This window comes from Streptomyces sp. NPDC004111 (genome assembly GCF_042874215.1).
Taxonomy (GTDB): Bacteria; Actinomycetota; Actinomycetes; order Streptomycetales; family Streptomycetaceae; genus Streptomyces.
In genome coordinates, this window is record NZ_JBIAMU010000039.1 from 1 (window position 1) to 46,893 (window position 46,893).

Below are 46,893 nucleotides of genomic sequence, written 5' to 3' on the forward strand. Positions count from 1 at the left end.
AACTGCGGCGGGTAGTTCTTCATGACCACGAGATGTCCGTTCTCAGATCCTCAGGATCCAGTGTCTCGTGTGTTCAACATAAGGGGGTAAGGCCCCCGGGCCGACGCCGCCTCGCTCGACCGAACGGCGACAACGTTCGGGTCCAGTGTCGGGTCCGTCGCCTCAAGCAGTGGAAGCGCCGCCACAACACCACCCGTGCCAGGACCCGTTGCCGTGGCGCGCAGGCCATAGCCACCTTCAAGGGCCGGCGGCTCCTGCGGAAACTCCGATGCCGCACCCACCGCATCACGGCGTCGTGAAGGCAGTAGCCGTCCTTCACCACGTGTCAGCGTGGGGTTGGAAAACGCTCCGTGGATGCCGCTTGACCGACCGGGAGGGCCGGAAGAAGGCCAGCGACAGGAGAGCGGTTCAGGGGGCGGACGGTTCGATCTCCCCCGCAAAGACGATGACCTGGTCGATGAGGCTCCGCCGCAGATGGACGACGTCCGTTCCCGCCAGGCGTGGACCTCCATCGGGCGTAGTGAAGACCCACTGGTACCGGGCCCACTCGTCAGGCATGTCCACCGCCGAGCAGCGCACCATCGTGCCGGTCCCCGCAGGGTGGCGCCGGATGTCCAGCACGAACCGCTCGACCGCGGCGATCCCTTCGCTGCGACCCAGCGGCCCCCAGAAGACCACGTCTGAGGTCAGTGCCTGGGAGAGCAGGCCAGTCACGTAGCTGTCGTTTGAGGCGTTGAAAGCGGAGATGAACGTGTCGATCGCGGAGCGTGCCGTCTCTTCCTGCATGCCCCAGTATTACCAGCCGTTGCGCACGCACCCGTCCCGCGAGCCGCCTTCCGGTCAAGGTGGGCCATCCCGGTCAGCGCGCTGGTGAAACCTGGGCAGTAGCCGGGCCCCACATGAAGGCTGTCCCGTAAGGGGCGGGGGTTATCCGATGAGGGCCAATGTTGCGGAGGTGTGCGATGCCGAGGATTGCCTGGTGAACGCCGCTGCCCTTGAGGCGGCAGTCCCGCAGGATCTTCCAGTTCGTCAGGCGGGGAAGGGCGTGCTCGACGCGGGCTCGGGCTTTGCGGTGGACCCTGTTCTCGGCTTCCTGCTGCGGGCTCAGGGCCTCATGGCCGCGTCCACGGCGGCCAGGAACGAGCAGGCCGGTGCAACCTCGCGGGCGGGCGATGTCGACACCTGCTTCGGTGAAGGGCCGGCAGTCGTTGCGGCTGCCGGGCAGGGGATCACCGACGGCCACGACCAGGCGGCTGTAGCGCAGCCGGGACCAAGTGCGGCAGACCATGCCGCAGGTGGCTGATCCTGGCTACCAACCGGTCCACGAACACCAACCGGTGCCGGGCACCAGCTTCCGGAGACCGCTTCCCCACCCCGCCCCTCCTCCAGTAGTCACGCCCTTCCGCTGTTCACGGGTGTCTTCAGCACTCAACTGTGACAGCTGGTCGTGGAGTTGGCGGAGTGCTGGGCTGTCGGGCCCTCCGACTTCTTGATGAAGGCGGAGGCGGGGGGGGCGACCGCCTTTGCGTAGCGCCATGCACACAAGATGAAGAGAAAGGGTCCGGAACACTGGCGATCATCCAAGGAATGTCAGGCGTCACCACCAGTCCACTGCGGCGGGTTTCCGGCAGAATGAGAAAAATATCCAACCAGCCTTGAATCGGGTAGCTGCGCTGCGCTCCGGACGGCTAATTTCGACTCCTCATTCGGGAGGGGGAATAATTCGCCCCTTTTTGCGAATGGTCAGGAAAGGTGACGCAGTGAAGTTCCAGAGACTGCTCAGCATTGTGGCCGTGTTTTCCGCCCTCGTTTCCGGGAGCCTGGTGACGGCTCCTGCAGCGAATGCAACGCCGTCCGGCTGCGGCGATCTCGAAAATGGTCAGCTCTGTCTCACTGGAGGAAAAATCGGCGAGTCAGGGAACTATCTTTTCACTGCAAAGTACCTGCGCACCAAGAACGGTGAAGTCACCGTCAAGCTGGGAAGCCAGCGAAAGAACACCCAACTCATCGCGGTGCCAATGTGGTTCGGCGAGATGCGAACAAAAGACGGATACGCAGAACTCAAAATGGGAAACGTTGATGTGGCAAGTGATTCTTTACATCACTCCTGAATCTGTTGCTCTGTTCGTGCTCACGGTGCTCCTCCTGACCTGGTTCTGCGCCCGCTGGCGGCGGCGTTCTGACGTTGCGCCGGTGGCACTCCGTTTCCTCCAGGCCACCTGGGCCCTCATCGTCCTGGCCGCCACCGTCTTTCCGACCGAACCTCTGAATTCCACGGCACGATATGTCGAGTGGTTTCCCGGCGAATCGATGTGGGGTGAGGACACCGGCGGTCTGTTCGAGGACGAGAAGACCATCATTGCGCAACTGCAGATTGCCAATGCGGTGATGTTCGTCCCTCTTGGATCCCTCTTCTACTTCGGAGGAATCTTCCGGACCTCTGCCCTTCTCCGCGCAGTCCTGACCTGCCTGGGCCTCAGTGTGCTGATTGAAATGATGCAGTTCCTCATGGCGGCAGGCAGGATCGTCGACATTGACGACGTACTGTTCAACACGGTGGGAGGACTCGCAGGGGCCACGAGTGCGGCAATCGCCGCCCGGCTGGCCGCACGCCTTGAGGGACGCGACCGCCACCAGGTCGTGCACTCCCGGTCCTGAAATCCACCGGACGCCTTGCGGGGTCTTGACAGGGTGAAAGTGCAACCTTCCCGCACGCCTTCAGGAGCGGACCGCGTCGTCCCAGGCGCCTGGACTGCGGTAGTGGTTCTTGTGCCGCGCGGCAAGTACGTGATGCAGTTCGGCACGATGCGGGGTGTTGGTGGGGAGGTCCAGTCGGATGAGGATGGCCAGCGCGGCAGCAGGCTCCAGGTCTCCGTAGACGTCGTGGAAACTTGCCAGGAGGCCGTGGAATACGGCCGAGTTGAGGGCAGGAAGCCTCATGGCGGTGTGGTAGGTCGGTTCCTTCACCGTCCAGGGCACCGGTCCCGAACACTCCAGAACCCGACGGGCCCGGCGGAGCAGGGCTTCCGATCGCTGGGCCACGACTTGGTCGATGTCGTTCCCAAGGACCTCGGCGAAGGCCGTTGGGGAAGTGGTGTGGTCCTCGAACCAGTCCACCCACAGGGAGTAGGTGACGGCTGCGGCGTCCCGGTCCGCCTCCAGCCGCCGACGGTAGCCGTCCCACAGGACGTCGGCCGGCAGTGGGTCCTCCGTGCTCTCGTTCGCGAACCGGATCTCGCACGTGACCCAGTACTCGTCGAGGAGGTCCAGCAGCCCGAACGCCAGCCGCACCTGTTCGGCCGCACTCAGATCTTCGGCGAACACGTCACCGGCCCAGGAGTGTGCCACCTGGTTGGCGGTGAGCAGCGCCTCCGGCTTCTCGTCGCTCACCCACCCGTCCCGCACCTGCCGGACACCCTGCTCGGCCAGCCAACGCCGCGCTGCCTCCTCGGCTTGCATCTCCACGCGGGAAGTATGGCAAGCCTCGCAAGTTCCGAACGGAACGGCCTGGCTTACGCCTTGGACAGCGTCCGGTCCGCATGAGGTTGTCGGGAAGCCCTGTGGACAGAACAGGAGGGGTAGGGCCCCGACCGTCGCACCGCATCTCCGGCGGTTCCAGAGTCAACGATCCGACGACGTGTCGATGGCACGGGGCGACCGCGCGGGCGGGAGCCGCAGAGTGTTCCGGTCTCTGTGGTCAGGGTGAAAGGGTGCCGGTTCAGGGCGCCTGGAACGATGTGCCCCGTGAACGCTGATGAGACGGCGGCAGTGGTCAGAGACGAGCCGGAGTGGACGGGCGTGGTGAGTGAGCGCCTGCGCTGCTGTGTCTGTGGCGGGTCGACAAACGGTTCCGAGGACTACGTACTCGTCGAACTGACGGCACCGTTCTCCGACGCCCGACAATGGCTGGGGGCCCATGCGGAGCACCTGAACTCCCTCCTGGCAGAGGGATTCTCCGTGGAAGTCCACCAGATGTAGGGGCTCGTTGACGGGTTGGGCTCCCCTGCATACCGCTCCCGGTGTCCAGGGGTCGCAGAAGGTTAGTCGCGCAGCCGAAGAGTACGGCGGCTCGACGCCGGGGAAAAACAGCGGAGCGCCCGGGGGCGCTTGCATCGGCTGGTCTTCTTTTGCTCATCACGGCTTGCCCGCAGACACCCGGGCGACAGGTGATGCCGGAGTACTTGCGAGTGTGCTCAACGGAGTACAGAAGACATGCTCAGTTGGACCTCGCCCATGACGACGTTCAGTACACGTGCGTCGGCTGCCAGCCATCCTGGGGAGCGGTTGGCCTTGTCTCTGACGTCCCGGAGGAAGCTGCCGCCTGAGGCTGGGCTGCAGGCCCGGCAGCTCCGGTCGAAAATCTCGGCGAGGGCGTTGACCTTGCCCCTAGAGTCCTGCCTTGATGAAGAGAAGAGTGCAGTTCACCGAGCAGGTTGCACGGTTCCGTGACTACATGCCGGCCGGAGACCGAGAAACGTTTCTGCGGCTGGTCGGCAGGATCGCAGCCGAGCCAGAAGGCGCTGGCAGTCATCTCACCTATACGACCGATTCAGTGACCCGCTCGGTCTGGGAGGACCACGTCATGGTCCAGTACGTCGTAACGAGCTTCTACGTGGTCATCATCGAACTCGACATCTACGACGCGTCTCGTGGCTTCAACGAGGTGTAGTCCAGTTCGTACCGGAGCCTCTACTCGGGCTTGTCCGGTGGATCGGGTCGGCTTGGGCGGGGCTTGGCTGCGGAGTGAGCGGTGGCCTGGCGCGCGCCCCGCCTACTGCTTGTGCGGACTTGGTGTCATGGCTCGGGGCCGGGCAACGACGATCTTTGTGCGGCGTTCGGTTGGCGGTCGTGCGACGACCAGTGCGGCCAGGGCCAGGCACACCCCCGCCATTCCGGCCCACAGTGCCCGTACACCCGCGTGCTCCAGGAGTTGGGTGCCGAGGACGGGGGCTGCGGCGGTGGCGATGCCCCAGCTGAGGCCGTACACGGCGAGATAGCGGCCGGTCGCGCCGGCGGGTGAGAGGTCGGCGACGACCGCGAGCACCCGTCCCATGATCAGTAGATCCCCGAGCCCACACACCACCGTGGCCAGCGTGTACGTCGGCAGGTCAAAAGCCACCGCATAGCCGGCCAGGCCCACGGCCAGGAGCAGGCAGCCTGCCGCCAGCATCGCGGGCGCCGACAGCTCGGCCACCCGCCGCAGCCGCAGCAGGGGCTGGGCGGCGAGGGCCGTGACCGCCGCGGTGGTGAAGAGCAGTCCCGCGTCGGCCGGACGCAGCCCGGTCTGCTCCAGGGACAGCGGCAGCGACATGATGACCTGCATGTGCACCAGCGCGAACGCGGTGCCGAAGCCGAGCATGGCCAGCAGCGCCCGGTCCTGCCAGGGACTGCCGGTGGAGGTGGTGGCAGCCGATGGTGTCGGGCGGTCCGGGGGCAGCGCTGCCCGCACGATGACCGCACACACCGCGCAGGTCACGGCGTCGGCGACGAACAGCCACCGCAGGTCCCATCGCCCCAGCCCCGCGGCCAGCAGTCCCGCACCCATGCCGCCCGCGGCCATTGCGGCATTGAGCAGGCTGTAGGCCCGTACGCGCAGCTTCGGCGGCACGGCGTCCGCGATCATCGCCTGGCTGGGTGGCTCGTACAGCTCGTAGGAGAGTCCCAGCAGGATGGCGCAGACCGTCACGGCCGCCAGGCTCCCGGACACGGCGATCCCCAGTTGGGTCAGCGCGCAGGCGCTCAGTCCGAGCGTGATCGTGCGGCGTCGGCCGATCCGGTCCGCCAGGCGTCCGCCGATCAGCCGCGAGGGGATCGTCGCCAGCCCGAACAGGGCCGCGATCAGTCCCGCCGTCGCGGTGCCCGCCCCGAACTCGCTGCTGATCAGCACTGTGAGGAAGGACATCGAGAAGGCGCCGAGGCGGTTGAAGGCGCGAGCGGTGACCAGCAGCCAGACGATGCGTGGCAGACGGTGCGCGGAGCGGTGCATGACTCCCCCTGTCGTCACTGGTGTCGTGGATAATGTCAGTGACGTTGACTCACGCTAGAACCCAGAGAGGTGACTGGTCAAGTGCCATTCGACAGTCACGTAACGGTGCGGCTCGAAGACGCCGCCTCGCTCGTGAACGCCCTGACCAGCGGCGCGGCCCGCGGCAAGCCCTACCCGGCCCCGACCGGCGCACAGCTGCCCGAGGCGATCGCTGCTGCCCTGCCCTACCTGCGAGAACGCATGATCGATGCCGACCAGGCCGGGTATCTGGTCCGCACGGCGCAGCAACTGCGTCTCGCCTTCGAGGCAGCCTCCGCCGGTCATCTCGACGACGCGGCAGCCACGGTCAACGCCCTGCTGCTCGCCACCGGCGCCCGCCCGCACCTCCGGCGAGATCCGGACGAACCCTGGAGGCTGCACTTCCACGGGGCGGACGACTCCCTGGCCGTCAGCACCAGCGCCAGCTGCGCCACCGGCCTTGCTCTCGCCCTGGGCAGCGACATGTCGGACCGCCTCGGCGTCTGCCAGGCCGCCCGCTGCGACCGCGTCTACGTCGACACCTCTCGCAACGCCGCCCGCCACTTCTGCTCCACGGCCTGCCAGAACCGCACCAAGGCGGCGGCGTTCCGGGCACGGCGGGGCGCAGGCGAGTCCTGAGGAGAAGCCGGCCGAGCCGAATGGGCTCGCGTTCGCCCGCGTTCGCAGCGGGTTACGGCGGGTTCAGGAACCTGTACGCGAAGACCGGCTCCCCGACTGGTGCGCCGAAGCTTTCCCACCGCAAGTCCTCGCTGCCGGCGAGGTGTTCAGCCGTCCCACCCAGCACGCAGGTGAGTCGGCGTCACGCCCTGCAGACGGCAGACCCGCTCTCTGTCTCGCGAGGGCGCATACGGCAGTTGGCCAGCAGGGGCGTCACGCCACGTGCAGGTGCCGACCTCGGCGCGGGGGTTCCTCGTCCTTCGTGACGGGCGGTTCCGGCACTGCCTGGAGGGGGCCCGTCCCGGCGATGTCCTCGGGCTTGCGGTTCAGCTTCGCCCTCAGACCGTGGAGCTTGCCCTTGATGTGCGGCGCAGCCTTCACCGCGACGGCACCGAGCGCGGCGACGGCGACGGTGGCGACGCCGATCACCGCGCCGTTCGCGATTCCTTCCTGACGGCCCTCTTCCCTCGCTTCGGCCCTGATCTCGTCGAGTTCGGCGTCGGCCGGGTAGAGCACGGCGTGTCCGGCAAGGACGTTGGTGGCGTCCCGCAGGAGGGCGCTGATCCCTCCGGGGCTGCTCGAATCCGAGAGGCTCGTGCCAGCCGGGCGTTCCACCACGAACACGTCTCGGATGGTCCCGGTCTCTTCGTCATAGGCCATGAGGGCACTGTAGGGGGCAACGCCTTTGCCCGGACGGGTTATCCGGCAAGTGCCCCTTGGCCGAAGTGCTCTTCCGCGGGCGGTGCCGCCGCGCCACAGTCTCGGGTATTGCGAGTAGAAGAGCTGTACATCGAGCAGTACTTCGTCGACGAGCATCTCGCCGTCGCCGATGCGCCGCAATGGGAGGAGGAGGCGTTGCCGACGGCGAGGCTGAATGTGTCGCGCCCTTCCGGTCCGTCTGCTCACAGCTCGGTGACAGTGCCTGACCTGCGAGCCGGTGTCTCAGCCCCGGCCGCATCAGTGAACGCCCCCTGGTACATCCCGTGCCAGGCGGCGGGCGCCCGGCAGAGGGCAACACAGAACCCTCTCGAACCTCCCGACGCCCGGCACCAGAGTCATCCTCCGGACGACCAGGGGCGTGCTGTGCGGCGACGCCCAGTCGGGCGCCGCCGCTTGGCCCGGCTTCGCTGCGGTCGGCGGCCGTCCTGAAGCAGCACGTGGTACAGGACGGCCGCCACCGTGGCGGCAAGCGCAAACGGCGGCGCCGGGAGGCGGATCGGGAAAGGCCGGGCAGACGAAGAGCCCGCCCGCAAGCATGAGGGGCACCGGACGGGTATCCCTGGCTCGGGCACTCCAAGTGGCCCCCGGCCCCGCTACACAGTTCACCTTTGCCGCGGGGGGGGCGCCTCACCCGTCGTCAGGGCGACTCGGGACGGCTTCGTCTCGTGCAACGGCACAACGCACGGCACGGTGATCACTATGCGTCCCCGTTCCCTCCTGGACCTCGTTCTGCCGTCCAGAGCCCGACCGTCCACCTCCGACGAATCTGCCTCCGCCCCGTTGCTCTATGGCCGAAGACTCGCTGTGCTCATCCTCGGCGGAACACGAGCAACTCGGTCCGTCCGCCGCTGAGCGGTACGAAATGACCGCCCAGCAGGGAAAGGCCGCGCTGGGCCAGGCGGTCGACGATCCACGAGCGGGAGAGCATGCCGTAGAGGGTCGCGCCGCTGGCCAGCCAGGTCTTCGTCATCGTGGCGTCGAGACAGTTCTCGTTCACCACGTCGAACGCGACGATCCCGCCCGGCCGGACGACCCGGGCCATCTCGTCGAGATAGCCAATGGTCACGACGAGCGGGATGTAGACGAACACCTTGTGGGCGTGCACGAGGTCTACCGATCCGCTCGCCGTGGACCTCAAGGTGTGTCCGTCGGTGGGTTGCACGGTCACGTTCCGCAGAGTCCGCAGGTGTGGCAGCCAGTCATCCGCGGTCTCGTAGATCTCGTAGGCGTCGGGGTGTGTCGCGGCGATCACCCTGGCCGCGTACCGGCCCGAACCGGGGCCGATCTCACATACGCGCTCGACGTGTTCGCCGAGTTGCGCCAGTCGCAGGAGCGCGTCCACGGTCTCGGCGGTCGCGCCGGGGCCGGCGCTGTAACGGTCGATGTAGTCCTCGACAGAGACTCCCGCTCGGCGGGCTGCCGCCAGAGTCCTGCGGGCTGACAGGTACGGCTGGATCGCCGGGTCGACGTTGCGCCCCCGGACCACCTGGACGCCCAGGGGCCGCAGCGCGCGGTTCACCCCGTCGCGAGCGGTACCAAGCACGGACATGTCTACCTCCGTTGTCGATGTCGTCGGATTGGCAGGCCCTCGCACAGGTGCGAGGACGTATGGCGTGTATCGGGTCGGGGCCCGGCTCGCGTGGTGCTTTGTGACACGTTGCCGTCGCGGCGTTCGGGCAAGGCCCAGGACAACGGCGCGGGCGGCTGTGGGGCAGGCCGGGCGCGTTTTCGGCGCACGCGAGAAGAGCACGGCAGATGCCACGGCGGCGCCCTGGCCGGGGGAAGGACCACCGGTTCCAGGTACCGCTGGACGCGGGTGCGAAGGCGCGCTCAGTTCAGGGCGCGCAGGGCTGGACGCGGTCCAGCACGACCGTGAGGTGAGGTACCGGGGGCAGTGGTCTGGAAGGTGCCCGAGGGAGGCCGGTGGCGGGTGGTGTGGGCATCGCCAACGCGTCCGCTACGAGGCCCGGTGCGATCAGGGTGTGGTCATGCCAGCGGCGAGCGGCCGCGGCGAGCGCCATGGACAGTCGGCTGGGCAGCTCGGTGACGCTTGGGAACAAGGCCGTCAGGATCAGGGCGGCAGGACAGTTCGCCCCGGCCTTGGCCATGGCGTTGGGCTGCCCCACGGAAGGCGGCCGGAGGTGATTTTTCAGCGCCGCGGCTGGCGGATCGGTGCCGATCAGGTCCGGGCAGGCAGGAAGGAGAGCTGGTGCTCCCGCGAGGGCGGGGATGCTCCAGCGCGGTGTCCCCTGGCGGAGCACCTTGTGCACGACCAGGGCCAGGACCGCCGCAACGAGCGCAACGGCCGGCCCCGAGACTGCCGAGTCCGTCATCGTGTGTTGAAGACCGGCGGCCAGGGCACTGCCCGAGAGCGCAGGGCCTGCCGCGCGGGCGGCGGTGCCGTCCGTGTGGCGGGCGCGAGTGCAGGAGGCTGGCATGTCGGGCCCATCGTGGCCCCTCAACGAGGACCGTGCGGTCGTTTCGTTGGATCTGGCCGGATTCGGCGTGCGGCAGTGGCAGACCGCTCCAGTTGGCGGCACTGGCATGGTCAACCAGGCCGGGCACAACGTGAGCGCGCATGTCGAGTGCAAGCCCTCCGGTGACTGCTGACCTTCCTCAAGGCCCCCTGGCCTAGCCGTTTCGGCTGGGCGGCTGGGCGGCTGGGCGGCTGAGGGAGGTTGTTGGAAGCAGGGTCGGTCGATTGAGGTGCGTCATGCGGCGAGCATCCACCGGGCGCCCTCGCGGACGGTCTCGTCGATCAGGGAGCCGGACTCTGTGGGGCCGTCGGCGTTCACTTCGCTGGGCACCGGTGCCTTCCCGACCCGCGCTGCCTGCGCGGACCTACTCGCTGATCATCACAGGATCATTCGGGGAAGGTACGCTCCTTCGCGTCCCACCCGAGGCCTGTCCACAGATCTTGAGTATTGCTCGCGTGCTCGCTCTTCTCAGGGCTTGGCCGAAGCGCGCTGTCTCACCACCGTGTTGTCGTTGTCCTCACCGTCCTCACCGTCCTCACCGTCCTCACCCGGGGCCGTCCGTATGCGGCAGCCGTCGCTGCTCGCCTGTCGGAGGAGCACGAGGGCCTCTTCGGAAGAGGAGCCGACGGAGGTGGTGCATACGATGAGCGCTTGTTCCGGCGCGCGGGCGATCGACAGTGTCTGCTGCGTCACCGTCACCGTGCCGACGACGGGATGGTGCAGTTCGTAGGACGCGGCATCGCACGGCGCCACGCGGTGGTCCGCCCACAGTGCGACGAATTCCGGGCTCTTCATCGTCAGCTCGCCGATCAGTTCCGCGAGCAGCGGGTCCTCCGGGTGTCTGCTGACGGCGATGCGCAGGTTGCCTACCACGGCGCGTGCCTTGCGTTTCCAGTCCGCGTACAGCTCCTGGCAGTGCGGGTCGAGGAACAGCATGCGGCTCATGTTGGGACGCCGTACCGGGTCGTCCGGGTCGAGGAGGCCCAGGTGACTGGCCAGCAGGGCGTGGCCGAGGGTGTTCCAGGCCAGCACGTCCGTACGGCGGCCGAGCACCATCGCCGGGACACCGTCGACGGCGCGCAGGAGGTCGCGGGTCTCGTCCGTGAGGGTCTCCGGCCGCGGACGGCGTGGCCTGCGAGGGTGGCGGCCGGCTTCGGCGAGCCGGTCGAGGTGTGCGCGTTCGTGGTGATCGAGCAGGAGTGCGCGGGCGATCGCGTCGAGCACCTCGGCCGAGGCCCCGCGGGACTGACCCTGTTCCAGCCGTGCGTAGTACGAGACGCTGACGCCGGCCAACTGCGCCAGTTCCTCGCGCCTGAGGCCGGCCACCCGTCTGCGGGGTCCGAGGTCGCGAAGACCCACGTCCTGGGGCCGCAGCCTTGCCCGTCGGGCTTGGAGGAAGGCGCCGAGTGGGCCGGGTGTGTTCATGGCCCCAGTATTCGGTGCCGGGCCCGACCTCAGCCACACCCTGCGAGGGGTGGGACAGGGCGGGAGTGGCTCGTGCCCGTCCACGCGGCCAAGCTCGTGCCGTTCGGAGACGTACACCAGCGACGTGCACCCGGCACGAGGACGGATCACAGGGATCACGTGGATCACAAACCTGAGCAGATCACCCTTGGCGACATCACCGTCACCCGCGTCAGAGAGTTCTACGGCTCGGCCGGGATGTCCCCCGGCGAGTTCTTCCCGGACAGTCCCGAGGGTTCGTGGGCCGAGCACCGTGACTGGCTGGCGCCCGACTTCTGGAACCTGCGGACGGACGAATGCCGCACGGCGATCCAGTCCTGGCTGCTGCGCAGCGAGGGGCGCACCATTCTCGTCGACACCGGCGTGGGCAACCACAAGGACCGGCCCTACGCACAGGTGTGGAGCCGCAGGAACACGGATTACCTCGACAGCCTCGCCGCCGCCGGCGTGCGGCCCGAGGACGTGGACATCGTGGTCAACACCCACCTGCACATCGATCACGTGGGCTGGAACACCCGCCTCGACGGACGGTTCTGGGTACCGACCTTCCCCAAGGCCACGTACCTGATGGCCCGGCGGGACTTCGAGTTCTGGGACCCTGCCAACGGGTACACGAGCGTGCTCGGCCGCGGAAACCAGAACGTCTTCGAGGACAGCGTCACGCCCGTCCACCGAGCGGGACTGACACACCTGTGGGACGGCTCGTACCGGATCGACAGGAACCTGCGCCTCGATCTTGCTCCCGGGCACACCCCCGGATCGTCCGTGCTGACCCTGGAATCGGGCACCGATCAGGCCCTGTTCGTCGGGGATCTGGTGCACACGCCCCTGCAGATCGCGGAGCCGGACACCAACTCCTGCTTCTGCGAGGACCCCGCACAGTCCCGCGCCACCCGGCACAGGCTGCTGGGCCGCGCCTGCGAGAACAACGCGCTCGTGTTCCCGGCCCACCTCGGTGGCCACGGCGCCGCGGAGATCACGCGCAACGGTTCGAAGTTCGCGATCAAGGAGTGGGCGGGCTTCTCCCGCATCTCCTGATGTCTCCTCCCTCCCTGCTCACCCCTTCCGGAGAGGAAACTCCCGTGCCTCGACAGGCTGTTCCGTACGCCGAAACCCCGGCGGGCACCGTACGCGGCCGCCGCGACCGATCAGGCGAGCGCTACCGGGGCCTCCCCTACGCGGCGGCACCGGCCGGTGTCGCCCGCTTCGAGGCGCCCGCACCGCACCCGGGCTGGTCCGGTGTGCGGGACGGCACCCGGCCCTCGCCCACCGCTCCCCAGCCTGACCGCGACTTCGGCCGCCTCGACATGACCCCCTACTTCGGTCCGGGCTGGGTGCCCGGCGCGGAATACCTGACCGTCGACGTGCGCACGCCCGCCGCCGACGACGGCAGGCGCCCGGTCATGGTCTTCGTGCACGGCGGTGGCTTCGTCACCGGCTCGAACCGCGCGGCACTCTACGACGGCAGCGCGTTCGCCCGCGACGGCGTGGTCCTGGTGACGGTGAACTACCGGCTCGGCATCCCCGGGTTCCTGGATCTGCCGGGTGCGCCGCCGAACCGCGGGCTGCTCGACGTGCTCGCCGCTCTCGGTTGGGTACGCGACACCGTCGCGGCTTTCGGCGGCGACCCCGGGAACGTCACGGTCTTCGGTCAGTCCGCGGGCGCCACTCTCATCGGCGCGCTGCTCGCGACACCGCAGGCCAAGGGCCTGTTCCGGCGAGCGATCATCCAGAGCGGCAACGGCACCGGCGCGTTCACCCCGGAGCAGGCGCAACGGGTCAGCGCAGCGGCGGCCGCCGCGCTGGGCGTCGAGCCGACCGCCGAGGCGTTCGCCCCGATACCCGACAGCCGCTTCCTGGCGGTGTTGCCCGCACTGGCCGGCCTCGACCTGCGCACCAGTACCGCCGGCGACCCGCTGGCCGGGCTCAGCCCGTTCAGCCTGGTCCTGCCGGTCCAGCCGGCCGACGCACTCGGTGACGGCCCGGCCGCAGAAATCGACTTGCTCATCGGCACCAACACCCAAGAGGGGCACCTCTATCTCGCACCGCAGGGCCTCCTGGAGTCCACCACGCAAGCCGAGCTACTCGCCTTCGCCACCCGGGCGCATACGGACCCGCGGCCGGCCCTCGCCGCACACCGTGCGGCACTGCCGCACGCGACACCGGGCGAGTTGCGCTCCGCACTGCTCGGGCAGGTCCTGTTCGAGGCCGGTACGACGCGCATGGCGCGTGCCCACGCGCGGATCTCGGGCGGTCACACGCACCTCTATTCGTTCGGGTACCGCTCGACTGCCCTGGACGGGCGGCTCGGGGCAGCCCACGCCGTCGAGCTGCCCTTCGTGTTCGACCTCGCCGACGAACCCTGGCTGCACGGGGCCACCGACCTGCTCGGCCCCACCCCCGCCCCCGCCGGACTAGCGGCCCAGGTGCACGGCGCCTGGGTCTCGTTCGCCCGCACCGGGAGCACCGGCTGGGCTCCCTACGACCCGCAGCGTCCCAGGGCGGAAATCCTTGGCGGATGAGGAACCGGCTGACCGGGGCCTCAAGGGCAAACCCCGGCATCGACCTCACTGTTTACCGCCCTGCGGCATCGAAACCGTGACGTCGTTTCCTACCGGCGCTGTATCAGCGTCCGCAATCGGACAGGAGAGAGAGCACCAAGTGGCGAAACGGCCACAGGCACGAGGGCTTGATGCCTACTCGGGCACGCCCTGGAACCCGGTCAGTACGGTTTCGAGGATCTTCTGTGCCTTGGTGTACGCCGGGCCGCTCGGCTGGCTGCCGGAGGCCGGGGCCGGGTCCGACGGGCTGCTTTCGGCGACCTTGAGTACCTCGACGAGGAAGCGGCCGTTCATGCCGTAGACCACCGCCTGCCCGTACTCCACGGAGGTGTCGGTCGGCGTGAGCGGCGGGTTCGACGCTGCGGGCAGTTTGCCGACGGGGGCGAGCTTCCCGTCCGGCCCGATCGTCCAGTCGGGCCCGGGTGAAGGTGACGCTGCCTGGTACCGGGCGTCGCTGAGCACCGCGACCCCCGGTCCGTGCTTGCCCGTGGTCGTCCGCGAGGCTGTAGTGATCGGCGCCCTGGAACGGGAAATCACGGATGCGGGGGCATTGGCGGTACGAGCGCCGCAGGCGCGGGCCCCGGTGAGCACCTGAGCGAGCAGTCTGGAGGTGTCGGTCTGCCGGGGCAGAAGGTAGATGCTGACGCTGAACCCGGGCTTCGAGCGCTGCGCCCGCAGTTCGTACAGGGCCGGTACGGGCACCGCTTTGCGTCTGTTCGCGTTCCCGTCGGTGATACGCACATCGCCGGCCAGCTCCACCAACCGGCAGGGCGAGAGCCCGAGCGGTCGGTCCGGCTTGGGACGGTGGACCACACCCGCGCCCAGCTCATAGGCCCCCCGGTCCAGCTGGGCGTCCAGGATCTGCTGCGTGTAGGACGGCTCGATCTCGTTGCCGGAGGCGCTGGGGGCAGCAGGGCCGGCCGCCCCGCCCGACGAAGTGCACCCGCTCACCAGCAGGCCACCCAGGACCGCCATCACCGACAAGCGCCGTCCGATTCGCATGACCTGACGGTACGACAGCATTCCCACCAGCGCCACGAACTCCAGCTGTTTGTCGGGCAGTTGGGATGTTGATGGGCTGGCATTTGAGGGTGACGAGGAGGGCCAGGTGCAGCCGGACGCTGAGGCGTCGTCGGGTCCGAGTGGTCCGGCGGCGGGGAAGCACGGTCGAACTCGAAGATGTAGAGACGCTGGCGCGTCTGCTGGAGAGCGGAACGGATTCCAACGAGGTCTGCGGAGGCGCGACTCTGCTCACCCATGCCATCGTCCTGGAGGGCGACAGCGCATTGCAGCACCGGGGCCCGGTTGCAGTGCGGTTATGCCTGGTACGGGGCCACGGTGCGGACTCGGTCTACCGGTTGGTGGCTTCGCGGGAGGCTACCTTGTTCCTGCGGCCGACCGCGCGGCCCGCCGCGTTGCGCATCGCAAGGCCCGGCCGGGTACGGGGCACCATGAGCCTGGAGAGCAGACCGACGCGTCGCTGTCGCGGACCTGTCTCGTGCCGGAGCCGCGACTCGTAGGCGGCGAAGGCACGGGCGTGATCACCAGGATGGGCGGCGAGCTCTTCCGCGAGGGCGTACGCGCCCGTCATCGCCATGCTGGAACCGTCACCCAGCAGGGCTGTCGCCGCCGCGGCGTCCCCGAGCAGGACGACCCGCCCGCGGGACCACGAAGGCATCCTGACGGTGGTCAGGGGGTCGAAGAACGGAGCCGGGTGGTCGAGGAACGCCGCCACGAGTTCCGGCGCCCGCCACCGCACGTCGGCGTAGGCGTCGGCGACGGTCCGCTTGTGGAGGGCTGTGTTCTTGCGGTCGTGGGGCGCCTGCTGTGCGGCCCGGAAGGTGAAGATCGCGAGCGGAGTGGTCCGCGAGGGGTGGACGACCAGCATCCGGTTCGGCACGGTCAGCATCGTCATCTCGCTCGGGTCCTCGATGGCGTCGGGTTCCAGCGGCACGGTCGCGCCGTACAGACCCAGGTCGCCCACGAACTGCCGCTCGGGTCCGAACACCAGACGCCGTACGGTCGAATGCATCCCGTGGGCACCGACCACCAGGTCGAAGCGCCGTGGCGCGGACCGCCGGAAGGTGACGTCGACCCCGCCCGCGTCCTGGTCGAGAGCGGTGACCGTGTCGTCGAACAAGAACTCGGCGTCGGTCAGCGCCGACCGGTGGAGCACCTCGGACAGGTCGGCCCGCGTCACCTCGACCGTCGGCTTCGCGTCCGAGGTGAGCGGGAGGTTCAGGATGCGCCTGCCGCTGGGGTCGAGCAGGGTCAGTGACCGGTTGCGGGTGGCGAGCCCGCGGAGCTGCGGGAGGATGCCCATGCGGTCGGCGACCGGGATCGCGGGTCCCTTCACGACGATCGCACTGCCACCGGAGCGCAGTTGCCGGGCATGTTCGACGACCGTGGGCCGGTAGCCATTGCGTGAGAGCCAGTACGCGAGCGCGGGCCCTGCGATTCCGGCACCGACAATCAAAACCTCGGACTTCTTCATGACGATGACCTCTCGGAGTGTCGATGGCCGGGTCCCGGTGCAGGCCGGGGCCGGGTCTCAGGGCGCGGCGGCACGGGGCGGCACAACCGAATCTAGGTACGAAAGATTTCGTACCTCAGTGGAGCACATCGCTCAGGTACGATTCAAGTCGTACTTGAAGGGGGTTGCCACATGACCGGGAAGAACCTGGCCGGCCCAGAGGCCGATGCACTCGATCTAGGTACGGTGCTGCGCGCCCTCGCCGACGAGCACCGCCGTTCGGTCATGACGCAGTTGGCCGCCGATCTCAGCGACAACGAGCGGGGCTGCAACTCGTTCGACCTGCCGATCTCGAAGCAGACCCAGACCCACCACTTCCGCGTCCTGCGCGAGGCAGGTCTCATTGAAGAGATCGACTACGGCAACCGCAAAGGCGTCCGGCTACGACGCGCGGACGTCGAGAAGAAGTTCCCCGGGTTGCTCGCCCTCCTGGGAGCAGAGTCGCCAAGTGATGCCACTTCGCACTGAGCACAGGTGAGCACGAGCGTCCGCCTCATGGTCAACCCGAATCCGGGAGGGGCGCTCGATCCGGCTTCGTGCCGGCAGCACCTGCTACGGCGAGATGCGTGCGCCTTGTCACCCTGACCGGACAGAGCCGCATTCGGACCTGCTCGCCCTACGGGCACATACGGCAACTCTCGAACTACCTTCGCTCCACCAGTGGAGGTGGCACAGCGCCGAAGCAGTTGTCGGCGCGGTCGGAAGGACCATCCGGGCAGCGGTCACCGTGCTTCTTGGTCGCTTCGACGCACAAGGGACCCTGCACCGCATGAGACGTAGAAGGGCTCTGCCCATCCAACCGGTTGAACCCGCATGGGCCGCGAAGACCGCAAGGGGCTCCCTCCCAAGACGCCGCCAGACGGTGACGCACCCCGTAAAGCAAATGGAGGCCCGCCAAGACCTGCCTCACCCATAACGTCCTCCCTTCCCGTCAGTCCCCCGGGGCGGTGCCGGTGCCGGGCGGGCGGGGCTGACCGGAGCCCCACACATGCGGGCCCTCGCCCTCCCAGCGCACCGCCTCCGGGTCGGCCAGCAGCGCGTCCACGTCCTCCGCGCCCGCCTGGCGCAGCGCTTCGGCCAGGTCGGCGTCGTTATAGACCTTTCCGAGGTCGGCCACGGCCCCGTTCTGCCGGATGGTCAAGCGGCGGGCGTTGCCGATCAACCGGTGCACGGTGATCACAGTCATGGGTCCAGCCTGGGCCGGGCCGTGCTCGCCCGCACTCGGAGAACGTCAGGACTGCGTATGCCTTCAGGGCGTGCGGGGGCGACGGCCGGTGCCGCCGCCCGAACCGTTCAGCGGGAGCAGGGACTGCAGGGTGGCGCCTTTCACCCAGGAGCCGAGCAGGTCGCGGTGCATCGCGATGATGTCGTTGCGCAGCGCGAGTCCCAGTGCCTGCGCGGTGAAGCTCTTCCCGGTGGTCACGTACAGGGCGACGTCCGCGCGGTGCTCGGGGCGTGCGGTGCCCACGAACTTCTGCATGTCCCCCGAGCCCACCGACCTGCCTGGCGCATAGTGCTTGCACTGCACAACAAGCCGTTGCCCGTCGGGGAGGACCCCGACGACGTCCGCACCCAGATCCCCGCTCCGGCCGCTCACCAGCACCTCGGTGCATCCGTCGCGCACGCACAGCTGCGCGACGTAGGTCTCGAACTGCTGCCACGACAACGCGTCCACGGCCGCCATCGACAGCTCCCGCGCCTTGCGCTCCTCCGCCACCCGCCAGGCCGCGTCGCCGTCCCGCTCCCGGCGGTGCGCCCGCCACAGCCACCACCCGGCGCCCCCGAACAACGCCAGCGCCCCGGCGCCCGCCACGTAGGGCCACACCGCGTTCCAGGTGAGGACAAGGGCCCCCAAGGCAGCCGCACCGAGCGGTGCTCCCTGCCGGATCAACTGCCGCCGCTGCCGCTTCGTACGCCTGCGGCGCTTTCGCTGCGCTGCCATCCCCACCCCCGGGTCCACGGACTGCTGCCCGCAGTGTCGGAACCGGCGCCCGGCCACGCAAGACCACCCACCTATGGCGGGGCGTCGCTTAGCTCTCCCTGGGGCCATACGTTTGGGGATGGCCTCGTACGACTCACCCTCAAACCTCCTCGTCGCAGGCAAAGAGCCCCAGCAGGCACACGCCGACCTCCGCGCGCTGAGCGCCACACTTCCCTGGTCGGTCGGGCCGATGACCGGTTGCACCAGCCGCAGCCGCACCCCGGACCCGGAACTGAGGGAGCTCCGCCACCAGACGTTCCCCGGCTCTCCCGGCAACGGAAGCCCGGTCAACGTCACCTTCCTGATGCGGACGGGCAACAACACTCACAGTTCTTTCCCGTACAAGATAAAGCGCGGGCAGAAGCAGGCCTCCAGTTTCGGCGGACAGCCCGTGCCCAGTCAGTTCTCGGCCGTCGGCGGCCTGGCCGAGCAGGACCGGGGCCAGTTCTGGGCCCCGGCCATCAACCCTTGCTGAGACCTCTCCCTCGTTCCGCACTCCCAGCCGGCCGTCCGGCGCCCGAGTCGCCCCTTCCCTCTTTACGCACAAGGAAGTTCAGTGATCGAAGCCTCCCTCAACGCGCTGCCCGGTGTGACGGCACTCTTCCTCGTGCTGGCGGCGATGCTCGGGCTGCCCGCGGTGCTGTGGGCCCGTGCCCGTGAACGCTCACCGGTCCTGGCCGTTGCGTCGGCGGTCCTCTTCGCCGGCGCGCTGGCCGTCACCCTCAACCCGGGCGCCAACAACGGCCCCTCGGAACTGGTGTGTGCGACCGGAACCACCCTGCACGGTGCGCTGCAGACGGTTCCCGGTCAGCTCAACGCGGTGATCTTCGCGCTGCCGTGCTTCCTGCTCGTCCTCGCCACCCGGCGCCCCCTCACCTCGCTCGGCATCACCTGCCTGGTCGTTCCAGGCGTCGAGCTGGCCCAGGCCGCCCTCCCGCTCGGGCGGACCTGTACCTACATCGACCTGTACCTGAACTGCATCGGCGCGGCTGCCGGATGGGCAACAGCAACGCTGTGGTTGTGGCTGCGTGAGCGCGGGCGCTCCTATCCCCGTACGGAACTACTGAGGGGTACGGTCCTCACGGCCGGCGGGGCGCTTGCCGTGGTGCTGGTGTTCCAGACGGCGATCACCCCGGTCGCGGGGCTCTCCGACGGCCAGGACCTGTCCCCCGCCCAGGTCTCCTGGGCCCGCGACACCACACTCGCCCTCTTCGGATCCCGCACCCGGGTCAACAGCATCCGGCAGACCCCCCAGCTCGGCGAGCAGCCACTGCGCATCGCCGTCTACACCGACCAGGGCCACACCGAACTCGACTGGGACCACCACCGGATCTTCTCCGCCGAGTCCAAGGACGGCCAGGGCGCCGCCGGGAATCTCACGGACATCCAACTCAGGAGAACCGCGGCACAGTTCGCAAACCGGTGGTTTGCCCGGTACACCCGCGGGCTGCAGGCCCAGTTGCGGCCGCTCGGCAAAGACGACGGCCCTGTCCTGATCAGCTACCGGCGCCACCGCAACAACGTCCTGATGCCCATGCGCCTGGACTTCACCCTCAACCGAGCCGGACGCCTCATGGCCCTGACCACCCGCTTCGCTCCCGACCCGGCCCTTCCGGCCGTCCGGGTCAGCCGCACCCAGGCAGAACACACCGCGGAACAGACCAGCAGCCTGAAGGCCATTGGCACGGGATTCCTGCTCGCCGAGCAGGTCCACGAACAGTGGCGCCCCCTCTGGCTGATCAACGTAGGAACCCAGGGCAAAGCCCAGCAGGCGCTGCGGCTCGACGCCGTAACCGGCCTGCTCGTCGCCCCCGACCCTTCCCGCGACTACTGAGAGCAGCAGGCACGCCCCCTACCTCGCGACGTTCGCTCAAAGAGCCTGCCGGTTCTGTCAGGTGGCAGGTCTGTTCCGGCCTCGGCGGGATATCACGCGAAGGGGCATCCGGACGTCGCGGGCGCCATGAGGGCCAGGACGGCGCGGCGCTCCGGGCGCTGGTCCGCGACGAGGCCAAGGGGCGGGCACTGGACTGCGACTTCGTGGTCGCGGACCTCGACGATCCTGGCTCCTCGCCACGGCACTCAGCGGTGCGGACCGCCTGTTCCTCAACAGCGGCGGCGCCCTGCCGCTGGACGGGGAGCAGTCGATGATCCGCCGCCAGAAGTCCGCGATCGACGGGACGCTGCTGCGTCCCGCCGGCTTCATGCAGAACTTTCTTGCACCAGCGGCATTCACCCCGTACGGCGACCTGATCAGCTCCCACGGCACCACGGCCGTGGCCCACATCGACTGCCACGACATCGCCGCCTGTGCTGCCACACTGCTGGCAGGGCCACCGGGCAAGCCGGGCACGGGGCAAGCCCAGGTGCTCACCGGCCCCCGGGGCTTCTCGCTCTGGCGGGCGCTGCCGAAGGTCGCCGCGCCGGATGCCCCTAACGGGAGACGGGTGTCAACTGCTCGCTCGCCCACTCGGCAAAGGTGGTGAGCGGGATACCCAGCTCGCGGGCGAATGCGGGCCGGGCGGGCTGGAGGACCACGTTGTTCCACTCGTGTCCGGCTCCCCACATCGGCATGCCCGCTGCAAGGGCCTCTTCCACGGTCATGGAGGGCGCGGTCACCGGCACGTCCCAGGCGGCGGACAAGGTCTGCGCGATCTGCGCCATCGTGCGCAGGTCACCGGCCAGTTCCAGTTCCACTCGGTGGAACCGGTCGGGGTCCTGAAAGGCGTGCGCGGCGGCCGTTCCGATGTCCCGCACGGCTATCAGAGCCAGTTCCGTGTCCGGCTTCAGCACCGTCAGCAGACCGCCGCGGAGCCCCTTGGGCGCCAGTTGGGGCAGGTTCTCCATGAAGAAGGCGGGCTTGATCATCGTCCACCGGGCGAAACCCGCGCCACGTACCGCCTCCATGATCGCCTGCTTGGTGTGGAAGTAGTCGGCCATCGCCGCCCAGCGGCCCTCGGCCCAGCCCGCGGCGCGGGTGTGTTCACCGACGCCGCTGGTCGAGGACTGTACGAATTGCCGTACTCCTGCGGCCTTCGCCGCGTCCACCAGGTTGGTGGCCTGGGCGAGTTCGCCCGCGAAGTCCGCACCGGTCCCGTTCATGGGCGGCATCTGCACCGAGAACACCGCGCGGACCCCCTCGACCGCCGGGGCGAGAGAGGACCGGTCGGAAAGGTCCGCCCGCACCAGTTCGGCGCCCAGCGCCTCGATCGTCCGGGCGGGCTTCGACGACGGGTCGCGTACGAGCGCACGGACGGGCACCTGGGCGGCCAGGAGCGCCCGAGCGGTGGCCCCGCCTTGCTGTCCGGTGGCACCGGTGACCAGGACGACATCGCTGCTGCTGGGCATGGTTGCTGCTCCTCACGGACCACGGAGAGAAAACGGCGGGGCCCGCCGTTTTCGTGCCGCTAAGATATGGCGGGGCCCGCCGTTTAGCAAGGAGGAGATCATGACCGGTCAACGCTCGGACGCCCGGCGCAACTATCAACGCATCCTCGCCGTTGCCGAAGCAGAGGTCGCCGCGCACGGCGCCGAGGCGTCCCAGGAGCAGATCGCCCGTACCGCGGGCGTCGGTTCGGCGACCGTGCGACGCCACTTCCCCACCCGCCGAGCGCTCCTCGAAGCCGTCTTCCAGGAGCGCATCGAGGGCCTGTGCGAACGCGCCCACCGGTTGAGCACGACCGAGGACGGGCGCACCGCACTCCTGGAGTGGCTCCACGCCCTCGTCCTCTACGCCGTCTCAGCCCGCGGATTCGCCCACATCCTCAGCTACGAACCCCCCACCGAAGACCCCTCCCCGAACAGCTGCGGCAGCAAGATCGAAGCGGCCGGAACCCCCCTGCTCGAGCGGGCCATTCGCGACAAGGCGGTCGCACCGCACGTCACCTTCCACGACCTGCTGACCCTCTCCGTCGGCATCGCCCTGGCCACCGAGCACCACGAGGACCCCGCCACCCAGGCCGTCCGCCTTTTCCACCTCGCCGTAGAAGGACTGAGCCCTGAGCAGGGCACAGCCCGGGTGCCCGGGAACTCCAGCCCTTCGACACCGCAGACAGAACGCCTGCCCAACGGGCACGGGTGACAGGGAGGCATCCCATGGGATGCCTCCTCGCTGACAACCAAGCTGCACCGGCCGGCCGTCTCCGGCAGCGCATCCGACGTCCCCGGTGACGGCGCCTCGACGTCGGCTCAGGCGCGACCGTTTACGGCGCAGTACGACTTCGTCGCCGGGCAGCCACAGAATCCGGTCCCCTCGCCCGTCCCTGCGCCAGTGCCACAGCACCCACAGCACCCCCAGCACCGGCGCGGGACCGCTTCGAACCTCGCCACCAGCCGCAGACAGCGGGGGCGGCCCTACTCACCCAGCACCATCAGCGCGAAGACTCACATCCACACCGGCCCCATCAGGCAGCGCCCCTTCCTCGAACTGGAGCCGACCGACCACCCTCTCTTGGTCGAACAGCGGCCCGGCATCGCTTCGGAGCGCCTCCGTGCAACCGCCGAAGCCGTCCCCCACCCCACCGACAGCGAATCCGAGTGACGTCGAACGCGCTGCTGACCTAGCGTTCCGCCCATGACCACACCAGACGTCGACACTGACGACGAAGCCACCGTGACCGTCCGCTGCCAGGACAACGCGTCCGTCGGCGTGACGTTCTGTGACCGGTTCAGCTTCGACGCAGACTCCACGCACTATGCCGTCGAGGTGCGGGCTCCCGGGTTGACCGCTCGCGTCGACGAGGTCGTCGCCTGGATCTGGGACAGCGACCTCACCGCGTTCCTTGAGAAGCTCGCCGCCGACTTCCGGGGATGGGACGGCGAACGGAGCTGGCAGACCAGCGACCACGACCTGGCGGTGTCGGCGGTCTTCCGGTCCGGCGGCCACGTCGGCCTGACCTGGACCTTGCGGCCCTGGACGCAGGACACGGGCGGCTGGAACGCCTCGGTGACCACCTGGCTGGAGGCCGGCGAGCAGATGACTTCCCTGGCGACCCAAGTCCGGGCCTTCCTCACTCAGGAGCACCAGTGACATCCGGCATGCGCATCACCTGGAGGCTGACGGGTTCCGGATGGGCCGACTGCACCCTTGAAGATCACCAATCAAAAGTCGAGCTCACCGCGTCCTACATCACCAGTGCACCCGAGGAGCTCCTGACCGCGGTGGCCCGGCTCGTCGCGGGCGAGCCGGAGACCCGTGCCCAGTTCGAGGCCGAACCGACCGCCTACCGGTGGATCTTCTACCGCGAAGGCGTGGACACCTGGACCCGCGTGCTGGAACTGCGTCATGGCAGAGAGCACGACAACAAGGGAGCCGAGATCTGGTCCAGTCAACTCGGCATCGACCAACTCGCCCGCACCGTGATCCGCTGCTTCGACGAGGTCGCGCAGACCTACGGCGAGAGCGGCTACCGAGGTAAATGGGGCGAACACTTTCCACGAACCGAACTCGAAGCCCTCAGGCGCCTCTGCCACTCCCACCACCGCGACCCTGACACCTCGCCACAACAGTCCTCTGCTCAGGTTGAGTGAGACAGCCCAGCCAATTCCGTCTCGCTCGACTTGGACCGTCCCAGAACGAACCTTCCCTCGGCAGCCGGCCCCGGCGTACGCCGCCAGACCGCCCGGTCCTCCGCGGGTCCGCTCGGTGGCGCCGGGATCTTTAAGGGAACGCGCAGGCAGGTCAACACCGTTAAGCTGCGCCGGAGTTGACCAACGGGGGAGATCACTGTGCGAGCGACGCACCGGCACGTCATGCATCTGGCCCTCGTGGCCGTGCTGACAGGTTTGGCGGGCTGTTCCGGAAGCCCAGACGGGACGGAAGGGGACGCCGGGGCCAAGGGTGTGGCCTCCGGCGCCAGGCCTCCCGCCGCGTCGAAGGCGCAGGCGTTCGATCCGCCGGCGAAGTTCGGCAAGGAGACAACGCTGCCCGTGGACGAGGACATCAAGGACTGGGGGTTCGCCCTGCACGGGCCCCGGCTGTACCACCGGACCTCCGAGGCCCTGGACGCCTACGACACCCATTCCGGGCGGAAGCTCTGGTCCTCCCCCCTCGGCCGTAAGGACTGGTACACCGGCAAGGCAGGCGTGCCGAGCGACGACCAGACCATCCCGCCGGTCTTCGCCCTGCAGGACGGGCACACGGGCGTCCTCTTCGCCTACGCCGACACCACGAAGGGCTCGGGCACCCCGGTCGACCGGACCGACGTCTACCTGCGCTCCGTCGACGCCGACACCGGCAAGGTGTCCTGGACGATCCGCCTGCCCGCACCCAAGGGGGCGGCCGTCAGCGGCAGCCTGGAGCCGGGCGTGTTCGGCGCCGAGGACGGCATCGCGGCCGTCAGGGTCTTCACCAGCAAGGACGACTCCGGCAGCGAGGGCGGCCGGAGCGCAACCACCTATGCCGTCGACCTGAAGAGCCGCCAGGTGACCTGGCAGAGGGAGGGCTTCGCCGGGGGCGCGCTGGACAGCGGCGTCGTGATCGGTGTCCAGCTCGGCGACGAGGCGACCTTCCAGGCGATCGACGGCTGGCACACCGAGGAGGAAGACCTCACGCTGGCGGGCCTGGCGGTCACGGACGGCTCGCCGCGCTGGAAGAAGGCGGGCCTCACCGCCGTGGAGGTCGAGCAGGTGGGAGGCGGCTTCTTCGTCTCAAGCTCGCTGCGCGACAGCCGGACGGGCGAGTTCGTGCCCAGTGCACCGGACGGCAGCTTCACCCACTGTTTCGACGACCAGCGGTCCGTGATCGTCTGCAACACCAAGGAGACCGTACGGGGCATCGACGCGAAGAGCCGCATGGCGCTCTGGACCATCTCCGAGGGCGACGCGTCACGGAAGAAGCCGGACGTCACCAACGCCTTCCACGGTGCCGTCTACGCCGGCGGTGTCATCCTCGACGCCCGCACGGGCAAGGACCGCAGCCTCTTCGAGGGCGCCGACACGTACAGGATCAACGAGTACGCCGCGGCGGGCATCGACCTGCACGTGTACCCCGCGACCGGGTGAGCCGAGGCTCCGGCTGCTCTGCCGCCCGGTGCACCGGAGCAGCCGGAGACGAGGTCCCGCGGCCCCCTGCCGCCCCCGGCGAGGCGAGCAGGTGAAGGCACTTCTGCCGCTGATCTTGTGGCAGGCGCGAGTCCGTGACGGCGGCTGCTTCGCCCGGCTTGTACCGGCGGGCGGGCTCTGCGCAGGTGGGAGTTGCTCTGGCCCGCAGCGCAAGGCGGCGCTCTCCTACAGCCCGACGATCAGCTGGATGCAGACGATCTTTACGAGGATCCCGAGAGCGAACAGGGTGGAGTACCCGGAGTTGATCCGGCTGTCGGTTGCCCTGCCGTTGGCGTACGCGAGGATCGCGGGGTTTCCCACGTACCCGGACAGCAGGCCCATGGTGCGCTCTCTGCTCTGTCCGAGCCATTTGGCGCCGAGCACCATCAGCAAGTAGCTGACGAAGGCGCCGAGGGTCAGGACCGCCACCAGCTTGAGGCCGAAGACCGAGAAGGCGTTCTCGCGGAAGGAGTATCCCGACGTCAGCCCCACCACCGCGAGGAACAGCAGGAGCCCCACCTGCCGCAGGGTCAGGTTCGCCCGCGTCGGCAGTGTCCAGACCAGGGGCCCCGTACGACGCCGCCAGCCGAGGAGCATGCCCATCACGAGCGGGCCCGCACCGGCGCCCAGGGCGAGGGTGGTGCCGCCCAGTGTGAGCGAGGGGATGCCGATCAGGAATCCCAGCGCCAGGCCCACCCCCAGGCTGACCGCGCTCACCTCGCTGACCCTGCTCTCCTTGTCGCCGAGGTGGCTGGTGACCGCGTCGGCCCGGCCGCGCGGCATGACCACCCGCAGCCGGTCGTCCAGTTGGAGTACGAGGTCGTCGTGGGCGAGCATGTCGAAGTCACCGCGCCTGACCCTGCTGACGAGGGCTCCGTAGCGCGAGTCCAGCCCGAGTTCGGCGACGGTGCGGCCCGCGAGGTCCGGGTCGGTGAGCAGGATGCGCCGGTAGTCGACCGTGCTGCGGTCGTCCAAGAGGTCGAACGGTGCGAGTTCGCCGAGGTACGCGGTGGCCTCGCGCACGTCGTTCTCCCCGCCGACCAGTACGACCAGGTCTCCTGCCCCCAGCGCGTCCAGGGCATGGGCGATGCGCGGTTCGCCGCCGGCGGGACGGTATTCGCTGGCCAGCACGCGATGGGTGGCGACGCCGGGAACGTCGCCCCACCGGACGTCCCCCGTCACATTGACCGTGCGGGTGACGAGCTCGGCGGGAAGGCCGGAGCCGGGGTCCCGGCGGGCCTTCCAGTGCCGACGGCCCGCGAGGACCGCGATGAACAGGATCGTGACGACGACCGCGAGCGGATAACCGATCGCATAACCGACCGCGGGCTCCGCCGGGTTCTCGGAGGCGGCCTGGGCTGCCGCCAGACCGGGGGTGGTGGTGCCGATGCCCGCGTATCCGCCGGCGAGATAGGGGCCGCTGATGTCGAACCACCGGCGCCCCACAAAACCCACCACGCCCGCTGTGATCACTAGGGCGACGATCGCCGCCGCCATCACCGCGAGCTGGCCGCGCAGCTCCCGGAAGAACGCGGGCCCCGCCTCCAGCCCCACCGTGTAGACGTAGAGGGCCAGCCCCAGGGCGGAGACGCCGGTGGGGACGGCGGGACCGATGTTCTTGTCCAGGGCTCCGACCAGCAGGCCCACGAAGAGGACACCGGCCGCACCGAGCTTCACGGGACCGAAGCGGCACAGGCCGAGCAGGGAACCCAGCGCGACGACCGAGAACACGGCCACCCATGGCTGGTCCGCGAAAAATTGCCACACGGTGAGACCCCTTGGAGGTACGGATGTCCGTTGTGCCACAGTTCCGGTTGAGTCGGAGTCGCCGTACGGGCACATGCGCGGCCCAACGGCGTGCGGACAGAGTCGTCTGCCCGCGTGGCTACATCGTCCGCGAGGTGGGGCGGCCCTGCCAGCCGAGGTGCCACCGGCGGCATCGGCGGTGTGGTGTTGCTGCCGGCGGAGACAAAGACCGGCCGAGAGCCGATACGGCACTGGCACTGGCACCGGCACCGGGCGGAACTGGACCAAGGCGGTCGCACCCGCACAGCAGCATGGGCCTCTTCTTCTCGCACTGGGCCTGAAGACCGGCCCGCGCAGCTACTGCCCGCCATATCGCCCTGAGCCGCCGGGCTGCGTGAAGCCCCTTCCCGGGCGCCCCGGGAAGGGGAGGCGACGTCCGAAAGTCCTGCGTTGACGGGACGGGAGGGGGCAGTGGCGATACATGCGACCTCTCCAGCCCGCCGGGCAGCAGACCCGGAACCCCCAGGAAAGTGGAAGTGACAGACCAGGTGTGTCCGCCGCCGAGCGGGTAGCCCAGCTGGAAGCGGAAGCAGCCCAGCTCAGGGAAGCCATCCGGGCCCGGCCCCGGGTGGACATCGCGCGCGGCGCCCTGATGGCCACCCATGGGTGCAGCGCCGCCGAGGCCTGGACGATCCTGGTCCACGTCTCCCAGCACAGCAACATCAAACTGCGGGACATCGCCGCTGCGATCACGGCCGACCTCACCGGGGGCGACCGGCTGCCGGAACACCTCCGTCCTCACCTGGACGCGGCCCTCACCGCATGGCGATCAAGACTTGCTGCCCCGGCCGGGAACGGCGACGCCGGACTCCCCCAGGCCCAGCGCACAGACTCACAGGCCCAGCGCACGGACTCACTTCGCTGACGGTTTCCCCCGCACCTGCTGCTCAGCCTCTGCGCAAGGAATGGTGTGTGCCCCGGGCTCTTCCGCACAATCCCGGCAGCGTTCGGGCCCGTTCAGGTGCGGTGCCCCCGAACGAGCCGTCGTCCAGCAGCGCGGAGCGGGCCCGGCGGCCCAGGTCGAGCATGGTGGGTGCCGGACTGCCCCAGCCGATACGGGGCACGGACATGGGCCCAGAATGTCGCCGGTCGCCACCAGCACGCGTCTCACCACACACATCCCCACACGGTCAGGAACAGGACAGCCAGCATCAGCAGCCGCTGCCAGGACGGACGAAGGCGGTGGTCCCACCGCCGCGCGCGACCGGGCGGCGTTCCGCCATCCCGGACGAGCACCGCAGTCAGCCTTCCTCGGTCAGTCCGAGGTGCTCCTCCAGTCGGGCGAGGCGACGGCTCAGCGGCTCAATTTCCTGGCGGACGGCCGCGGTGAGCGCCTGCTGCGCGGCGGTGGGTGCCGTCGGCTGATCCTGTCCGCTCTGGGCCCGCAGGTGGACATAGCCCGCCAGCGCGGCCGTGACGGCACGGCGTACGAGCTTGGGCTCCGCGCCCAGACCGCGCAGAACCTGCCCGGCGACCCCGTCGGGCTCCACGGTCAGGCCGAGCAGCAGGTGCTCGCAGCCGATGTAGTTGTGGCCCAGGGCGGTCGCCTCGGTGACCGCCAGCTCCAGGGCGTTGGCCGCGGGCCCGTCGAAGCGGCGCGGATCGCCGTCCGGTGCGGCGGGAATCTGTTCCTCGGGCTGCCGCCTGGCCAGATCTCCGCTCACCCGCTCCGGTGGGATCTCCATGGCGCGCAGCACGTGGAGAGCGAGATTGGTGCCCTCGTCCACCATGGCGCCCAGCAGATGCTCGGTGCTCATCCGCGGCGCGCCGGCCACTTCCGCCCGCTCCACCGCCAGTTTGAGCACGGTCCGTGTCCTGGCGGTGAAGTGGGCCAGTGCCCCGGTCGGTTCGCCGTCGAGGTCTCCCAGGGCCGTCTCCCGGATGGCGGTCACCCTTCGTACGGCCTGTTCCAGGGCGCGCTGGCACACGGCTGACACCGGTACACCGGCCTCTTTGACCGCCTCGGCCAGCTCGTCGGGCAGATACACGTTGATCTTCGGCATCGTGCACACCTCACAGGGTCCGTGGACTATGACCCCAATATAACCCCAGAGGGGTTATATAACTAGGCTCGGTCGTGCCCGATGACTGTGGTCCGCTTTCGCGGCAATGCGTGGTTCGGGCTCGTCGAGGCCGGGTGCGACCCGGCCATCGGGGACGATCAGCAGCGGACGAGGGACCCTGGCGTGAACCAGAAACGGCCTCACAGCTTGCTGAGCTCCTCCGCGATCAGGCGCAGCCGGGAGGGTGGGAAGAGCGCGCCCGCCATGGCGGCGACGTCGATGAGCGGCGTGGCCCCGACCACCTGGAGCAGTTCGGAGTCGGCCACCCCCGGCAGGTGCCTGCGCAGCACCTCCACGGCGAACGGGTCGGAGAGCAGGGCCTGGATCGGCGTACGCAGCGAGAGTCTGCCCTCGGGAAACTCTTCGGCCCGGGGCAACGGCTCCGCCGCCCGTCGGGACTGTTCGCGCTGGGCCCGGACCAGCAGGTGGGCTTCCGTCACCGGTCCCTGTCCTGGCAGCCCGAGGCGTTCGTACTGGCTCGGCGGTGCGTCGTTGGCCCGCATCAGCTCGACCAGCAGCGTCGCCATGCGCAGCTCGGTCGTGTCGTCGACCAGCGGCGTCAGCTGTTCGGGGTCGCTCTCCAGGTCGAAGAGGAGGGTGCCGTGGTGGTACGGGTTGAGGATGCCGCGGCCCGTCGTGCGCAGGGTCGACACGCCCTTGGTGAAGGAGAAGGGGGCGACCAGTTCCAGGTCCGCCAGTTCGCCGGGGGTGAAGCGTCCCCGCATGTGGGTGGGCATCAAGGTGTGTTCGTACAGGGGAATGTTGGAGGGGGATGCGGGGGCGCGCATGTACACGTACCGCCCGTCGGTGACGTTGACGTGTCCGCCGTGGATGCCGAACAGGCCCGCCTCCCGTACGGGTTCGTCCACCGCGACCGGCAGGGGCCTGCCCTGCATGTCGGCGGGACGGTCGACGCCGAAGAACTCCAGCAGGGTGGGTGCCAGGTCGACCGTCTGCACCAGGGCTTCGCGCCGGGCTCCCGCCACCGCCGTGCGCGGGTCCCACACGAACAGCGGCAGGTGCACCAGTTCGTTGAACCACGGCTGGACGCTCTTGCCCCACCAGCCCTTCTCACCGAGCAGCAGTCCGTGGTCGGTGTTGACGATCAGCAGGGTGTCGTCCCACAGCTGAAGTTCGTCCATGGTGTCCAGGACGCGTCCCAGCGACCGGTCGCACATGGACAGGAGTGCCCCGTATTCCATCCGCCCGTGGTGGACCTGCTCGTCGGTCTCGACGACCCGCTTGTAGTCGGGCCAGTCGAAGTGCGGGCCCGCGTAGTCGTGGGGGTAGAGGTCCTTGTACCGCTGGGGGCTGAAGAAGGGCTCGTGCGGATCGAAGGTCTCGATCTGTACGAACCACCGGTCGGCGTCCTTGTTCGTCGCGACGAATTCGAGGCCCGCGTCGAAGGTCAGGGTCTGCGGATGCCGGTCCTCGGTGGCCGTGTGCTGCCGGTTGACCCAGTCCTGCCGGTACCCGGTCCCGAACCGCACCTTCTTGAGGTCCTCGGGCATCGGCGGGTCCGCGACCTGCCCCTTCCACGGGTCGCCCTCCTGCCCCCGAAAGAACTCCCAGGTGTGGTAGCGGCCGTGGTAGGTCGCGCCGCCGTCCTCCCAGTAGTGCGGGTGGTCGCTGACGAGGTGGGTGTAGACGCCGTGCTGCTTCAGCAGTTCGGGCATGGAGTCGTCGAACGGCTCCAGCGGGCCCCAGCCGCGGTGCAGGAAGTTGTGCCGCCCGGTGTGGAGTTCGCGCCGGGCAGGCATGCAGGGCATGGAGCCCGCGTACGCGTGGTCGAACGTCACGGCCCGTTCTGCGAGCCGGGCGAAGTTCGGGGCGTGTGTCCAGTCGCCGCCGTAGGGGGGCAGCATGTGCCGGTTGAGACTGTCGAACATCACCATGATCGCCTTCACGACGGGGATGCTCCTTTCGACGGAGGGGGAGGGTCGTCGGGGAGGGGTCAGGCTGTGGTGGGCAGGACACGGGTGCGTCCGGCCTCGCCCAGCCAGGCGGCGGACGGCTTGGGCGTACGGACGAAGGTCTCGCGGTCCACGGCGATCAGGCCGAAGGTGGGTGCGTAGCGGCCCCATTCGTAGTTGTCGAGCGCGCTCCAGTGGTAGTAGCCGCGGACGTCGATGCCGTCGTCCATGGCTGCGGCGAGCGCCTTCAGTGCGCCGGCGGTGTAGTGGACGCGGCGGGTGTCGTCGGCGGTGGCGAGGCCGTTCTCGGTGACGATCAGCGGGACGCCGGGGGCCACGGAGGCGCTGTGCCGAACGGCGTGCCCCAGGGCCTCGGGGTAGTACTCCCATCCGGTGAGGGTGCGTTCGGCGTCCTCCGGTACGGGCAGGGGGCCGTCCGGGCCGATGAGGGTACGGGTGTACGACTGGACGCCGAGCCAGTCGTCGCCCCGGGCGGCTTCGAGGAAGACGTCCACGCGGGGACGGCGGTAGGCCGCGGCAACGTCCTCGGCTCCGGGCAGGGGCTGGCACACCAAGTTGGCGACCGACCAGCCCGTCCTGACGTGCGGTGCGAGGGACTTGACCGTTTCGGCGGCGCGGTGGTGGGCCCGGATCAGCGCTTGCGTGGTGGCCCCGTCCGGTGCGGGGAGCCCGGTCGCGGGCAGTGGCCGGCCGGAGATCACGGCCTGGTACGCGACGGCCATGGAGGCGACCATGTTGGGCTCGTTGATCGTGCACACGTGTGCCACGTCGGTGGCGTAGACGGGTGCGGCTGCCGCGACGTACCGGGCGAACAACTCGTCCGAACCCGCGGCGGCCCACCCGCCGCGCTCCAGGAACCAGCGAGGGGTGGTGAAGTGGTGCAGCGTCACCATGGGGCGCAGGCCCCGTGCGACGGCGCCCTCGACCATGCGCCGGTAGTGGGCGATCTCGGCGTTCGAGAACTCGCCGGGGGCGGGCTCGATGCGCGCCCACTCGATGCTGAACCGGTAGTCGGTGAAGCCCAGTTCGGCCAGCACGTCCATTTCCTCGGGCCAGCGGTGATAGCTGTCGCAGGCGTCTCCGCTGGGCTCCTTGACGTACGGGTTCTCCTGGTGCTCGAAGTACCACCAGTCGCTGTTGGTGTTGTTGCCCTCGGTCTGATGGGCGGCGGTGGAGGTGCCCCAGAGGAAGTCGTCGGGCAGTCGGCGTGCGTGTGCCATGGGGATGTTGCTCGCTTCGGATGTCGGGATGTCAGGTATCGGGACACCAGGTGCCTGGCTGCGATAGGCGAACCGGGCTGCGAGGTGCCGGGTACGGAGCTGTCAGACCTCGGGCGAGGCCAGCGCGTCCCTGCGGCGGGTGTCCAGTTCCCGCTGCACGCGGGCCGTGTCGGCGGCGTACGGGCGGTAGAGCAGGGTGAGGAAGAGGCCGTTCACCAGCATCAGGACGACCAGGACCCACAGGAAGACGACCTGGAGGCCGAGGGCGTCGGCGAGGAAGCCCGCCCCGAGGCTGAATCCCGCCCAGGCGACAGCCTCGGCGATCGAGCCGTACAGCACGAAGGCCGGGCCCCGCAGTTCGGGCGGGGTGATGGCCATGACCATGGGGCGGTTGACGCTCGGGTTGATGCCCTGCGTCGCGCCGAGCGCGGCGAACAGGACGCTGTACACGAGGATGCTGTCGTACGAGAACTGGGTGCTGAGGAAGGCGACGGCGGCGAAGGCGAACTGGGCTCCTTGGAGGATCGCGACCGGCCCGTAGCGAGGGCTGCGCCGCGTGAGCCGGTCCAGTGCCGCACCGCCCAGGAGGGTTCCCAGGAAGTAGCCGACGCCGAAGGGCAGGAGGACGAGCGCCGCCTTCTGGGTGCTGAAGCCCTGCACGTCCACGAGGAAGACCACGCCGTACGTGATCACCAGGAGGTGCCCGGACAGCAGCCGTGAGACGAGGAGGATGTTCAGGCTGCGGATCCGCAGCAGTGAGAACGCCTTGTCCCAGGTCAGCTTCGAGTGGGCCTCGCGGGTGTTCCGGTCGAGGTCGGCGAGCTGCTGTTCGGCGGCTCCCCGGCCCGGGTCGTGGAACCAGACCAGCAGGGCGATGCCGAGCACGACGTTGAACACGCCGATGCCCCACAGGCCCCAGCGCCAGCCCTCGTCCACGCCCGCGAGCTGCCCCTTGAGCGGCCCGATCACCGCGCCGACCAGCGACACCGTCCCGTACAGGACTCCGACGGCGCGCCCCCTGGAGGAACTGGAGAAGAGGTCGCCGAGGATCTCGGTGATGATCGGGCCCGCGGCGGCATAGCCCGCTGCCAGGACGGTGTAGAAGACCAGGAGCTGGGTGAAGTTCTGGGAGAAGCCGGCGGCTATGCCCCAGACTCCCCACAGCCCGGTGGCCACGACGAGCACGCTCTTGCGGGAGTAGCGCTGTGCGGCCCAGATCCAGAAGGGCCCGGTGAAGACACCCACGATCTTGCTGGCCGCGGTGAGGATCCCCAGGGCCCCGAGCGAGATGCCCAGGGACTGTCTGATCAGCGGGAAGAGGCTGCTGACCAGGCTTGCTTCGGTGCTGTCGACGATCATGGTGCCGCCGAGCAGGGTGAGTTGGCGGTAGCGGCCCTTGACGTGTATGCCGTTCGCGGGGGCGTCCTTGGTGGGACGCCCGGAGCTCTTGCCGAGCTCGGTCATGGTGCCGTCTCGATTCTGTGCGTCAGTCGTTCCTGTCGGTTCCGCGCGTCAGACGGCCCAGTACCTCTTCGAGCCAGGCGACCCAGTGGTCCATCGCGCCCGCCCCCAGTACGTGGAGCGATTCGTGGATCTGCCGGTCGATGTCCTGGTCGAGACCCGGCAGCGGGTCCTCGTAGTGCAGGGAGCGGTCCCGGCCGCGGTTCTTGGCGATCTGGGCACGGCGGTGGGCGATTTCGGTCCGCAGCAGCGCGATCGCCACGTCCTTGTCGAGGGGTGCGGCCACGCTGAGGCGCGCGGTGAAGTCGGTCTCGTGAGGGCGGCTCGACGGCTCGTACGGCGAGCGCACCCAGGCCAGCAGCACGTCGCGCCCGGCAGGGGTGAGCCGGTACACCTTGGCGTCGGGACGGCCTTCGCGGGAGTCGACCTCGTGGGTCACCCAGCCCTCGGTCTCCATCTGCGCGAGCTTTCGGTAGATCTGGCTGTGATGAGCCTTCGCCCACACGAACTGTCCGTCCGACTCCAGCCATTTGTGCAGGTCGTAGCCGCTGTAGGGGCGACGGGCCAGCAGGCCCAGCAGGACGTGCTCGAACTTCACGCGGGTGACCTCTCCCGGTGACCTGCCGGTCACCTATGTGCGTTCTCACCTATGTGCGAATTCCTATACTCGCCGCATGGAAACGTCAATGGACTGCTGCACATCAAAATCCCGGAACGCCGCTCCGCGACCGCTCCCCGCACCGGCCGCCGCACATCCCAGGCACGCCCAAGTACCCCTGGATACAGCCGAGTTCGCGATGGGCGACGCCTTCGGCGAGGGGTATCCGGCCGACGGCGAACAACCCGTGCACGCCGTACGCCTCGCCCCGTACTCCATCGACGTCACGACCGTCACCGTCGCGATGTTCCGGGCCTTCGTCGAGGACAGCGGGTACGTGACCGTGGCCGAGCAGGAGGGCCGCTCGGCGGTCTTCCACCTCGCGGTCGCCGCCTCACGGGCCGACATCGCTGCGGTGGACGCGGCGGTCCCGTGGTGGCTGGAGGTACGGGGAGCCGACTGGCGCCACCCGCACGGCCCGCTGTCCGACGCCGAGCCCGACCACCCCGTGGTGCACGTGAGCTGGGACGACGCCGTGGCGTACTGCGCCTGGGCGGGCCGCCGACTGCCGACGGAGGCGGAGTGGGAGTACGCGGCGCGCGGCGGGCTCAAGGGGCGGCGCTTCGCCTGGGGCGACGAGCTGAACCCAGGAGGGCGGTGGCTGTGCAACATCTGGCAGGGCAGGTTTCCGTACGAGAACACCGGCGCCGACGGCCATCTCGCCACCGCACCCGTGCGCACGTATCCGCCCAACGGCTTCGGGCTGTACGAGGTCGCGGGCAACGTCTGGGAGTGGTGCGCCGACTGGTTCGCACCGGACTACTACGCACAGTCGCCCTCGGCCGACCCGCAGGGGCCGCCGACGGGCGAGCGCCGTGTCATGCGCGGCGGGTCCTACCTCTGCCACCACTCGTACTGCCACCGCTACCGGGTGGCCGCGCGCTCGGCCAACACCCCCGCCTCCAGCAGCGGGAACTGCGGATTCAGGACGGTCGCGCGCTGAGGGACGGGCGGGGCGGGCAGGTCAGGCGGTCAGTGTCCGCCAGACCCGCCGGACATGGTCCGCCATGTCGATGGAGGGGTCGCTCAGCCACTGCAGCATGATGCCGTCGGACGCCGCGACCAGCGCCGAGGCGGTGAAGTCCGGGTCAAGGTCGGGGCGCAGGCGCCCCTCCCGCGCCTCGGCCGCCAGATGGTCGACGATGGTGGCCCGCAGCAGCGCGTACCGCTCCTTGAAGTGGGCGTGGGCCGGGTGCGCCGGGTCGGTCGACGCGGCGACGAGGGTGACGTAGAGCTTGGCCCTGGCCGTGTTCTCGGAGTTCGCACTCAGCGCCAGGGCCAGGAACTCGCCCGGGTCGCGCACGGCGTCCGGCGCGCGGAAGCGGGCCTCCGCCGCCCGGTCGCTGGCCCGGAGCACCTCGGTGAGGAGGTGGTCCTTGGACGCGAAGTAGTGCATCAGGCCGGTGAGGCTGATCCCGCTCTCCTTGGCGACCGTACGCAGTGTGGTGTTCCGTTCGCCCTCGCGGCCGAAGACCTCCAGGGTCGTGCGGAGGATCTCCTCGCGCTTGGCCACACCCTTGGCGTACGAACTCTTCGCTTTCACGGCGCTCAGCCTATGCGGCGGCCGAATTCGTCCCGGGCCGACCCTTGCCCACCAAAACAGTACGCCGTACTGTTTCTCGGCATCCGCGTGATCCACAACCGACAGGGCCATGGCCGCCGTCGGCCGAAAGAAGGTCGTGCCCGTGCAAGGACCCCTGGAGGGACCCGTGGTCCCGCCCGCCCCCGCCGCACCGTCCGCCGCCCCGGCGTCCGGCCCCACCGTGACCGGCCCCGCGCTGCGCCGCCTGACCGCGTGCGCCGGACCGGCCACCCTGAGCATCGCCCTCGTCTGGGGCGCGGTGCCCAGCATCCTGCTGGCCCTGCAGATCCAGCGCACCGTCGGCGAGGACGCCAAGGTCGGCGCTCTCGCACTGGTCACCACCGTCGGGGCGATCGTCGCGATGGTGGCCCAGCCGGTCGCAGGCGCGGTCTCGGACCGCACCCGCACCCGCTTCGGCAGACGTACACCGTGGATCGCGGCCGGCGTACTGACCGGCGGCACGGCGCTCGTCGTCATGGCGCACCTCGACTCGGTCCCCGCGATCCTGGCCGCCTGGTGCTTCGTGCACCTCGGCTACAACTTCGCGATGGGGCCGCTGGCGGCGGTCATGCCCGACCGTGTGCCCGCCGACAAGCGCGGGCAGTACGCGGCCGTGCTCGGGATCAGTTCCATGGGCGGGTCGCTGGGCGGGCAGATCCTGGGGTCCGTACTCGAAGAACGCGTCGCCCTGGCGTACGTCCTGCTCGCGGTTCTCTCCGTCGCCGCCGCCGGCGTCTTCGTCGTCCTGAACCCGGACCGGCCCAGCCGGGACCTGACCCCGGAGCCCTTCCGCGCGAGGGTGTTCCTGAAGGAGCTGCTGCCCGACCCCCGCGCACACCCGGACTTCTTCTGGGTCTTCGTCGGGCGGCTGTGCACCTACCAGGCGTACTTCCTGGTCCTGGGCTACAAGCTCTACATCCTCCAGGACCACATCGGCCTCGGCGACGAGGCGATCGACCGGGTGCCCTCCCTCGCGCTGGCCGGAATCGCCGGAATCCTTCCGTCCACGCTCGTCTGCGGCCCCCTGTCGGACCGGCTCGGCAGGCGCAAACCCTTCGTGGTCGCCTCGGCCGCCCTGATCGGCTGCGCCATGCTCGTCCCGCTCGCCGTGCCCACGCTCACCGGGATGCTCGTGATGGCGTTCCTGGTGGGCCTCGGCTTCGGCTGCTTCCAGGGCGTGGACACCGCCCTCATCTCCCAGGTCCTGCCCTCGCACCGTTCCTACGCCCGTGACCTCGGCGTCGTGAACGTCGCCGCCGCGCTCCCGCAGGCCCTCGCGCCCGCCGTCGCTGCCGCCGTGGTCGTCGGACTGGGCGGCTACCAGACCCTGTTCCCCACGGCCACGGCCTTCGGAGTGCTCGGCGCGCTCGCGGTCCTGCGCGTCCGCAGCGTCCGCTGACGCTCCCGTACCTCACCTCCCCTTTCTTCCCGCACACCTCAAGGAGCCCCAGTGACCGACCCCCAGCCGACCGGAAACCCGCCCGCGCCGAAGCCAGCCGACACGACCCGGCTCACTCTGGAGGAGAAGGCCGCCCTGACCACCGGCTCCGGCTGGTGGACCACCGCCGCCTTCCCGCACGCCGACATCCCCGGCATCCGGCTCTCCGACGGCCCCCACGGTCTGCGCATCCAGCACGAGGACCGCGCCGACCACCTCGGCATCAACGGCAGCGCCCCCGCCACCTGCTTCCCGCCCGCCGTCACCCTCGCCGGAAGCTGGGACGCCGGCCTCGCCGAACGCGTCGGCCGCGCCCTCGGCCGCGAGTCCCTCGCCCAAGGCGTGCACGTCCTTCTCGGCCCCGGCGTCAACATCAAACGCAGCCCCCTGTGCGGCCGCAACTTCGAGTACTTCTCCGAGGACCCCCTGCTCGCCGGCGTGCTCGGCACCGCATGGGTCAACGGCCTCCAGTCCCAGGGCGTCGGCGCCTCCCTCAAGCACTTCGCCGCGAACAACCAGGAGGGAGGGCGCATGTCGGTCAGCGCCGACATCGACGCCCGCACCCTGCGCGAGATCTACCTGCCAGCCTTCCGCCGGGTGGTGACCGAGGCCAAGCCGTGGACCGTCATGTGTGCCTACAACCGCGTCAACGGCCTCCACTCCTCCGAGAACCCCTGGCTGCTCACCGACCTGCTGCGCGGCGAATGGGGGTACGAAGGCGTCGTCGTCTCCGACTGGGGAGCCGTCGTCGACCGGGCCCGAGCCCTGGCCGCCGGGCTCGACCTGGAGATGCCCTCGTCCTCGGGCCTCGGCCCCGCCCGGGTGATCGCCGCCGTCCAGTCCGGCGAACTCGACGAGGAGTCCCTGGACGCCAGCGCCGCACGCGTCGCCGCACTCGCCCGCAGGGCGGCCGAACACGCCTGTCCCGAAGCCGACTTCGACCGCGACGCCCACCACGCGCTCGCCCGCGAGGTCGCCGTGCGCGGTGCCGTACTCCTCAAGAACGAGGGCAGCCTGCTCCCCCTCGACCCGCACACCGACGCACGCATCGCGGTCGTCGGCGAGTTCGCCCGTACGCCCCGCTACCAGGGCGCGGGCAGCTCCCACGTCACCCCCACCCGCCTGGACGACGCCCTCACCGCCCTCACCGCCGCCGCTCCGGCGGCGCGGATCGACTTCGCCCCCGGATTCCCCGTCGACGACCCCGAGGGCGACATCGCCGCGCTGCGCGAGGAAGCCGTGCGCAGCGCACGGGCGGCGGACGTCGTGCTGGTCTTCCTCGGCCTGCCGCCCAGCGCCGAGTCCGAGGGCTACGACCGCGAGCACCTCGAACTCCCCACAGAGCAGACCGAGTTGCTGAAGTCCGTGACCGCCGTCAACCCGAACGTGGTGGTGGTCCTCTCCCACGGCGGAGTGATCCGTCTCTCCGGCTGGATCGAGGACGTACCGGCCGTCATGGACGGCTGGCTGCTCGGCCAGGCGGGCGGCACCGCGACGGCGGACCTCCTCCTCGGCCACGCGAACCCCTCCGGCCGCCTCGCCGAAACCGTCCCGCTGCGCCTCGCCGACACCCCCGCCCACCTCGACTGGCCGGGCGAGCGGGGTCACGCCCGCTACGGGGAGGGGCTGTTCGTCGGCTACCGGCACTACGACACCCGCGAGTGGGAGGTCTCCTACCCCTTCGGCCACGGCCTGTCCTACACCACCTTCGACCACACGGACCTGCGGATCACCCAGGACCCCGAAGGGCTCGACGTGTCCGTCACGGTCACCAACACCGGTACGCGTGCCGGACACGAGGTCGTACAGGTCTACGTGGCGGCCCCCGGCTCGCGAGTGCGCCGGCCCGTGCGGGAGCTGAAGGCGTTCGCGGCCGTTCCGCTCTCCCCCGGCGAATCCCGCAAGGTCGCACTCCGCATCGCCCGTACGGACCTCGCGTACTTCGACGTCGTCGCCGACACGTGGCTCGTCGAAGGACTGGAGTACCGCGTCGACGTCGGCGCCTCCAGCCGCGACATCCGGCTCAGCGCCACCGTCCTCGTCAAGGGCGACCCGTACGCCGACACGCCCGACGCCGACGCGACCATCGGCGCGTGGCGTGCCCACCCGGTCGGCGGCCCGGCCATCGACCGGCTGCTGGAGCGGGTACGGGAGACCATGCGCGACGCGTACCCGCAGGAGGGCAGCCCCCGGTACCGGATGATCGCCGACATGCGGCTCAGCCAGCTCGCCAAACTCCCCATCGTGCCGCTGGACTTCGACGACGTGGCAGAGCTGCTGGCGACCGTGCGGGCGGTGCCGGCCGACGACCGCAGCCGCGACTGAGACGCGCCGGACGGTGATGCCGGGCGTTGTGGGGAACCGTCCACCCCCACAACGCCGGTTCGGCCAGACACTGCGCCCGAACGCTCCCCCACCTGGTCTCTCCCGCGGAACCGCACCAGCCCCTGCCACCACTCGAAGGACGTGCCGCCGCCCCGCGCTCTCCTACCAGCCCATGTTCTTGGCCACCTCTTCCTGGGCTGCGGCGATCTCCTCTTCGGTGGACTCGGTGACGTCCGCCTCCTCCAGGCGCGCGAGCAGGTCTGCGAGAGCCTGCTTCTGAGCCGGATGTGTGACCGGTACGGCGTCACGACCGCCTTCTGACAGTCCCCCACCGGTGACACCCAGGAGCAGGATCCTTCCGGGCTCCCCGGAAGATCCCGGCAGGCCCGGCCGGTGCAGGGCCTGCCGGGGCGGGGCGCAGTGCCATCAGCAGCTGGATTCCTTCCATCGCACCGCATCGATCGTGCGGTCCACGCCGCTTGCCCGATAGCCCTGGGGCCAGCACGTCCAATAGGTCTTCCCCTGGTACTGCCACTTGAGGAGCACGGTTTCCGGGCCCTGTGACCTGCCGTTGTTCCAGACGGAGCTGATGTGTTTGTAGTTCTTGTTCGACGCTCCCCACACCGGGTAGACCGTTCCCTGGCCGTCCTTCTTGGTGTAGAGGCACACGGCGCCCTTGGGGCAGGGCTTCCACTTCTTCTTCGCGCCAGTCGCGCTCTTGTCCGCCGCCGGGCCGCCGACCGACGGGCCGGCCGCCTGTTTGACCGAGGCGGCGCTGCCCCCGGGCGGCCCCGATCCCTCGGCGTGGGCGGCCGTCAGTCCGCCACCGGCAACGAGCATTCCGCACGCGGCCGTGGCTGCGAGTACGCGCATTCGCATGTTCTCTCCCCTGTAGCCTTCACTGTTCCTACGGCCCGGTTGAACTGGCCTGGAACGGGACGCTAGGGCCGCCGCGAAGCCCCGGAACACAGGTTTCGGCGGAGTCCGAAACCCCCACGCCTCCTTGAAGCTCCTGACCGTCGCGGCGTGCCTCACCGCCGGTGTCGGGGGAGGCTGCGCTTCCCGGACCCGGCGGCGGGCCGACGAGGCCGGCTGCCGGCATGCTCTCGGTGTGCGGCCGACGATGCCGGCGACCTCGGCGAAGGGATGGCCGAACACGCCGTGGCCAGGACCGTCAGGACCGTCCGGAGTTCCGCCCGCGCGCCTGGCCAAGCCGGTCGCGCTGCTCACCGTCCTGTACGCCGTGTCCTTCGCGACGCTTCCGGCGGCCGAGGCGGTGATGCACGCCAACGCGGTCAGGCTCGGCTGGATCTCCGAGCAACGGACCCGGCCGTCACCGGGCTCAGTGGGGCGCCTTGACCGCTTCCACGGCCGCGACGAGCGACGCCAGCTCCGGGTTGGCCACCGCGCTGTCGAGCGCCTCCCGGAGGGCGGCGTCGTTCGTCGGCCGGGCCTCCTCAAGGAGCCTCAGGCCGCTCTCGGTGACGTCCGTGTAGATGCCGCGCCGATCGGTCGGGCACAGGTACCGGGACAGCAGGCCGCGCTCCTCCAGGCGGTTGACCAGGCGGGTGGTCGCGCTCTGGCTGAGTACGACCGCATCGGCGACCTGTCGCATCTGCAGGTGACCGCCTTCGCCGTCGTGCTGGCGGCTGAGTACGTCGAGCAGTGAGTACTCCCGCACGCTGAGGTCGTGCCCGGACTGCAGGGCGCGCTCGATGTGCGTCTCGATCCTGCCGTGGAGCAGTGACAGGGCGGCCCAGCCGTTGGCGAGGGCCGTGAGCGCGGGGTCAGTGGCGGTCATGAGGTCCGTGCCTCCTTGAGGATGCCGCTGGCCGAGGACGCGGCTGAAGAAGAATACGAGTCGAAGCCGGTACAGCGCGGACGCTACCAAGCATGGTGGGGCGGCCCGGTGTGGGGCGCTCGGGGCTGCGCCTCGGCCCGGACACGCGTGGGGGCGTGGCCGGGCCGTACGAGGGTGCGGCGGATCCTCAGGCGGCGAGGGTCCGGTGGAGGGCGTCGAGGCCGTCGGCGTAGATGCCGGTGAAGAGGTCGACGGCTTCCTGCTCGGTGGCGCCCTTGGGGTTGAAGCGGCCGGACCACTGCACCTCGGCGACGTCGTCGCGGCCGGGGACCGTGTGGACGCGGAGGGTGGAGACGTAGCCGTCTACGGGGAACGGTGCTTCGAGGATGGCGTAGCTGTAGTGGCGCTCCGTCTCGTCGAAGCCGACCAGTCGCTCGACGATGACATCTCCGTCGGGGTTGGTCAGGCGGCGGACGCGGCCGCCTTCGAGCGCGGTGCTCTCGGGGATGTACGGGAGCCAGTCCGGGAGGGCGTCGAAGCCGCCGATGAGGTTCCAGACCTCCTGGGGGGAGGCGGGGACGACGCGGGAGACGGACGTGGAAGCCATGGTGGTGCTCCTGTTGCTGTGGGGGGTGGTGAGGTGTGGGGTCAGGCGTTGTTCGGGAGGGGGGCGGCCGGGCTGACCAGGCCGGCGGCGCGCAGGTCGGTCCAGAACGCGGCGGGGATCGTCTCGTTCAGCGCCGCGGTGTCCTCGGCGATGCGGCTGGGGCGGGTGGCGCCGGGGATGACGGCGGCGGACGCCGGGTGGGCGAGGGAGAACTGCAGGGCGGCGGCCTTGATGCTGACGCCGTGCTCGGCGGCCAGCGCCTTCAGCTTGCCGACGCGCTCGATGATCTCCGCGGGGGCCTGCTGGTACTCGAAGTGGGTGCCGCCGGCGAGGATGCCGGAGCTGTACGGGCCGCCGACGACCATGTCGACGCCCTGCTCCTGGGCCATGGGCAGCAGGCGGGTGAGGGCGTGCTCGTGGTCGAGGAGGGTGTAGCGGCCGGCGAGGAGGAAGCCGTCGGGCTGCGGCTCGTCGAGGGCGAGGGTCAACTCGATGGGCTCGGTCTTGTTGACGCCCAGGCCCCAGGCCCTGATCACGCCCTCGTCGCGCAGCCGGGACAGGACGCGGAAGGCGCCGGTGCGGGCCTCGTCGAACTTGCCTATCCACGCGTCGCCGTGGAAGTCCTGGGCGATGTCGTGGACCCAGACGATGTCCAGGCGGTCGGTGCCCAGGCGCCTGAGGCTGTCCTCGATGGAGCGCTCGGTGGCCTCGGCGGTCCACTGGTGGACGATCTTGTTGGGGTTGCCGTGCTCGAAGAGGCCGCCCTTCTCGCCGAAATCGGGTACGTCGGTCTCGTGCTCGTCGAGGACGATGCGGCCGACCTTGCTGGACAGGACGTAGGAGTCGCGCGGCTTGGCCGCCAGGACCTCGCCGAGCCGCTCCTCGGCGAGACCGGCTCCGTAGAAGGGAGCGGTGTCGTAGTAGCGGATGCCCTGGTCCCAGGCTGCCTCGACGGTGGCGCGGGCCTCGTCGTCGGGGATCGCACGGAACATGTTGCCGAGCGGGGCGGTACCGAAGCCGAGGCGGCCGGGAAGGACGTTCTTGAGCGACATGAGAAGTGCCTTTGCAGGATGTGGGGGGAGGGCCGGAGCGGCCCCTCGTGAGCGCCCCATTTAGATGCGAGCGAGCCTTACACGTGAAGACAATACTTGCATACGCACTCTATTGCAAGCGCGCTCATTACGCGTACGCCTGATGCCACTCCCGCCTCCCCCGACGCCCACCCGGAAGCGGGTACGCCCGCGTGGGCAGCCGCGGGGGTGCTCAGCCGCTTCCGGGCTGTACTGGAGTGGCTGCTTCAAGGGGCTTTGGAGCGGTACTGGTGGGTAAGACACGAGGTGGTGCCCTGTGTTGCTCCGGTACGGAGGATCACGGTTCGGCTCTGGCGAAGCGCGCACCGACGGAGATTCCTGTTCGCCATCAGGGGGGTGCTCGACGCTATGGTCCGTGATGAACCATTTGCTTCTCCTGCCATGGGGGCGACTTCACAATTCGCGGCCCTGGAGCCGATCTGGGCGGGAATCAGCTCTACGAGACAATTACGCGCTTTGCTTGTTTTCGGTGCACTTTTCAACGAACGCGTCTTCGTTCATGACACACAACTGCTCGACAACCCGAGGGTCGTCGGTGACTTCGCCAAGCCGGATCAGCGGGGAAGCAATTTCTATCGATTGCTCCGTGAACTCATCGCTGCCCGAGTCGTGGCGGTAGGACTCCGTACCGACACCTATCTTCACCGGGAGGACCAGCGCGTTCCAGTCAACTCCCTTGCCGATGTACTGAGCAATTGGAAGAGGAACCGCCCGGACGGCAGTGGGTGGGTCATCTCGCCCGTCTCCGACGCCCGGGAACGGATGATCGCTGACCTTGACGGCGTGCTCGCCGACGGCTCCATCGTTGTTCCCTACGACCACGCGCGGGCGAAGGACGGCTTCATGCACCACGTCCGCAGTGCGGCGAACTCAACCGATTCCGTACTCGCCGCATTGCTGGCTGAGCAGCCGAGCGAGCTGCGCTCCCGATACGACGAGCTCCTGGCGCGACCGCAGTTCTCGCACTCACCGGTCTTTGCGTTGCTGCACGACTCCGGGCTGCCCGTCTCCAGCCCGCTCATCCAAATCCACGGACTGTTCGACGAGACGGCCCACGCCGACCTCGTCAACGCCCGGATCCTGGGTTCCGACTGGGAGACCGGCCAGGGTACGGGTCTGGCCGAGGCCGTTCTGAGCGGCGACGGGGCCGAACCGTGCAGGGCCGACAACCGCTTGGACACGGCCGAGTTGATGGAGACGGCCTACCGCATGGTCGAGGGTCCGCCGCCCGATCTGCTCGCCATGCTTCGCCTCGAAGAAATCATGGCACTGAGGGAGCAGGCCACCGAACTGTTCGAGATCCAGTCGTACTTCGAGGCCCGCGACGCGGAGACCGCGGACGCGGCACTGGAGGCCGCCCTGGCCGACTGCGCCGCGGACCACTGGCAGCGTGTCTGCGAGCACATCCGGACCACGCGCCCTCATCAGACTGTCGAGTCCACCCGGCTCGGGATCTTCCTGCGCCGAAAACTGCCGCGGCTCGCGCGGGTGGCGGAACGCTGGGCGACGGCCGGTCTGTCGACGTTCACCGAGGTGGCGATCAGCGCGGTGCCCTTGGTCGGAGGCGCCATCGGTGATGACCTGAAGCAGCGCATGGTCAGCCGCGCGACCCTGGATTTCGTGTTCTTCACGGAGTCGTCGCGCATGCGCGAACTGCGGGACTTCTCCCCGAACCGCAGCTGGATCTCGCCCGGCACGTCATCGATTGAAGGTCGCTGAATTCATGCTCAAGACGGCCAAGCTCGTCGAGAGCGACGGATTCTGGTGGACGGTTCGGCCCGGCAGCGGCGATCGCATGGGCCCTGGCCCGCATGAACAGGACATCTGGCGCCTCCTTGGCTCGTTCGGAGCGGCAGACTCCGTCTTCATCGATGTCGGGGCCCATGTCGGTCATTTCGCGGTCCGGCTCGCCGGGTCGTTCTCCAGCGTCGTGGCGATCGAACCGAATCCGGCCGCCGTTGAGGTCCTGCGCACCAACCTGCGGATCAATGGGATCGGCAACGTCACCATTCGTCCGGTCGCGGCCCACGACACCCCATCCCGCCTGCGCCTGTGGGATCCCTTCAACGTCATGGCAGGTCCGTGCACGCGCAGCCTGGCGCCCGGAGACCCTGCGGACCCGCCCGCCGACTGCGTTCCGTCCACTCTGTTCACCTCGGACCACTGCATCGGCGCATTCCTGGACGAGGCGGAAGGCCTCCCGATCGACGCGATAATGGCCGGTTCCCCCGAGCGGGTCGGCCTCATGAAGCTCGACGTGGAGGGCCATGAGGCAAAAACTCTTGCGGGAGCCACCGCTACCATTCGGGCGCACCGGCCGACGCTCCTGATCGAGATGCACGATTCGATGTACGGCCCGCACATCAGGCACGAAGTGGTCGACCAGCTGAGTCGGCTCGCGTACTCCTGGTGCGAGTTCTCGCTCTACCAGAGGTCGAAGATGACGCCCTCGGACATGTGCCCCTACCTCTTTGCCGAACCCGCTGGCCAGAACCGCGCCGACGAGTTCCGTCGTTTCGCCGATCATGTCAACAAGGACGCCGCCTCACGCTGGATCAGTGCGCCGTGAGACGTCCAGCACGATGAGGTCCATCTGTTCCGGCCGAATCCAGCACAGTGCGTCGAAGTCCCCGATCGCGGCTTTGGCGAGGCCCGCCTCCACGTCGATGTCACGCAGGCCGGCGGAGTCCAGATCGGTGGAGAAGTACTCCAGCCAATTCACCACGAAACGCGCGGCCAGGGGATCGTCACCGTGCAGCGCTCTCAGGGTCTCGGCGGCAGGCTCGGCCAGCAAGATTTCGAAGTAGCCCTTCACCGGGCCAACTCCCGCCTCAGCACATTCAGCCGGACAGTGGGCATGTCGGCACCCAACTCCGCGATCAGCCGCAGACCTCGCGCCCGATCACCCGCATCCGCCGCAGCGAGCAGAGCTTCCTCCCCGGCCAGCGCCATCGCGTGGGAAACCACGGCGGCAACCGTGCGCCCGTCGCGCTCGACCAGCACGACCTTCCCAGCCCCGGCATCCTCAACGGCTCGCTCGACCGACTCCACGGTGGCCGGCAGCCGCAATATCCGGTTCTCCATGACAGCCCTACCTCTGGTCTCCCTCATGACGCCAACACTCGTCCCTGCCGGGATGCCCTCGTTGATGGCTGCCGAATCACCGATAGGGACGACGGGTGTCCGCAGTGTCTTACCCGACGTCCTGGACAGCCCCTTCCGATCGAGCAGCGCGCCCCCACAGGACGCGATCCGTTCGCACGAAGGCTGTTCCACCCGTCGACGAAGCGAAGCCTCAGTCCCCCAAGGTGCCAGAGGGGCTCCGTGCCGATGCGTCTTCGGGGCTCCTTGGCGATGGGGCCTTGACCCCGAATCCTGAACACGGGTTATGCGGCTGGTGCCAGCGTAGTTGGTGTGCGGTGGAGGGCGTTCTCGAAGGCGATCGGTGATC

Annotated in this window: 46 protein-coding genes and 2 pseudogenes; 22 read left to right on the forward strand and 26 right to left on the reverse strand. The window is 69.3% G+C overall.

Going from position 1 to position 46,893, the window contains the following annotated elements:
- Positions 1 to 408 precede the first annotated feature (408 nt).
- From ACFYVL_RS43045 to ACFYVL_RS43055, 3 genes and pseudogenes are all read right to left on the reverse strand, one after another.
- The gene (locus ACFYVL_RS43045; protein WP_389255345.1) at positions 409 to 786 is read right to left on the reverse strand and encodes a nuclear transport factor 2 family protein; all 378 of its coding nucleotides are present in this window, start codon (positions 784 to 786) and stop codon (positions 409 to 411) included.
- Positions 787 to 943: 157 nt separating this feature from the next.
- Positions 944 to 1,255: pseudogene (locus tag ACFYVL_RS43050) on the reverse strand (transposase family protein); the annotation flags it as partial.
- A gap of 13 nt (positions 1,256 to 1,268) precedes the next feature.
- Positions 1,269 to 1,403: pseudogene (locus ACFYVL_RS43055) on the reverse strand (IS5/IS1182 family transposase); the annotation flags it as partial.
- Positions 1,404 to 1,760: 357 nt separating this feature from the next.
- Between ACFYVL_RS43055 and ACFYVL_RS43060 the strand changes: the two are divergent.
- Both ACFYVL_RS43060 and ACFYVL_RS43065 read left to right on the forward strand, forming a co-directional pair.
- Positions 1,761 to 2,111, forward strand: coding sequence for a hypothetical protein (locus ACFYVL_RS43060; protein WP_389255347.1), 351 nt, complete (start codon positions 1,761 to 1,763; stop codon positions 2,109 to 2,111).
- Positions 2,089 to 2,658 carry a VanZ family protein gene (locus ACFYVL_RS43065; protein WP_389255349.1) on the forward strand — a complete coding sequence of 190 codons (570 nt, stop codon included), beginning with the start codon at positions 2,089 to 2,091 and terminating at the stop codon, positions 2,656 to 2,658. Before ACFYVL_RS43060 ends, ACFYVL_RS43065 begins: the two co-directional genes overlap by 23 nt.
- Positions 2,659 to 2,718: 60 nt before the next feature.
- On the opposite strand, the gene ACFYVL_RS43070 is transcribed toward ACFYVL_RS43065, so the two are convergent.
- The gene (locus tag ACFYVL_RS43070) at positions 2,719 to 3,459 is read right to left on the reverse strand and encodes a hypothetical protein (protein ID WP_389255433.1); all 741 of its coding nucleotides are present in this window, start codon (positions 3,457 to 3,459) and stop codon (positions 2,719 to 2,721) included.
- 285 nt (positions 3,460 to 3,744) lie between these two features.
- On the opposite strand from ACFYVL_RS43070, the gene ACFYVL_RS43075 reads away from it, so the two are divergent.
- Both ACFYVL_RS43075 and ACFYVL_RS43080 read left to right on the forward strand, forming a co-directional pair.
- On the forward strand, positions 3,745 to 3,978 hold the full coding sequence (locus ACFYVL_RS43075; protein ID WP_389255351.1) for a hypothetical protein: 234 nt from the start codon (positions 3,745 to 3,747) through the stop codon (positions 3,976 to 3,978).
- A gap of 436 nt (positions 3,979 to 4,414) precedes the next feature.
- Complete coding sequence (locus tag ACFYVL_RS43080; protein ID WP_389255353.1) at positions 4,415 to 4,669, forward strand: hypothetical protein; 255 nt, start codon at positions 4,415 to 4,417, stop codon at positions 4,667 to 4,669.
- A gap of 102 nt (positions 4,670 to 4,771) precedes the next feature.
- Here the strand turns inward: ACFYVL_RS43080 and ACFYVL_RS43085 are convergent, their stop codons facing one another.
- On the reverse strand, positions 4,772 to 5,986 hold the full coding sequence (locus ACFYVL_RS43085) for an MFS transporter (protein WP_389255355.1): 1,215 nt from the start codon (positions 5,984 to 5,986) through the stop codon (positions 4,772 to 4,774).
- Between the two features lie 81 nt (positions 5,987 to 6,067).
- Here ACFYVL_RS43085 and ACFYVL_RS43090 point away from each other — a divergent pair, with 81 nt between their 5' ends.
- Complete coding sequence (locus ACFYVL_RS43090; protein WP_389255357.1) at positions 6,068 to 6,643, forward strand: CGNR zinc finger domain-containing protein; 576 nt, start codon at positions 6,068 to 6,070, stop codon at positions 6,641 to 6,643.
- 252 nt (positions 6,644 to 6,895) lie between these two features.
- On the opposite strand, the gene ACFYVL_RS43095 is transcribed toward ACFYVL_RS43090, so the two are convergent.
- Both ACFYVL_RS43095 and ACFYVL_RS43100 read right to left on the reverse strand, forming a co-directional pair.
- A complete protein-coding gene (locus ACFYVL_RS43095; protein WP_389255359.1) occupies positions 6,896 to 7,342 on the reverse strand; it encodes a hypothetical protein in 447 nt (148 codons plus the stop codon).
- Positions 7,343 to 8,210: 868 nt separating this feature from the next.
- Entirely contained in the window at positions 8,211 to 8,951 is a 741-nt protein-coding gene (locus tag ACFYVL_RS43100) for a methyltransferase domain-containing protein (RefSeq protein ID WP_389255361.1), read from the reverse strand.
- Positions 8,952 to 9,838: 887 nt separating this feature from the next.
- Between ACFYVL_RS43100 and ACFYVL_RS43105 the strand changes: the two genes are divergently transcribed.
- Positions 9,839 to 10,012: a hypothetical protein gene (locus tag ACFYVL_RS43105; protein WP_389255363.1), complete on the forward strand. Its 174-nt coding sequence runs from the start codon at positions 9,839 to 9,841 to the stop codon at positions 10,010 to 10,012.
- A gap of 335 nt (positions 10,013 to 10,347) precedes the next feature.
- Here the strand turns inward: ACFYVL_RS43105 and ACFYVL_RS43110 are convergent, their stop codons facing one another.
- A complete protein-coding gene (locus tag ACFYVL_RS43110) occupies positions 10,348 to 11,304 on the reverse strand; it encodes a helix-turn-helix domain-containing protein (RefSeq protein ID WP_389255365.1) in 957 nt (318 codons plus the stop codon).
- A 159-nt stretch (positions 11,305 to 11,463) separates the two neighbouring features.
- On the opposite strand from ACFYVL_RS43110, the gene ACFYVL_RS43115 reads away from it, so the two are divergent.
- Together ACFYVL_RS43115 and ACFYVL_RS43120 are read left to right on the forward strand one after the other, a co-directional pair.
- Positions 11,464 to 12,381 (forward strand): MBL fold metallo-hydrolase, encoded by a 918-nt coding sequence (locus ACFYVL_RS43115; RefSeq protein ID WP_389255367.1) that lies wholly within the window; start codon positions 11,464 to 11,466, stop codon positions 12,379 to 12,381.
- A gap of 44 nt (positions 12,382 to 12,425) precedes the next feature.
- On the forward strand, positions 12,426 to 13,865 hold the full coding sequence (locus ACFYVL_RS43120; protein WP_389255369.1) for a carboxylesterase/lipase family protein: 1,440 nt from the start codon (positions 12,426 to 12,428) through the stop codon (positions 13,863 to 13,865).
- 174 nt (positions 13,866 to 14,039) lie between these two features.
- Here ACFYVL_RS43120 and ACFYVL_RS43125 read toward each other — a convergent pair whose 3' ends face one another.
- Both ACFYVL_RS43125 and ACFYVL_RS43130 read right to left on the reverse strand, forming a co-directional pair.
- Positions 14,040 to 14,906, reverse strand: coding sequence for a hypothetical protein (locus ACFYVL_RS43125; protein WP_389255371.1), 867 nt, complete (start codon positions 14,904 to 14,906; stop codon positions 14,040 to 14,042).
- A gap of 349 nt (positions 14,907 to 15,255) precedes the next feature.
- Entirely contained in the window at positions 15,256 to 16,398 is a 1,143-nt protein-coding gene (locus tag ACFYVL_RS43130) for an FAD-dependent monooxygenase (RefSeq protein ID WP_389255373.1), read from the reverse strand.
- Positions 16,399 to 16,569: 171 nt separating this feature from the next.
- On the opposite strand from ACFYVL_RS43130, the gene ACFYVL_RS43135 reads away from it, so the two are divergent.
- Positions 16,570 to 16,905, forward strand: coding sequence for an ArsR/SmtB family transcription factor (locus ACFYVL_RS43135; RefSeq protein WP_389255375.1), 336 nt, complete (start codon positions 16,570 to 16,572; stop codon positions 16,903 to 16,905).
- 463 nt (positions 16,906 to 17,368) lie between these two features.
- On the opposite strand, the gene ACFYVL_RS43140 is transcribed toward ACFYVL_RS43135, so the two are convergent.
- Both ACFYVL_RS43140 and ACFYVL_RS43145 read right to left on the reverse strand, forming a co-directional pair.
- Complete coding sequence (locus ACFYVL_RS43140; protein WP_389255377.1) at positions 17,369 to 17,623, reverse strand: hypothetical protein; 255 nt, start codon at positions 17,621 to 17,623, stop codon at positions 17,369 to 17,371.
- A 63-nt stretch (positions 17,624 to 17,686) separates the two neighbouring features.
- Positions 17,687 to 18,379, reverse strand: a complete 693-nt coding sequence (locus ACFYVL_RS43145; protein ID WP_389255378.1) for a restriction endonuclease — start codon at positions 18,377 to 18,379, stop codon at positions 17,687 to 17,689.
- 118 nt (positions 18,380 to 18,497) lie between these two features.
- Here ACFYVL_RS43145 and ACFYVL_RS43150 point away from each other — a divergent pair, with 118 nt between their 5' ends.
- Entirely contained in the window at positions 18,498 to 18,893 is a 396-nt protein-coding gene (locus tag ACFYVL_RS43150; protein WP_389255379.1) for a hypothetical protein, read from the forward strand.
- An 81-nt stretch (positions 18,894 to 18,974) separates the two neighbouring features.
- A complete protein-coding gene (locus ACFYVL_RS43155; protein WP_389255381.1) occupies positions 18,975 to 20,252 on the forward strand; it encodes a hypothetical protein in 1,278 nt (425 codons plus the stop codon).
- A 596-nt stretch (positions 20,253 to 20,848) separates the two neighbouring features.
- Here the strand turns inward: ACFYVL_RS43155 and ACFYVL_RS43160 are convergent.
- On the reverse strand, positions 20,849 to 21,763 hold the full coding sequence (locus ACFYVL_RS43160; protein ID WP_389255383.1) for an NmrA/HSCARG family protein: 915 nt from the start codon (positions 21,761 to 21,763) through the stop codon (positions 20,849 to 20,851).
- A 100-nt stretch (positions 21,764 to 21,863) separates the two neighbouring features.
- Between ACFYVL_RS43160 and ACFYVL_RS43165 the strand changes: the two genes are divergently transcribed.
- The 5 genes from ACFYVL_RS43165 to ACFYVL_RS43185 all read left to right on the forward strand — a co-directional run bounded on the left by ACFYVL_RS43165 (position 21,864) and on the right by ACFYVL_RS43185 (position 25,417).
- Positions 21,864 to 22,496: a TetR/AcrR family transcriptional regulator gene (locus ACFYVL_RS43165; RefSeq protein WP_389255385.1), complete on the forward strand. Its 633-nt coding sequence runs from the start codon at positions 21,864 to 21,866 to the stop codon at positions 22,494 to 22,496.
- A gap of 189 nt (positions 22,497 to 22,685) precedes the next feature.
- Positions 22,686 to 22,955 (forward strand): DUF2199 domain-containing protein, encoded by a 270-nt coding sequence (locus ACFYVL_RS43170; RefSeq protein ID WP_389255387.1) that lies wholly within the window; start codon positions 22,686 to 22,688, stop codon positions 22,953 to 22,955.
- Positions 22,956 to 22,988: 33 nt separating this feature from the next.
- On the forward strand, positions 22,989 to 23,444 hold the full coding sequence (locus tag ACFYVL_RS43175) for a DUF6228 family protein (RefSeq protein ID WP_389255389.1): 456 nt from the start codon (positions 22,989 to 22,991) through the stop codon (positions 23,442 to 23,444).
- On the forward strand, positions 23,441 to 23,944 hold the full coding sequence (locus tag ACFYVL_RS43180; protein WP_389255391.1) for a hypothetical protein: 504 nt from the start codon (positions 23,441 to 23,443) through the stop codon (positions 23,942 to 23,944). Before ACFYVL_RS43175 ends, ACFYVL_RS43180 begins: the two co-directional genes overlap by 4 nt.
- A 198-nt stretch (positions 23,945 to 24,142) precedes the next feature.
- On the forward strand, positions 24,143 to 25,417 hold the full coding sequence (locus tag ACFYVL_RS43185; protein WP_389255393.1) for a hypothetical protein: 1,275 nt from the start codon (positions 24,143 to 24,145) through the stop codon (positions 25,415 to 25,417).
- A gap of 225 nt (positions 25,418 to 25,642) precedes the next feature.
- Here the strand turns inward: ACFYVL_RS43185 and ACFYVL_RS43190 are convergent, their stop codons facing one another.
- Positions 25,643 to 27,223: an aspartate:alanine exchanger family transporter gene (locus ACFYVL_RS43190; protein WP_389255395.1), complete on the reverse strand. Its 1,581-nt coding sequence runs from the start codon at positions 27,221 to 27,223 to the stop codon at positions 25,643 to 25,645.
- 529 nt (positions 27,224 to 27,752) lie between these two features.
- Here ACFYVL_RS43190 and ACFYVL_RS43195 point away from each other — a divergent pair.
- Positions 27,753 to 28,127 carry an ANTAR domain-containing protein gene (locus ACFYVL_RS43195; protein ID WP_389255397.1) on the forward strand — a complete coding sequence of 125 codons (375 nt, stop codon included), beginning with the start codon at positions 27,753 to 27,755 and terminating at the stop codon, positions 28,125 to 28,127.
- Positions 28,128 to 28,503: 376 nt separating this feature from the next.
- Here the strand turns inward: ACFYVL_RS43195 and ACFYVL_RS43200 are convergent, their stop codons facing one another.
- From ACFYVL_RS43200 to ACFYVL_RS43220, 5 genes are all read right to left on the reverse strand, one after another.
- Positions 28,504 to 29,265 carry a Clp protease N-terminal domain-containing protein gene (locus ACFYVL_RS43200; RefSeq protein WP_389255399.1) on the reverse strand — a complete coding sequence of 254 codons (762 nt, stop codon included), beginning with the start codon at positions 29,263 to 29,265 and terminating at the stop codon, positions 28,504 to 28,506.
- A gap of 200 nt (positions 29,266 to 29,465) precedes the next feature.
- Positions 29,466 to 31,232: a sulfatase gene (locus tag ACFYVL_RS43205; RefSeq protein WP_389255401.1), complete on the reverse strand. Its 1,767-nt coding sequence runs from the start codon at positions 31,230 to 31,232 to the stop codon at positions 29,466 to 29,468.
- 47 nt (positions 31,233 to 31,279) lie between these two features.
- Positions 31,280 to 32,479 carry a glycoside hydrolase family 1 protein gene (locus ACFYVL_RS43210; protein WP_389255403.1) on the reverse strand — a complete coding sequence of 400 codons (1,200 nt, stop codon included), beginning with the start codon at positions 32,477 to 32,479 and terminating at the stop codon, positions 31,280 to 31,282.
- A 102-nt stretch (positions 32,480 to 32,581) separates the two neighbouring features.
- A complete protein-coding gene (locus ACFYVL_RS43215) occupies positions 32,582 to 33,943 on the reverse strand; it encodes an MFS transporter (protein WP_389255405.1) in 1,362 nt (453 codons plus the stop codon).
- A gap of 22 nt (positions 33,944 to 33,965) precedes the next feature.
- Complete coding sequence (locus tag ACFYVL_RS43220; protein ID WP_389255407.1) at positions 33,966 to 34,538, reverse strand: PadR family transcriptional regulator; 573 nt, start codon at positions 34,536 to 34,538, stop codon at positions 33,966 to 33,968.
- A gap of 76 nt (positions 34,539 to 34,614) precedes the next feature.
- Between ACFYVL_RS43220 and ACFYVL_RS43225 the strand changes: the two genes are divergently transcribed.
- Complete coding sequence (locus ACFYVL_RS43225; protein ID WP_389255409.1) at positions 34,615 to 35,541, forward strand: formylglycine-generating enzyme family protein; 927 nt, start codon at positions 34,615 to 34,617, stop codon at positions 35,539 to 35,541.
- Between the two features lie 21 nt (positions 35,542 to 35,562).
- Here ACFYVL_RS43225 and ACFYVL_RS43230 read toward each other — a convergent pair whose 3' ends face one another.
- Positions 35,563 to 36,141, reverse strand: coding sequence for a TetR/AcrR family transcriptional regulator (locus ACFYVL_RS43230; protein ID WP_389255411.1), 579 nt, complete (start codon positions 36,139 to 36,141; stop codon positions 35,563 to 35,565).
- A gap of 142 nt (positions 36,142 to 36,283) precedes the next feature.
- On the opposite strand from ACFYVL_RS43230, the gene ACFYVL_RS43235 reads away from it, so the two are divergent.
- Both ACFYVL_RS43235 and ACFYVL_RS43240 read left to right on the forward strand, forming a co-directional pair.
- Positions 36,284 to 37,579, forward strand: a complete 1,296-nt coding sequence (locus ACFYVL_RS43235) for an MFS transporter (RefSeq protein ID WP_389255413.1) — start codon at positions 36,284 to 36,286, stop codon at positions 37,577 to 37,579.
- A gap of 51 nt (positions 37,580 to 37,630) precedes the next feature.
- On the forward strand, positions 37,631 to 39,943 hold the full coding sequence (locus ACFYVL_RS43240; RefSeq protein WP_389255415.1) for a glycoside hydrolase family 3 C-terminal domain-containing protein: 2,313 nt from the start codon (positions 37,631 to 37,633) through the stop codon (positions 39,941 to 39,943).
- Between the two features lie 426 nt (positions 39,944 to 40,369).
- On the opposite strand, the gene ACFYVL_RS43245 is transcribed toward ACFYVL_RS43240, so the two are convergent.
- The 4 genes from ACFYVL_RS43245 to ACFYVL_RS43260 form a co-directional block, all read right to left on the reverse strand.
- Positions 40,370 to 40,816 carry a peptidase inhibitor family I36 protein gene (locus ACFYVL_RS43245; RefSeq protein ID WP_389255417.1) on the reverse strand — a complete coding sequence of 149 codons (447 nt, stop codon included), beginning with the start codon at positions 40,814 to 40,816 and terminating at the stop codon, positions 40,370 to 40,372.
- Positions 40,817 to 41,285: 469 nt separating this feature from the next.
- Entirely contained in the window at positions 41,286 to 41,744 is a 459-nt protein-coding gene (locus tag ACFYVL_RS43250) for a MarR family winged helix-turn-helix transcriptional regulator (protein WP_389255419.1), read from the reverse strand.
- A gap of 187 nt (positions 41,745 to 41,931) precedes the next feature.
- Complete coding sequence (locus ACFYVL_RS43255) at positions 41,932 to 42,351, reverse strand: SRPBCC family protein (protein ID WP_389255421.1); 420 nt, start codon at positions 42,349 to 42,351, stop codon at positions 41,932 to 41,934.
- 41 nt (positions 42,352 to 42,392) lie between these two features.
- The gene (locus ACFYVL_RS43260; RefSeq protein WP_389255423.1) at positions 42,393 to 43,403 is read right to left on the reverse strand and encodes an aldo/keto reductase; all 1,011 of its coding nucleotides are present in this window, start codon (positions 43,401 to 43,403) and stop codon (positions 42,393 to 42,395) included.
- A gap of 375 nt (positions 43,404 to 43,778) precedes the next feature.
- Here ACFYVL_RS43260 and ACFYVL_RS43265 point away from each other — a divergent pair, with 375 nt between their 5' ends.
- Both ACFYVL_RS43265 and ACFYVL_RS43270 read left to right on the forward strand, forming a co-directional pair.
- Positions 43,779 to 45,161, forward strand: coding sequence for a hypothetical protein (locus ACFYVL_RS43265; RefSeq protein WP_389255425.1), 1,383 nt, complete (start codon positions 43,779 to 43,781; stop codon positions 45,159 to 45,161).
- A 4-nt stretch (positions 45,162 to 45,165) separates the two neighbouring features.
- Positions 45,166 to 46,011: an FkbM family methyltransferase gene (locus tag ACFYVL_RS43270; protein WP_389255427.1), complete on the forward strand. Its 846-nt coding sequence runs from the start codon at positions 45,166 to 45,168 to the stop codon at positions 46,009 to 46,011.
- Here the strand turns inward: ACFYVL_RS43270 and ACFYVL_RS43275 are convergent.
- Together ACFYVL_RS43275 and ACFYVL_RS43280 are read right to left on the reverse strand one after the other, a co-directional pair.
- Positions 45,988 to 46,257 carry a hypothetical protein gene (locus ACFYVL_RS43275; protein ID WP_389255429.1) on the reverse strand — a complete coding sequence of 90 codons (270 nt, stop codon included), beginning with the start codon at positions 46,255 to 46,257 and terminating at the stop codon, positions 45,988 to 45,990. The genes ACFYVL_RS43270 and ACFYVL_RS43275 overlap by 24 nt on opposite strands.
- A complete protein-coding gene (locus ACFYVL_RS43280) occupies positions 46,254 to 46,526 on the reverse strand; it encodes a hypothetical protein (RefSeq protein WP_389255431.1) in 273 nt (90 codons plus the stop codon). The genes ACFYVL_RS43275 and ACFYVL_RS43280 overlap by 4 nt, the downstream gene beginning before the upstream one ends.
- Positions 46,527 to 46,893: the final 367 nt, after the last annotated feature.

What these genes read in the sequence shown, in the direction of transcription:
- ACFYVL_RS43045 (WP_389255345.1), bottom strand. Translation starts at nt 786, where the DNA reads ATGCAGGAAGAGACGGCACGCTCCGCGATCGACACGTTCATCTCCGCT.
- ACFYVL_RS43070 (WP_389255433.1), bottom strand. Translation starts at nt 3,459, where the DNA reads ATGCAAGCCGAGGAGGCAGCGCGGCGTTGGCTGGCCGAGCAGGGTGTC.
- ACFYVL_RS43085 (WP_389255355.1), bottom strand. Translation starts at nt 5,986, where the DNA reads ATGCACCGCTCCGCGCACCGTCTGCCACGCATCGTCTGGCTGCTGGTC.
- ACFYVL_RS43095 (WP_389255359.1), bottom strand. Translation starts at nt 7,342, where the DNA reads ATGGCCTATGACGAAGAGACCGGGACCATCCGAGACGTGTTCGTGGTG.
- ACFYVL_RS43100 (WP_389255361.1), bottom strand. Translation starts at nt 8,951, where the DNA reads ATGTCCGTGCTTGGTACCGCTCGCGACGGGGTGAACCGCGCGCTGCGG.
- ACFYVL_RS43105 (WP_389255363.1), top strand. Translation starts at nt 9,839, where the DNA reads ATGTCGGGCCCATCGTGGCCCCTCAACGAGGACCGTGCGGTCGTTTCG.
- ACFYVL_RS43110 (WP_389255365.1), bottom strand. Translation starts at nt 11,304, where the DNA reads ATGAACACACCCGGCCCACTCGGCGCCTTCCTCCAAGCCCGACGGGCA.
- ACFYVL_RS43125 (WP_389255371.1), bottom strand. Translation starts at nt 14,906, where the DNA reads ATGCGAATCGGACGGCGCTTGTCGGTGATGGCGGTCCTGGGTGGCCTG.
- ACFYVL_RS43130 (WP_389255373.1), bottom strand. Translation starts at nt 16,398, where the DNA reads ATGAAGAAGTCCGAGGTTTTGATTGTCGGTGCCGGAATCGCAGGGCCC.
- ACFYVL_RS43135 (WP_389255375.1), top strand. Translation starts at nt 16,570, where the DNA reads ATGACCGGGAAGAACCTGGCCGGCCCAGAGGCCGATGCACTCGATCTA.
- ACFYVL_RS43140 (WP_389255377.1), bottom strand. Translation starts at nt 17,623, where the DNA reads ATGACTGTGATCACCGTGCACCGGTTGATCGGCAACGCCCGCCGCTTG.
- ACFYVL_RS43145 (WP_389255378.1), bottom strand. Translation starts at nt 18,379, where the DNA reads ATGGCAGCGCAGCGAAAGCGCCGCAGGCGTACGAAGCGGCAGCGGCGG.
- ACFYVL_RS43150 (WP_389255379.1), top strand. Translation starts at nt 18,498, where the DNA reads ATGGCCTCGTACGACTCACCCTCAAACCTCCTCGTCGCAGGCAAAGAG.
- ACFYVL_RS43160 (WP_389255383.1), bottom strand. Translation starts at nt 21,763, where the DNA reads ATGCCCAGCAGCAGCGATGTCGTCCTGGTCACCGGTGCCACCGGACAG.
- ACFYVL_RS43165 (WP_389255385.1), top strand. Translation starts at nt 21,864, where the DNA reads ATGACCGGTCAACGCTCGGACGCCCGGCGCAACTATCAACGCATCCTC.
- ACFYVL_RS43175 (WP_389255389.1), top strand. Translation starts at nt 22,989, where the DNA reads ATGACCACACCAGACGTCGACACTGACGACGAAGCCACCGTGACCGTC.
- ACFYVL_RS43200 (WP_389255399.1), bottom strand. Translation starts at nt 29,265, where the DNA reads ATGCCGAAGATCAACGTGTATCTGCCCGACGAGCTGGCCGAGGCGGTC.
- ACFYVL_RS43210 (WP_389255403.1), bottom strand. Translation starts at nt 32,479, where the DNA reads ATGGCACACGCACGCCGACTGCCCGACGACTTCCTCTGGGGCACCTCC.
- ACFYVL_RS43215 (WP_389255405.1), bottom strand. Translation starts at nt 33,943, where the DNA reads ATGACCGAGCTCGGCAAGAGCTCCGGGCGTCCCACCAAGGACGCCCCC.
- ACFYVL_RS43225 (WP_389255409.1), top strand. Translation starts at nt 34,615, where the DNA reads ATGGAAACGTCAATGGACTGCTGCACATCAAAATCCCGGAACGCCGCT.
- ACFYVL_RS43245 (WP_389255417.1), bottom strand. Translation starts at nt 40,816, where the DNA reads ATGCGCGTACTCGCAGCCACGGCCGCGTGCGGAATGCTCGTTGCCGGT.
- ACFYVL_RS43250 (WP_389255419.1), bottom strand. Translation starts at nt 41,744, where the DNA reads ATGACCGCCACTGACCCCGCGCTCACGGCCCTCGCCAACGGCTGGGCC.
- ACFYVL_RS43255 (WP_389255421.1), bottom strand. Translation starts at nt 42,351, where the DNA reads ATGGCTTCCACGTCCGTCTCCCGCGTCGTCCCCGCCTCCCCCCAGGAG.
- ACFYVL_RS43260 (WP_389255423.1), bottom strand. Translation starts at nt 43,403, where the DNA reads ATGTCGCTCAAGAACGTCCTTCCCGGCCGCCTCGGCTTCGGTACCGCC.
- ACFYVL_RS43270 (WP_389255427.1), top strand. Translation starts at nt 45,166, where the DNA reads ATGCTCAAGACGGCCAAGCTCGTCGAGAGCGACGGATTCTGGTGGACG.
- ACFYVL_RS43280 (WP_389255431.1), bottom strand. Translation starts at nt 46,526, where the DNA reads ATGGAGAACCGGATATTGCGGCTGCCGGCCACCGTGGAGTCGGTCGAG.